Source organism: Sphingobium sp. MP9-4 (assembly GCF_005281675.1).
Lineage (GTDB): Bacteria > Pseudomonadota > Alphaproteobacteria > Sphingomonadales > Sphingomonadaceae > Sphingobium > Sphingobium yanoikuyae.
This window is the reverse complement of record NZ_LUFI01000048.1, coordinates 1-42,242: the sequence shown is the minus strand read 5'-3', so window position 1 is coordinate 42,242 and position 42,242 is coordinate 1. Positions and strand designations below refer to the sequence as shown.

Annotated in this window: 38 protein-coding genes and 1 tRNA gene; 20 read left to right on the top strand and 19 right to left on the bottom strand. The window is 61.8% G+C overall.

The window, feature by feature from the left end:
- From A0U87_RS26235 to A0U87_RS15860, 4 genes are all read left to right on the top strand, one after another.
- Positions 1-429: hypothetical protein (locus A0U87_RS26235; protein ID WP_206366604.1), on the top strand; the 429-nt coding region annotated here is incomplete at its 5' end.
- Between the two features lie 210 nt (positions 430-639).
- On the top strand, positions 640-1,122 hold the full coding sequence (locus A0U87_RS15870; protein ID WP_026109123.1) for a response regulator: 483 nt from the start codon (positions 640-642) through the stop codon (positions 1,120-1,122).
- A gap of 139 nt (positions 1,123-1,261) precedes the next feature.
- A complete protein-coding gene (locus tag A0U87_RS15865; protein WP_137405685.1) occupies positions 1,262-2,554 on the top strand; it encodes an MFS transporter in 1,293 nt (430 codons plus the stop codon).
- A gap of 39 nt (positions 2,555-2,593) precedes the next feature.
- Positions 2,594-3,349: a tetratricopeptide repeat protein gene (locus tag A0U87_RS15860; protein ID WP_137405684.1), complete on the top strand. Its 756-nt coding sequence runs from the start codon at positions 2,594-2,596 to the stop codon at positions 3,347-3,349.
- Here A0U87_RS15860 and A0U87_RS15855 read toward each other — a convergent pair.
- The 7 genes from A0U87_RS15855 to A0U87_RS15825 form a co-directional block, all read right to left on the bottom strand.
- On the bottom strand, positions 3,346-3,786 hold the full coding sequence (locus A0U87_RS15855; protein ID WP_004207660.1) for a DUF6628 family protein: 441 nt from the start codon (positions 3,784-3,786) through the stop codon (positions 3,346-3,348). The genes A0U87_RS15860 and A0U87_RS15855 overlap by 4 nt on opposite strands.
- Before the next feature lie 68 nt (positions 3,787-3,854).
- Positions 3,855-5,189, bottom strand: coding sequence for a folylpolyglutamate synthase/dihydrofolate synthase family protein (locus tag A0U87_RS15850; RefSeq protein ID WP_048938437.1), 1,335 nt, complete (start codon positions 5,187-5,189; stop codon positions 3,855-3,857).
- 33 nt (positions 5,190-5,222) lie between these two features.
- Positions 5,223-6,071 (bottom strand): acetyl-CoA carboxylase, carboxyltransferase subunit beta, encoded by an 849-nt coding sequence (gene accD / locus A0U87_RS15845; protein ID WP_004207658.1) that lies wholly within the window; start codon positions 6,069-6,071, stop codon positions 5,223-5,225.
- Positions 6,068-6,886 carry a tryptophan synthase subunit alpha gene (gene trpA / locus A0U87_RS15840; protein WP_048938438.1) on the bottom strand — a complete coding sequence of 273 codons (819 nt, stop codon included), beginning with the start codon at positions 6,884-6,886 and terminating at the stop codon, positions 6,068-6,070. The genes accD and trpA overlap by 4 nt, the downstream gene beginning before the upstream one ends.
- Before the next feature lie 2 nt (positions 6,887-6,888).
- A complete protein-coding gene (gene trpB / locus A0U87_RS15835; RefSeq protein WP_048938439.1) occupies positions 6,889-8,130 on the bottom strand; it encodes a tryptophan synthase subunit beta in 1,242 nt (413 codons plus the stop codon).
- Positions 8,131-8,226: 96 nt separating this feature from the next.
- On the bottom strand, positions 8,227-8,871 hold the full coding sequence (locus tag A0U87_RS15830; protein ID WP_137405683.1) for a phosphoribosylanthranilate isomerase: 645 nt from the start codon (positions 8,869-8,871) through the stop codon (positions 8,227-8,229).
- Positions 8,872-8,909: 38 nt separating this feature from the next.
- Positions 8,910-9,761: a lauroyl acyltransferase gene (locus tag A0U87_RS15825; RefSeq protein ID WP_048938451.1), complete on the bottom strand. Its 852-nt coding sequence runs from the start codon at positions 9,759-9,761 to the stop codon at positions 8,910-8,912.
- 65 nt (positions 9,762-9,826) lie between these two features.
- Here A0U87_RS15825 and A0U87_RS15820 point away from each other — a divergent pair, with 65 nt between their 5' ends.
- Positions 9,827-10,942 carry a glycosyltransferase gene (locus A0U87_RS15820; RefSeq protein WP_080993636.1) on the top strand — a complete coding sequence of 372 codons (1,116 nt, stop codon included), beginning with the start codon at positions 9,827-9,829 and terminating at the stop codon, positions 10,940-10,942.
- 43 nt (positions 10,943-10,985) lie between these two features.
- On the opposite strand, the gene A0U87_RS15815 is transcribed toward A0U87_RS15820, so the two are convergent.
- Positions 10,986-11,333, bottom strand: coding sequence for a DUF952 domain-containing protein (locus A0U87_RS15815; protein ID WP_010336100.1), 348 nt, complete (start codon positions 11,331-11,333; stop codon positions 10,986-10,988).
- On the bottom strand, positions 11,330-14,065 hold the full coding sequence (gene gyrA / locus A0U87_RS15810; RefSeq protein WP_048938441.1) for a DNA gyrase subunit A: 2,736 nt from the start codon (positions 14,063-14,065) through the stop codon (positions 11,330-11,332). The genes A0U87_RS15815 and gyrA overlap by 4 nt, the downstream gene beginning before the upstream one ends.
- Positions 14,066-14,341: 276 nt before the next feature.
- Between gyrA and A0U87_RS15805 the strand changes: the two genes are divergently transcribed.
- A complete protein-coding gene (locus A0U87_RS15805) occupies positions 14,342-15,613 on the top strand; it encodes a hypothetical protein (protein ID WP_004207650.1) in 1,272 nt (423 codons plus the stop codon).
- A gap of 106 nt (positions 15,614-15,719) precedes the next feature.
- The gene (locus A0U87_RS15800) at positions 15,720-16,997 is read left to right on the top strand and encodes a hypothetical protein (protein ID WP_048938442.1); all 1,278 of its coding nucleotides are present in this window, start codon (positions 15,720-15,722) and stop codon (positions 16,995-16,997) included.
- A 94-nt stretch (positions 16,998-17,091) separates the two neighbouring features.
- On the opposite strand, the gene A0U87_RS15795 is transcribed toward A0U87_RS15800, so the two are convergent.
- On the bottom strand, positions 17,092-17,565 hold the full coding sequence (locus A0U87_RS15795; protein WP_004207648.1) for an Lrp/AsnC family transcriptional regulator: 474 nt from the start codon (positions 17,563-17,565) through the stop codon (positions 17,092-17,094).
- A 200-nt stretch (positions 17,566-17,765) separates the two neighbouring features.
- On the opposite strand from A0U87_RS15795, the gene A0U87_RS15790 reads away from it, so the two are divergent.
- The 5 genes from A0U87_RS15790 (at position 17,766) to A0U87_RS15765 (ending at position 23,126) form a co-directional block, all read left to right on the top strand.
- On the top strand, positions 17,766-19,499 hold the full coding sequence (locus A0U87_RS15790) for a HAMP domain-containing sensor histidine kinase (RefSeq protein WP_137405682.1): 1,734 nt from the start codon (positions 17,766-17,768) through the stop codon (positions 19,497-19,499).
- A 73-nt stretch (positions 19,500-19,572) separates the two neighbouring features.
- Positions 19,573-20,613 (top strand): polysaccharide deacetylase family protein, encoded by a 1,041-nt coding sequence (locus tag A0U87_RS15785; RefSeq protein WP_048938444.1) that lies wholly within the window; start codon positions 19,573-19,575, stop codon positions 20,611-20,613.
- 26 nt (positions 20,614-20,639) lie between these two features.
- A tRNA-Ile gene (locus A0U87_RS15780) sits at positions 20,640-20,715 on the top strand.
- A 155-nt stretch (positions 20,716-20,870) separates the two neighbouring features.
- Positions 20,871-22,232, top strand: a complete 1,362-nt coding sequence (locus A0U87_RS15775; RefSeq protein WP_137405681.1) for an integrase arm-type DNA-binding domain-containing protein — start codon at positions 20,871-20,873, stop codon at positions 22,230-22,232.
- Positions 22,233-22,829: 597 nt separating this feature from the next.
- Positions 22,830-23,126, top strand: coding sequence for a GNAT family N-acetyltransferase (locus A0U87_RS15765; protein ID WP_072895640.1), 297 nt, complete (start codon positions 22,830-22,832; stop codon positions 23,124-23,126).
- A 203-nt stretch (positions 23,127-23,329) separates the two neighbouring features.
- On the opposite strand, the gene A0U87_RS15760 is transcribed toward A0U87_RS15765, so the two are convergent.
- The 4 genes from A0U87_RS15760 to A0U87_RS15745 form a co-directional block, all read right to left on the bottom strand.
- The gene (locus tag A0U87_RS15760; RefSeq protein WP_048939655.1) at positions 23,330-24,742 is read right to left on the bottom strand and encodes a dihydrolipoyl dehydrogenase; all 1,413 of its coding nucleotides are present in this window, start codon (positions 24,740-24,742) and stop codon (positions 23,330-23,332) included.
- On the bottom strand, positions 24,739-26,127 hold the full coding sequence (locus A0U87_RS15755) for an NAD-dependent succinate-semialdehyde dehydrogenase (RefSeq protein ID WP_048939656.1): 1,389 nt from the start codon (positions 26,125-26,127) through the stop codon (positions 24,739-24,741). Before A0U87_RS15755 ends, A0U87_RS15760 begins: the two co-directional genes overlap by 4 nt.
- Before the next feature lie 38 nt (positions 26,128-26,165).
- Positions 26,166-26,924, bottom strand: a complete 759-nt coding sequence (locus A0U87_RS15750; RefSeq protein WP_072895615.1) for a hypothetical protein — start codon at positions 26,922-26,924, stop codon at positions 26,166-26,168.
- Positions 26,925-27,770: 846 nt separating this feature from the next.
- Positions 27,771-28,286 (bottom strand): DUF882 domain-containing protein, encoded by a 516-nt coding sequence (locus A0U87_RS15745; RefSeq protein ID WP_240700569.1) that lies wholly within the window; start codon positions 28,284-28,286, stop codon positions 27,771-27,773.
- A gap of 145 nt (positions 28,287-28,431) precedes the next feature.
- On the opposite strand from A0U87_RS15745, the gene A0U87_RS15740 reads away from it, so the two are divergent.
- Both A0U87_RS15740 and A0U87_RS15735 read left to right on the top strand, forming a co-directional pair.
- On the top strand, positions 28,432-29,436 hold the full coding sequence (locus A0U87_RS15740; RefSeq protein WP_072896096.1) for a L,D-transpeptidase family protein: 1,005 nt from the start codon (positions 28,432-28,434) through the stop codon (positions 29,434-29,436).
- A gap of 108 nt (positions 29,437-29,544) precedes the next feature.
- Positions 29,545-30,990 carry a L,D-transpeptidase family protein gene (locus A0U87_RS15735; RefSeq protein WP_164488863.1) on the top strand — a complete coding sequence of 482 codons (1,446 nt, stop codon included), beginning with the start codon at positions 29,545-29,547 and terminating at the stop codon, positions 30,988-30,990.
- Positions 30,991-31,176: 186 nt separating this feature from the next.
- Here the strand turns inward: A0U87_RS15735 and A0U87_RS15730 are convergent, their stop codons facing one another.
- The 4 genes from A0U87_RS15730 to A0U87_RS15715 form a co-directional block, all read right to left on the bottom strand.
- On the bottom strand, positions 31,177-31,455 hold the full coding sequence (locus A0U87_RS15730; protein WP_048939478.1) for a hypothetical protein: 279 nt from the start codon (positions 31,453-31,455) through the stop codon (positions 31,177-31,179).
- A gap of 184 nt (positions 31,456-31,639) precedes the next feature.
- Complete coding sequence (locus tag A0U87_RS15725) at positions 31,640-32,440, bottom strand: ThuA domain-containing protein (protein ID WP_048939477.1); 801 nt, start codon at positions 32,438-32,440, stop codon at positions 31,640-31,642.
- Between the two features lie 43 nt (positions 32,441-32,483).
- Positions 32,484-34,160, bottom strand: coding sequence for a GMC family oxidoreductase (locus A0U87_RS15720; protein ID WP_048939476.1), 1,677 nt, complete (start codon positions 34,158-34,160; stop codon positions 32,484-32,486).
- 65 nt (positions 34,161-34,225) lie between these two features.
- Positions 34,226-34,780 (bottom strand): gluconate 2-dehydrogenase subunit 3 family protein, encoded by a 555-nt coding sequence (locus A0U87_RS15715; protein WP_048939475.1) that lies wholly within the window; start codon positions 34,778-34,780, stop codon positions 34,226-34,228.
- A gap of 398 nt (positions 34,781-35,178) precedes the next feature.
- Here A0U87_RS15715 and A0U87_RS15710 point away from each other — a divergent pair, with 398 nt between their 5' ends.
- Both A0U87_RS15710 and A0U87_RS15705 read left to right on the top strand, forming a co-directional pair.
- Positions 35,179-35,991: a DUF1206 domain-containing protein gene (locus tag A0U87_RS15710; RefSeq protein ID WP_072895696.1), complete on the top strand. Its 813-nt coding sequence runs from the start codon at positions 35,179-35,181 to the stop codon at positions 35,989-35,991.
- 38 nt (positions 35,992-36,029) lie between these two features.
- Positions 36,030-36,692: an acyltransferase family protein gene (locus A0U87_RS15705; RefSeq protein WP_234415601.1), complete on the top strand. Its 663-nt coding sequence runs from the start codon at positions 36,030-36,032 to the stop codon at positions 36,690-36,692.
- A 371-nt stretch (positions 36,693-37,063) separates the two neighbouring features.
- Here A0U87_RS15705 and A0U87_RS15700 read toward each other — a convergent pair whose 3' ends face one another.
- Entirely contained in the window at positions 37,064-37,798 is a 735-nt protein-coding gene (locus A0U87_RS15700; RefSeq protein ID WP_137405679.1) for an SDR family oxidoreductase, read from the bottom strand.
- A gap of 83 nt (positions 37,799-37,881) precedes the next feature.
- On the opposite strand from A0U87_RS15700, the gene A0U87_RS15695 reads away from it, so the two are divergent.
- The 4 genes from A0U87_RS15695 (at position 37,882) to A0U87_RS26460 (ending at position 42,001) form a co-directional block, all read left to right on the top strand.
- The gene (locus tag A0U87_RS15695) at positions 37,882-38,301 is read left to right on the top strand and encodes a helix-turn-helix domain-containing protein (protein WP_346427721.1); all 420 of its coding nucleotides are present in this window, start codon (positions 37,882-37,884) and stop codon (positions 38,299-38,301) included.
- A gap of 55 nt (positions 38,302-38,356) precedes the next feature.
- Entirely contained in the window at positions 38,357-39,133 is a 777-nt protein-coding gene (locus tag A0U87_RS15690) for an SDR family NAD(P)-dependent oxidoreductase (protein ID WP_048939471.1), read from the top strand.
- A 263-nt stretch (positions 39,134-39,396) separates the two neighbouring features.
- Positions 39,397-41,283: a molecular chaperone HtpG gene (htpG, locus tag A0U87_RS15685; RefSeq protein ID WP_048939470.1), complete on the top strand. Its 1,887-nt coding sequence runs from the start codon at positions 39,397-39,399 to the stop codon at positions 41,281-41,283.
- Between the two features lie 241 nt (positions 41,284-41,524).
- A complete protein-coding gene (locus tag A0U87_RS26460; RefSeq protein ID WP_337442134.1) occupies positions 41,525-42,001 on the top strand; it encodes an excalibur calcium-binding domain-containing protein in 477 nt (158 codons plus the stop codon).
- The last annotated feature ends 241 nt before the right edge of the window (positions 42,002-42,242 follow it).

Genomic DNA, 42,242 nt, shown 5'->3' with positions numbered 1-42,242 from the left:
ACGGGCCGGGCGTTCGCTGCGTTCACCGCGCGCTTCACCGAAGCGGCCACGGCCTTCGCCGGCACCGTTGCGATCGGGACGCGCGCCGCGGGCCGGGCGGTCGCCACGGCCTTCTTCGCGGTTTCCGGCAAAGCGACCGCTACGGCCTTCGCCCGAAGCGCTGCGATCGGGGCGGGCGCCGCGACCTTCGCCGCGTTCGCTGCGGCCTTCGCCAAAGCGATTGCCTCGGGCCTCGCCGGGGCCATTGCGATCGGGGCGCTCGCCACGCGGGGCGGGGCGGCCCGGACGGCCTTCGCTCCGGCTGTCAAAGCGACCTTCGTTGCGACTATCCGATCGGGCGTCCGATCGGGCGGGGCCACGGCCAGTGCCGCGATCGGCGCCGTCACGCGATCCGGGGCCGGAGGTACGCTTGGGACCGCCCGGACCTGACCGGCGCGGCGGACCAGATTTTTTTGGCGGTTCCACTTGATGCATTCCTTTTCGTGACGGGTGGCCATCCCCATATCAGGGCGGCATGTGCAATATGATGAACGGTGCCATAGCGCCGTCCATGTGAACGGCAAAGCCCCGGCCGGGCGCAACCCGGCGCCGGGGCGCGGCGTTGGTCGGTTGCATGGCGGAAACGGGGCAGGACAGCAAATGTTTTTCGGGCGAATCAGAGGGGACGACACCGCCAGGGACGGGGCGAGAGACGGGGCAGGTGCGCCGCGCAACGCCATTCGCAGCGTGCTGGTGGTGGAGGATGAACCGCTCGTCGCCTTCGACCATGAGCATATCCTGTCCCAGGCAGGCTATCGTATCGCCGCCACCGTCGACAGTCACACTCATGCTGCCCGCGTGATCGATGCCGGATCGGTCGATCTGGTCGTGACCGACATCAATCTGCGCGGTGGGCGTTGCGGCATAGAGGTCGCGCGTCATGCCCATGCGCGCCAATTGCCGGTGCTGTTCGTCACCGGTGCCTGTCCCGCCGATGCGCGATCGCTGGCGGTCGGCTGCCTCGCCAAGCCCTTCGCCCCGCGCGACCTGCTGGCGGCGATCGCGGTGGTCGATGCTGTGCTGGCCGGACGTGCGCCACCACGCAAGCCGCGCGGCATGAAGCTGTTCGCCGAGATCGCCTGACACCGGGCTGATCCGGGGCAGGCAGGCCCGTGCCGCTTGCCTCTGCTGCATTTGCTCATATGGTGGCGCCCGTAATGAACGGGCGCGGGGAATATGTGTGACAGATATCGCCGAGGGTAAACGGAACTGGCGGGATGTCATGCGTCCCTATTTCGGGAAAATGCCGTTCGTGGCCTTGTTGATCGGCATATCGAGCGGGTTTCCGCTTATGCTGCTGCTTGGCACGATGGGCTATTGGCTATCCAAAGTGGGTATCCAGAAGTCTACGATCGGTTTCGCTATCGGCCTGACGACACCTTATACGCTCAAATGGCTCTGGGCGCCGTTGGTCGATAAGCTCCCGCTTCCGATCCTCACGCGGCTTTTCGGTCAGCGGCGCGCCTGGCTGTTTTTCATTCAGTTGCTGCTGTTCGGCGCGATCTGGATGCTGGGGAGCAGCGATCCTTCCAATCATCTTGGCTATTTCGCCTTTTGCGCGATCCTGGTCTCCTTCCTGGGCGCGACACAGGATATCGTGATCGATGCCTATCGTATCGAGATATTGAGCGATGAAGAGATGCCTTATGGCACGGCGACGAACCAGTTCGGCTATCGGCTTGGCGCCTTCTTCTCCGGGGTCGGGACGATCTTCCTCTATTCACCGCAGACAGGACTCGGCCTTGGCTGGCCGCTTGCATATGGCCTGACCGCCTTGCTGGTGCTGCCCGGTGCGCTGGGGGCGCTCTGGGCTGGGCCGGGCACTTATGTTGATCGCCATGGGGAAATGGCCGGGAAGCGGTTCGGCGCATGGCTAAAGGAAACGGTGCTCAATCCCTTCATCGAGTTTCTGGGGCGCAAGGGATCGGTTCTGATCCTGCTGTTCGTGCTGCTCTACAAAATAGGCGATGCGATGGGGCAGGGCATGCTCAACCCGATGATCGTCGATCTTGGGTTCACCGATGCTGAGTTTATCGCCATCAACAAGGTCGTCGGCTTCTGGGGCCTGATCGTCGGCACGGCCTTGGCTGCGCCTTTCATCGCATGGCTCGGCATGGGGCGCGCCCTGTTTATATCGGGGCTGATGATGATGCTCAGCAATTTGACGTTCGTCATCGTTGCGATGCACGGCCATTCGAATTTGTGGCTGACCATAGCGGTGGCGACGGAGCAGGTGACGAGTGGTATCGGTTTGACGGTGTTCGTCACCTATCTGTCCGGCCTTTCCAGCCTTGCCTACACCGCAACCCAATTCGCATTATTGTCATCGTTCGCTGCTGTAGGTCGCACTTGGCTGGCTGCGCCGGCAGGGATCATCGCTGAGAATGTAGGATGGGTCGGATTCTGGCTGACGACGGTCGTCGCGGCATTGCCCGGCATGCTGTTGCTCTGGCTGATCTGGCATAAGGGCTTTGTCGTGGACAGCGTTCGTCAGCCCAGCACGACGGACGACTGAGGTGACGAATAGGTCGAACAATCAGGACTTTTGCATCGCATGATCTTCCTCGTCGCGTCCATCTGTATCCAGATCATCTGTGCGGTCGATGTCGTGCGCAGCGGCCGCAACCAGATCTGGATGCTGTTCATCTTCCTCTTCTCGCTGGCGGGCTGCTTTGCCTATCTGATGCTGGAGGTGCTGCCGGCCTATTGGGGCAATCGCCATCTGCGTACCGCGCGCAGCCAGGTGGTCGGCAAGGTCGATCCCGAACGCGGCCTGCGCAAGGCGCGGGCCGATCTGGACCTGGCGGAAACCGCCGCCAACCGGATCGCGCTGGGCGATGCGCTGCTGGACCTGGGCCGCTTTGCCGAGGCGGAGGCGGCCTATCGCAAGGGGCTGGCGCTGGGGCCGGGACAGGATGCGACGACGCAGGTCAAGCTGGCGCAGACCCTGTTCGAACTGGGGCGCAGCCGCGAGGGACTGGCGGAGCTGGACGATGGGCCCGAAGTTGGCCGGGGCAGTGAATGGGATCGGCGTGCGCTGTTGCGGGCGCGGATGCTGGCCGATATCGGTGAGGATGCGCAGGCGCGCCTGCTGTTCGAGGATGTGATGAGCCGCTATGCCGGCGAGGAGGCGCGCTGCCATTATGCCGCCTTCCTGCTGGAGCAGGGTGACCGGCTGCGCGCGCGGCAGATATTGGAGGAGGTCGAGCAGCGGGCCAGGCGGCTCGACCGCACCCAGCGCGCCGCCCAGGCCGACATGTATCGCTGGGCCGGCGAGCGGCTGGCGGAGTTGCGGAAGGCGGCGGCTTAATTTGCCGCGTAGAGGTCCAGCGGCCGGCCAAGGTCGCTATGCGCCTGCGCCACCGCCTGCAGGCAGGTGAGCGCGCCCAGCGCATCGTCATTGCCCAGCAGTCCCGAGACATTGTCGAAGGCGGTATGCGGATCACGCAGCGCATCGCCCACCGCTTGCATGATCGCCGCCTCGTCCGCGGTCATCCGCGCGCAGCAACAGGGCGCGACCAATATCTTGCGGCTGGCGGCGCGCGCCAGTTCCAGCATCATCGCGCGCATCAGCACCAGGGGCCGGCGATAGCTTTTGCCGAAGGCGCCCAGCATCGCATTGGCGGCATGGGCATCATTGACCCCGGCCGTCGCCATGCGGCGCATGACGAACAGGAACAGCCGATTGCCATAGCCGCCCGGAATGGGCCGGGGCAGTTCGACGGGGTAGCTTTCTCCATATGCCATGCGGGTGCGCCTTTGTGTGACTCGGGGATACACAAGCTACGCTATTGCGAGGCATTCGCAAGTCTAAATCAGTCGGGTAATTGTCCGTTCAACCGCAAAATCTCTCCGGCCATATAGAGCGAGCCGGCGATCAGGATGATCGGTGCTGCATCCTGGGCCTGGGCGGCATCCTGCGCGATGGCGGCGATCGCTGCTTGCGGCCCGTCATGGGCGGTGCAGCCTATGCCCCAGCGGGCGGCGATGGCGGCGAAGCGTTCGGGCGGATGATGATCATGCCCCGGCACCGGCAGCGCATGGATATGGGCGATCCGGCCGCCGAACGGCGCGAGATAGGCATCCATATCCTTGTTGGCGAGCATGCCGATGACGAGCTGGATCTGGCGGCTGTGCAACCGGTCGGCGGTGAAGAAGGCGCTGATCGCCTGGCCGGCGGCTTCATTATGGCCGCCGTCGAGCCAGGCTTCCGCCGCATCGGGCAGGGCCGCGAGCAGCGGACCGCGCTCCAGCCGTTGCAGCCGGGCGGGCCAGTGCGCCCAGAGCGGCGCGGCCTTCAGCGCCGCCTCGCTGACCGGCACGGCCTGCTGATGGCGGAGCATGGCGATGGCGAGGGCGACATTCTGGACCTGATGCGCGCCGGGCAGGCGCGGCATCGGCACGTCGACATGGCCCTGTTCGTCGCGATAATGGACCCGGTCGCGATAGACGGCGGCGTCCCAGGCGGAGCCCATGGCGAGCCATCGGGTGCCGGCGCGATCGGCGGCGTCCTGCATCACCGGGGCGAGGGCGGCATCATAACGCTGCGTCACCAGCGCCGCGCCGGGCTTGGCGATGCCGGCCTTTTCCGCGGCGATGACGGGCAGCGTGTCACCCAGGAAGGCCTGATGATCGATACCGAGCTGGGCGATGCCGCAGACGACCGGATCGACGATGACGTTGGTGGCGTCGAGCCGCCCGCCAAGGCCGACCTCGATGATGCAGGCGTCGGCATCATGTTCGGCAAAGGCGAGGAAGGCGGCGGCGGTCGTCACCTCGAAGAAGCTGGCACCGATCCCTTCGGCTACATCGAGCACGCGGGCGAGATAGGCGGCGAGCATGGCATCGTCGATCAGCTTGCCGGCGATGCGGATGCGTTCGTTGAAGCGGACCAGATGGGGCGAGGTGAAGACATGGACGGTCTTGCCGTCCGCCTCCAGCGCGGCGCGCAGGAAGGCGCAGGTCGACCCCTTGCCATTGGTGCCGGCGACATGGAAGACCGGCGGCAGGCGATGGAGCGGATCATCCAGCCGCTCCAGCAGCCGGGTGATCCGCTCCAGTCCCAATATGTCGGCGCCGGGGGACAGCGACCAGAGCCGGTCAAGTTGGGCCTGGACCTGCGGGTCGTCCGAAACGGCATGGTCGGCCATGGCGCGCTGATCCCCCTATCGCGCTTTTGAGGCTCAGGCGGCGGCGCGCGGCGTCAGATAGCCGATCACGCGGGCCAGCGTGTCGCGCAGTTCGCTGCGATGGACCACCATGTCGAGCATGCCATGGTCGAGCAGATATTCGGCGCGCTGGAAGCCTTCGGGCAGCTTTTCGCGGATCGTGCTTTCGATGACGCGCTGGCCGGCAAAGCCGATCAGGGCATTGGGCTCCGAAATCTGGATATCGCCCAGCATCGCATAGCTCGCGGTCACGCCGCCGGTGGTCGGATCGGTCAGCACGACGATATAGGGCAGGCCGGCCGCGTGCAGCTTCTGGATCGCCACGGTGGAGCGCGGCATCTGCATCAGCGAGAGGATGCCTTCCTGCATGCGTGCGCCGCCGGCAGCGGTGAAGATGACATAGGGGCATTTATGCGCGATCGCGTCATTGATGCCCTGGATGAAGGCCGCGCCCACGCCCATGCCCATGGAGCCGCCCATGAAGGCGAAATTCTGCACGCCCATGACCAAAGGCACGTCGTCGATTGCGCCGCGCGCATTGATGAGCGCATCCTGGTCGCCAGTGGAGGCGCGGGCGGCCTTGATCCGGTCCGGGTAGCGCTTGCTATCGCGGAACTTGAGCGGATCTTCCGGCACGCCGGGCGTCGGCAGCAGGATGAATCCGGCGTCGAGGATCTGCTCGAACCGTTCTGACGGGCCGATGCGGCCATGATGGTCGCAGCGCGGGCAGACCGAGAGATTTTCCTCCCATTCCTTGATGAAGACCATTTCCTTGCACGACGGGCACTGATGCCAGAGCGTTTCGGCGGTGGTTTCCTTCTTGGTGAAGGGCAGGGCGTTACGAACGCGGTTGATCCAGCTCATGCTGCGGTCTCCCGGATAGAAGTGGTGAGGGCGCCGCTGAGCGACGCGACGAATTCCTGGACGAAGGGGCCGGCGGCATCGCCGTGCGAGCCGACGATGTCGACGATCGCCGAGCCGACCACCACGCCATCGGCGACGCGGCCGATGGCGGCAGCCTGTTCGGGCGTGCGCACGCCGAAGCCGACCGCGATCGGCAGGTCGGTGGCGGCCTTCAGCCGATCGACGGCCATTTCGATATTGGCCTGTGCCGCCTGCTGCTTGCCGGTGATGCCGGCGACGGCGACATGGTAGAGGAAGCCGCTGGCGCCGTTCAGCACGGCGGGCAGGCGGGCGGCGTCCGTGGTCGGGGTCGCAAGGCGGACGAGGTGGACGCCGACGGCGCGCAGGGCGGGGCCGAGTTCGGCATCTTCCTCCGGCGGGATATCGACGCAGATCACGCCATCGACGCCGGCGGTCTGGCACTGGTCGGCGAACCAGTCGGACCCGCGCGCCAGCATCGGATTGGCATAGCCCATCAGGATCAACGGCGTTTCCGGGTGGCGCGTGCGGAAATCGGCGGCCAGCGCGAACACGTCCCTGGTCTTGGTTCCCGAGCCGAGGCTGCGCAGGTTCGCCAGTTCGATCGCCGGGCCATCAGCCATCGGATCGGTGAAGGGCATGCCCAGTTCGATGATGTCGGCGCCGCCCGCGACCAGCGCATCGAGGATGGCAGGGGTCGCGGCAACGTCCGGGTCACCGGCGGTCACGAAGGTGATGAGGGCCGCGCGGCCCTGTGCCTTGCAGGCGGCGAAGCGGGTGGCGAGACGGTCGGTCATGCTCACATCTCCACTCCCAGCGCGTCGGCGACGGTGAAAATATCCTTGTCCCCCCGGCCCGACAGATTGACGACGATGATCTTGTCCGCGTCCAGCGTCGGCGCGACCTGTTCGGCTGCCGCCACGGCATGAGCGGATTCGAGCGCGGGGATGATGCCTTCGAGGCGCGAGAGGGTCTGGAAGCTTTCCAGCGCCTCATCATCCTTGATCGGCAGATATTTCACCCGGCCGATCTCGTGCAGCCAGCTATGTTCCGGGCCGATGCCGGGATAGTCGAGGCCAGCCGAAATGCTGTGCGCTTCGGTGATCTGGCCGTCCTCGTCCTGGAGCAGATAGGTGCGGTTGCCGTGCAGGATGCCCGATGCGCCGCCCGCCAGCGAGGCGGCATGCTTCTTGTCGAGGCCTTCGCCGGCCGCTTCCACGCCGATCATCGCGACTTCGGGATCGTCGAGGAAGGGGTGGAACATGCCGATGGCGTTGGAGCCACCACCCACCGGGGCGATCAGCATGTCGGGCAGGCGGCCTTCGGCTTCCATGATTTGCGCGCGGATTTCCTTGCCGATGATCGACTGGAAATCGCGCACCAGCTCGGGATAGGGGTGCGGACCGGCGGCGGTGCCGATGATGTAGAAAGTGTCATGAACGTTCGACACCCAGTAGCGCAGGGCGTCGTTCATCGAATCCTTGAGCGTCGAGGAGCCGGAATGGACCGGGATCACCTCTGCGCCGAGCAGCTTCATGCGGAAGACGTTGGGCTTCTGTCGTTCGACATCCTTGGCGCCCATGAAGATCTTGCATTCCATGCCGAACAGGGCGGCGACGGTCGCGGTGGCGACGCCATGCTGGCCCGCGCCGGTTTCGGCGATGACCTTCTTCTTGCCCATGCGGCGGGCAAGCAGCGCTTGGCCGATGCAATTGTTGATCTTGTGCGCGCCGGTGTGATTGAGTTCCTCGCGCTTCAGGTAGATCTTGGCACCCTTGCCCGGTTCGGCCTTGGCGCGCAGCGCTTCGGTCAGCCGCTCGGCATAATAAAGCGGGTTGGGGCGGCCGACATAGGAGCGCAGCAGCTCGGCATATTCGGCGTGAAATTCGGGATCTGCCTTGGCCGCCTTGTAGACCTTTTCCAGCTCCAGGATCAGCGGCATCAGCGTCTCGGCGACATAGCGGCCGCCAAAGGCGCCGAAATGGCCATTGTCATCCGGCTGGCTGCGGAGGCTGTTGGGCAGGGTGATGGTGTCGGTCATGAATATCTTTCCGGGGACAAATGATGGGCGTTCGCTTGTGGTCAGGAAGCGATCAGCGCCATCGTCCTTCGATGCGCATGGCAGGGGCGTTCAGCGTCAACATGCCGACACCGCTTTGCAGAAGGCCATGATCTTGTCCACACTCTTGATGCCCGGTGCATCCTCTACGCCCGAAGAAACGTCGATCAGCGGCGTGTCGGTCAGGCGGATCGCATCGCACACATTGTCGATGCCAAGGCCACCGGACAGGCCCCAGGGCGCGGGCATGGCGACGCCGCGCAGCAAGGTCCAGTCGAAGCGCAGGCCCATGCCGCCGGGCAGCGCCGCGCCATCGGGCGTCTTCGCGTCGAACAGCAGCCGGTCGACCGTGCCAGCATAGGCCTGGGCCGCGTCGATATGGGCGCGGGTCTTGACCGAAATCGCCTTCCACACCGGCAGGCCGAAACGCTGGCGGATGGCGGCGACCCGCTCCGGGCTTTCCTTGCCATGGAGTTGCAGGGCGCTGAGTGCGCCGGTGCCGGTCAGGCGGGCAAGCTGTTCGTCATCGGCATCGACGACCACGGCGACGCGATCGACATGGGCCGGGACGGCCGCAGCGAGCGCGCGCATCTGGTCGGGTTCGACATGACGCGGGCTTTTGGGGAAATGGACGAAGCCGACATGGCTCGCCCCGGCGCGCACGGCGGCGTCCACCGTCTCCGGCGTCGACAGGCCGCAGATCTTGATCGCGATTCGGGACATGGGCGGGCCTTTAGACCGTAAGGGAAGGGAAGTCACATTCAGACAGGCTGGGTCAGGTCCATGTCGTGCAGCGCCAGCCACTGATCGGCATGGTCGATGCAGGCCTGGCCCAGGAAGCGATCGAGGACAGCGACGATCTCCGCATCGCTCATCGTCCGGGGATCGAGCGGCGGATGCCAGTGCAGCGCGAAATGCGGGCCGCTGGTGCGGACCAGATAGAAGGGCAGGAATTGCGCCCCGACCTTGCGCGCGAGGCGCAGGGCGATCGAGAGATTGCCCGACGGTTCGAGCGCGCGGCCGAAGGTCGGGAACCAGACCTGCCGGTCGCGTCGTTCGTCAGCCAGGATATAGAGGGTGGCCCGATCCTTCTGGGTCAGATGCTTGAGCACGCCGCGTGCCGCGCCATCGCCGCCGATCGCCTCGCCCATATAGCTGGATCGCGCCTTCTTGAGCTGGGCGGCGATCCGGGGGTCTTCGGGATCTTCATAGACGCCAAGGCCCGGTCGGTCGGTCGACCATTTGATATGGGCGGCGAGCAGATCCCAATTGCCGATATGGCAGGTGAAGGCGATCATCGGGCCGGGACCGTCCAGCACCGCCTGATAGGCTGGCTGGTCGATGACGGTCACATGGTCGGCATTCACCAGTCGGTCGATATTGGCGAGTTCCGCCAGCGTGCGGCCGACATTCACCCAGCGCCGGGTCAGGATTGCTTCGCGTTCCGCCTGCGGCAGGTCGGGCCGCAGCCGTGCCAGATTGGCGCGGGCGCGGGCGTCGCGCAGCTTCATCCGGGGACGGGCGACGTGCGCCGACAGCCAGCCGCCCAGCCAGGAGGCGAGGCTGGCCGGAAGCAGACGGAGCAGGGTGAAGAGAAAGGGGTTGGAGAGCATGGTCCTGCCCGTCATACAGGAGCCGTTGAGGCGGTAAAGAGCCGCGAAGGGGGCTGGTGGTGACGATGATGCTGGCGCTGTGGCTGCTGCTCCAGGCGCTGAGCCTGCTGGGCGTGGTCAATTATTGGCGCCATCTGCCGACGCACCGGCAGGAGGAGGCGCCCGGCGGCGCGGTCATGATCCTGTCGGTGCGTGATGACTGGGAAGGTGACAGCGAACTTGTCACCCGGCTGAAGGCGCAGAGTGCGCCGTTCCGGTTGCTGCTCGCGACCTCCGGCGCCTGTGCAGCGGCGGAGACGCTGGCTGCGGCCGAGCCGGATTGGGTGCAGATCGTGCGCGCCGGCGTGGCGCGCGACGAGGGGCAGAAGGTCCACAAGCTGCGGGCGGCTCTCAAGGCCCTGCGCGACGCGGATCGTTACCTGATTTTCATCGACGCGGACATCGAACCGCCAGCGCGGCTGGTCGGGCGGCTGCTCTTTCCGCTGGTGCGGGGCAAGGCGGATATCGTGACAGGCTATCGGCTGCTGCTGCCGGCCGGGCAGGGCATGCCGGCGCTGGTCGGCGCGGTCGAACTGCAACTGGCGACGCTGCCGCGCGCGGCCAGTTCCACCATGCCCTGGGGCGGCGCGATGGCGATGACGCGGGCAGCGGCCGAGCGGATCGATATCGACGGGGCGCTGGCCGGGCGCCTGTCCGACGACATGGCGATCGGCCTGGCTGGATGGCGCGCGAAGCTGCGGATGCGGCCGGTGCGCGACCTGCTGGTGGCGAGCCCGCTGGACGGGGGCCTTGGTGCGCTCTGGAGTTTTGGGGTGCGTCAATATCGCCATATCCTCACCAACAGCCCGCGCATGTGGGCGGTGGCGACCGGCGCGGTCGCGCTGCAATCGGGTTTCTGGCTGTGGGCGCTGGGCTGGGGCGGCTGGCCGGCGATCGCGATCGGCTATGGCGCGGCCTGGGGGCGGGCGGCGGCGCGGCGGCGGATATTGGCGGCCGTGCTGGAGCCAGAGCAGGCGGCGCGGGCGCGCCGATCGCTCTGGTGGGACATGGTGACGCCCTTTGCCGTCTGCTGGGCGCATCTGGCGGTGCAGCTACAGGCTGCCACATCCAATCGCATCAGTTGGGGCGGCTGGACCTATCGCGTCGTGCGTGGCCGGGTGGTGGAGATGGGGCGGGGGTAGTTCCCTTCCTCCCCGAGGCTGGCTCGGGAAGAAGGGGAATGGATCAGAACCCAGCCGGGAACAAATGATTGCCGGCGTCGTCGAGGCGCAGGATCACCTTGCCGGCGACCGCGCTGATCGGCAGGTCGCCATAGAGATGGGGGAAGAGCGCGCCGCCGCGCGACACTTCCCATTTGATCGCCTCGCCAAAGGGGGCGAGGTCGATCATCAGCATGACCAGCCGATCCTGTCCCGCGAAATGCTTGGCCGCCGTTTCGGCCGCCTGATCGCGCGTGGACATGTGGATATAGCCGTCCTGCAGGTCGATCGGCGCGCCCTTGAACACGCCGTCGGCCTTGAACTGGTCATATTGCTCGGCGGTCAGGATCTTGTAGGCGAAGAGCTCGCTCACGCTTCGCCGCCCTCGCTGCCGGTTTCCGGGGCGGCTTCAGGTGCGCCCTCGACGGAGCCTTCTACCGCTGCCTCGGCATTGTCATCTTCGCCGTCCTCGATCCGGGCGGTGGAAACGACATGCTCGTCCTTGGCGACGTTGAACAGGCGCACGCCGGCCGAGTTGCGGCCGATCACGCGCATCGACGACAGGCCCATGCGGATCAGCTTGGCCTGATCGGTCACGAGCATCAGATGATCCTCATGCGCGACCGGGAAGCTGCCGACGACCAGGCCGTTGCGGGCGATATTGTCGATATTGGTGATGCCCTGGCCGCCGCGACCGGTGCGGCGATAATCATAGGCCGAGCTGATCTTGCCATAGCCATTGGCACAGACAGTCAGGATGAACTGTTCCGCTTCGGCAAAAGCGGCCATGCGTTCGGCGCTGTTGATTGCCGGGGTCGCCTCATTCTCCTTCCACGGGGCGGCGCGCAGATAGTCGTCGCGTTCCTCCGTGGTCGCGTCGAAGCCCTTGAGGATCGAGAGCGAGATGACTTCGTCGCCGTCCTTGAGCGTCATGCCGCGCACGCCGGTCGAGGTGCGGCTCTGGAATTCGCGCACGTCGGTGGCGGCGAAGCGGATCGCGCGGCCCTGGCGGGTGGCGAGCAGCACGTCATCCTCTTCGGTCAGGAGGGCGACGCCGATCAGGCGATCGTCGCTGCCTTCGTCAAAGCGCATCGCGAGCTTGCCGTTGCTGGGAACATTGGCGAAGGCGTCCATGCTGTTGCGGCGCACGGTGCCGTTCGCGGTGGCGAACATGACGTGCAGTTCCTTCCAGCTTTCCTCGTCCTCTGGGAGCGGCAGCACGGTCTGGATGGTTTCGCCCGGTGCCAGCGGCAGCAGGTTGATCATCGGCCGGCCACGGGTGGCGGGGCCGCCCTCGGGCAGGCGCCAGACCTTGAGGCGATAGACCTTGCCGGCGGTCGAGAAGAACAGCACCGGCGTGTGCGTCGAGGTGACGAACAATTCGGTGACGGCGTCCTCATCCTTGGTCGCCATGCCCGAACGGCCCTTGCCGCCACGGCCCTGGGCCCGGAAGCTCTCCAGCGGGGTGCGCTTGATATAGCCCTGCACGGTGACGGTGACGACCATCTCCTCGCGCTCGATCAGATCCTCGTCATCGATGCCGTCGGCGGCAGGGGCGATGACCGACACGCGCGGCGTGGCGAATTCGCTCTCGATCGCCTCGAACTCTTCGCGCATCACGGCGTAGAGCTTCACCCGGTCACCCAGGATGGCGAGATATTCGGCGATCGCTTCGGCCAGTTCGGCCAGTTCCTTGCCGATTTCGTCGCGGCCGAGCGCGGTCAGGCGATGGAGGCGCAGGTCGAGGATGGCGCGGACCTGCACGTCGCTGAGCTTGTAGCTCTCGCCGCTGACTTCGGTTTCGATGGCCTCGACCAGGGCGAGATAGGGCGCGATCTCGCCGATCGGCCATTCGCGCGCCAGCAGCGATTCGCGGGCGGCGGCCGGGCTGGCCGAACCGCGGATGATCTTCACCACCTCGTCGAGGTTGGTGACCGCGACGACCAGGCCGAGCAAGATATGGGCGCGGTCGCGCGCCTTGTTCAGCTCGAACTTGGTGCGGCGGGTGATGACCTCTTCGCGGAACTTGACGAAGGCTTCGATGATCTCGCGCAGGCCCAGCAGTTCCGGGCGGCCGCCACGGATCGCCAGCATGTTGGCGGGGAAGCTCGACTGGGCGGGGGTGTTGCGCCACAGCTGGTTGAGGACGACGTCCGGGGTGGCGTCGCGCTTCAGGTCCATGACGATGCGCACGCCTTCGCGGCTCGATTCGTCGCGAATGTCGCTGATGCCCTCGATCCGCTTGTCCTTGGCGGCTTCGGCGATCTTTTCGACCAGGCCGCTCTTGCCGACCTGATAGGGGATGGAGGTAAGGACGATCGAGCGACGGTCGCCGCGGCCTTCCTCCACCTCGTGCCGGGCGCGCATCAGGATCGAGCCGCGACCGGTATGATAGGCGTTGCGGGCGCCCGACTGGCCCAGGATCAGCGGCGCGGTCGGGAAATCGGGACCGGGGACGATCTGGATCAACTCGTCGGTCGAGATTGCCGGGTTTTCGATATAGGCAAGGCAGGCGCGCAGCACTTCGCCCAGATTATGCGGGGGGATGTTGGTCGCCATGCCGACGGCGATGCCGCCCGCGCCGTTGACCAGCAGGTTGGGGAAGCGGGCGGGCAATACCTGCGGCTCGCTTTCCGACGCGTCATAATTGGGGGTGAAGTCGACGGTGTCCTTGTCGAGATCTTCCAGCAGCGCGGTCGCGACCTTGGCTAGGCGCGCTTCGGTGTAACGCATGGCAGCTGGCGGATCGGGATCCATCGAACCGAAGTTTCCCTGACCATCGATCAGCGGCACGCGCATTGACCAGTCCTGGGTCATGCGGGCCAATGCGTCGTAGATCGAGCTGTCGCCATGGGGGTGATATTTACCCATGACTTCACCGACCAGACGGGCCGACTTGCGATAGGGGCGGTTGTAGACGAAGCCCGATTCCTGGGCCGAGAAGAGAATGCGGCGATGCACCGGCTTCAGGCCGTCGCGCACGTCCGGCAGGGCGCGGGAGACGATCACGGACATGGCATAGTCGAGATAGCTCGACTTCATCTCATCAACGATGCTGATGGGGCTGATGTCCGAAGGGTCGGCGAGGACGGTCTCGTCGGTCAAGGCGATTCTCTTTTTGGATGGGTGTGATGCGTTCCCACTGCACTAGCCGAGCGAAACAAATCTGTCACCCCTCGCGCGCGCCCGCGCGCCCGCATGTGCAGCCAAGGCGGTGATTGGCGGGCGCGAAGAAAAGCGGAACGAAGCGGCAGCATGACAGTTGCAAAATGCGCGGATATAGGCTTGTTCAAAGCCCGTTCACGCGCCGACCCCTAATCGGCGTTCAACCCGGATGTCGCCTGTGGTCCCCCTGTCAGGCGCGAAAAGGAGATGAGGATCATGCGTTTTGTTACCCCGCTGTCGCTCGCGCTGGCTCTGGCGCTGACCGGCGGCGCCGTTTCGGCTCCCGCCTCCGCCGCGAAGAAGGAAGAAAAGCCGGCCGGCCGCAAGCTGAACGTGTCGCCCGAAGTGCTCAAGTCGCTCCAGGCGGCCCAGAAGGCGTCCGATGCCCAGGATTTCGCCGGTGCCAAGACGGCGCTGACCGAGGCTGACGGCAAGGCGGCGTCGAACGACGACAAGTACCAGATCGGCGCGATCAAGCTGAACACCGGCATCCAGAGCAAGGATGACGCGCTGAAGATGGAAGGCCTCAACCAGATGCTCGACAGCGGCCTGACGCCGCCCGAGCAGACCGGCCAGTTCAACATGGTGGCGGCCGATGCGGCTCTCGCCCAGAAGAATTACGACGTCGCGATTTCGCGTGGCCAGGCGGCGCTGGCTGCTGGCTACAAGGCCGAGCAGGTCAACCCGACCATCGCCCAGGCCTATTTCGGCAAGGCCGGCACCGGCAATGCCTCGGCCGAGCCGGCGCGTGGCTTCAACCAGCAGGGCCTCGCTGCGCTGAAGGCGGCGGCGGACGCGACCAAGGCGTCGGGCCAGCCCGTGCCGGCACAATGGTATCAGATCGGCGTCAGCCGTGCGGCTGCCGCGCGCCTGCCGGAAGTCACCGATTGGGCCAAGTGGGCCTATGCCGCCAATCCGAGCGGTGAAAATCTGCGCACGCTGATCCGCCTGTTCCAGCAGGCGAACCCGAACATCACCAACCGCGAAAATCTGGACGTGCTGCGCCTGATGTCGGCGGCCAAGGGTCTGGTGGTCGCTGCCGACTTCACCGAACTGGCCGAAATGGCGTCGAAGACGGGCATTTATGGCGAGGTCAAGTCGACGATCGACGCCGGCCGCGCCAAGGGCGTGCTGAACGCCAGCCAGGCGGGCGACATCTATCAGGCCGCCGTGGGTCGCATTCCGGGCGACAAGTCGTCGCTGGGTGCCGCCGAAGCGGATGCCGGCAAGGCTGCCAACGGCAAGGTCGCGGCTGCGACCGGCGACGCCTATCTGGGCTATGGCGACTATGCCAAGGCGGCGGCGATGTTCGAACTGGCCAAGCAGAAGGGTGGCGTCGACGCCGACGAGATCAACACCCGCCTGGGCATTGCCAAGACCATGGGTGGCGACAATGCCGGCGCCAAGTCGGCGTTCGAGGCAGTCCAGGGCGGTGCGCGCAAGCAGATCGCCGATCTGTGGCTGACCTATCTGGGCACCAAGGCCTGAATCTAGTATAAGGCGCGCAGATCGTCGCTGGTTCGGCGGTCTGTGCGCCTATATTTTTTTGAATGACCGGCCGGGGGCCGGGATATTGCAGTGGGGGAGGCCTTTCATGGCCAAGCGGAATCCTGTTTTTCTGACTATCGGACTGCCGGTCGTGCTGGCCGGCGCCATGCTGGCGACGCCGGCTGCGGCCAAGAAGAAGATCGTGGTGGCAGGTCCGCCGATCGAGATGTCCGACGCCTTCCGCGCCGATGTGCAGGCCGCCGAAACCGCGATCAAGGCGCGTGACGCGTCGACCGCCAATCTGCGCATCGCCGCGCTCAATCCGACCACCGACATGGAAGCCTATGCCGCGGCCGGCCTGCGCTTCGAGGTGGCGGTGCTGCGCCGGGACATCCAGGCCCAGCGGATCGCGCTGACCGACATGTTCAAGACCAGTTCGGTGCCGAAGGCGGACGCGCCGCGCCTGCGCTTCATCGCCGGCTATCTGTCCTACATGGTCGCGAACTATACCGATGCGGTGGCGCAGCTCGATTATGCCAAGACGCTGGGCTATTCGGGCATCGACGCCACCATGCTGCGCGCCGATATCGCGATGCGCAAGAACAAGTCCAAGGAAGCCCGCGCCTATGTGCAGGAGGCGCTGGCGCAGCAGAAGGCATCGGGTCAGCCGATTCCGGCCGCCTGGTATGACCGCGCCATCTCCATGGCCTATCAGGCCAATGACTGGGATGAGGTGAGCAGCCTCTATCGCGAGCGGCTGGAAGTCTATCCGTCGACCCCCGAATGGCGTTCGGCGCTGACCAACTATCTGGCCGGCCAGGAAAGCGACCCGCAGGTCCAGCTGGACCTCTATCGCCTGCAGGCCGCCAATGGCGCCATGGCTAGCGAGCGCGATTACCAGACCTATGCCCAGCTGGCCGAGAAGACCGGCAATTTTGCCGAAGCCAAGGCGATCATCGAGGCGGGCCGTTCGGCCGGCAAGCTGACGACCAGCCAGGCGACCACGGCGCAGCTGCTGAAGGCGGTGACGCCCAAGGCGACCAAGGATATCGCCGCCATGCCCGCGCTGGCGAAGAAGGCTGCGGCGGCAAGCGATGGCAAGGCGGCGCTGAATGCGGCCGACGGCTATTTCTCGCTTGGTCAATATCCGCAGGCGGTGGAGCAGTATCGGCTGGCGTTGAGCAAGGGCGGGGTCGATCAGGGCCATGCCAATGCGCGCCTGGGCATCGCGCTGGCCCGTTCGGGCGATCTGGCCGGTGGCAAGACCGCGCTGGCCCAGGTGACCAGCGGCAACTGGAGCAATGTCGCCGGCTTCTGGTCGGTCTGGGTCGATCTGCAGAATCGCAAGTCGGCGCAGCAGGGTGCGGCCCAGACGGCCAGCTGATCGCAGCGTGACGTGACAGGAAAAAGGGCCGGTCCCCCGTGGGGCCGGCCCTTTTTCGTTGCGTCTGCGTGCCGGCTGTCGCGGGCTGACCGGATCAGACCGGCAGCGGGACGCCGGGCAAATTCTTCGACGTACGGATCGTCAGCGACGTCTTGACGCTCACCACATTGGGCGCCGGCGTCAGCTTCGACGTCAGGAATTGCTGGAAACTCTGCAGGTCGCGCGCGACCACCTTCAGGATGAAGTCGATCTCGCCGTTCAGCATATGGCATTCGCGCACTTCGGGCAGGGCATCGACATGGTCCTGGAATGCCTTCAGATCGGCCTCGGCCTGGCTCTTGAGGCTGACCATCGCGAACACGGTGATGGTGTAGCCGAGCATCGCCGGATCGACCACGGCATGATAGGCTGTGATGGCGCCGGCTTCCTCCAGCGCGCGGACGCGGCGCAGGCACGGCGGGGCCGTCAGCCCGACCTTCCGCGCCAGATCCACATTGGTCATCCTGCCATTATCCTGCAATTCGCCCAGGATCTGCAGGTCGATGTCATCGATATTGGGCCCCGCCATCAGATTGATTATTTCCTTACCTGTTACTGCGGGCGCATCATAATAATATTTCAGCGCAATGCAATTGTCCCACTATGCGACGCTCATATTGTGCGTCGAAAACACGCTTTCGCTTTGGGTAAGGACTGCTTATCGGTTAGGATGTAACGAACAGCGATGCGGGCATGCCGCCTGTTACCGCTTGAATATGGGGACTTTGGTTGCGCTTCAACGACATCATGCAAACCGTGCTGGCTGCCGACGATCGCAGCGGCGTGGGCGCGGTGACGCTGTGGCGGCAATGTGTCGACCTGCTGGCGCAGCATGATCGTTATGATCGCCCCCCCATGGACGCACCCGATCGCGAGGCTCTGCTCGGTCGATTGGCCCAGTTGCGGCCGCAACTGTCTGAAATGCAGCGAATCGCGACCGTCGTAGAACTGGGCGGCCGGCTGCGTTCGGCCAGCCTGATCCGCTTCTTTGCCGGTGACCGTCCGGCGATCGCCGGCGCGGCGATGGCACGCGCACGCCTGTCCGATCCGCTGTGGGCTGCACTGCTGCCGCACCTCAGCCCCACGGCGCGCGGTGTGCTGCGCGGCCGTCGCGACATCGGCCCCGAAACGCGGCAGGGGCTCGAAGCGTTTGGCCCGACCGACCTGGTGCTGACCAGCGGCACGAGCGTCCGTGAGACCGACATGCTGCTGACCGCGGACATGGCGCTCGCGCCTGAGCCCGTCGTCGAGCCGGAAGTTGCGCCGCAGCCGGTGGCCGAACCCGGCCCCGACCAGATCCGCAACCTGGTCGACCGCATTGCGCGCTTCACCAGCACCCGGCGTCCGCCCGAAGAGGCGCCGCCGCAGGACATCATCGTCGCGCCGGTGACGCAGCCCGCGCTGCGCGCCGAACAGCCGCATTTCTTTGCGTTCGAGACGGATTCGACCGGCGTGCTGGTCTGGGTGGACCAGGGGCCGCGTGCCGCGCTGGTCGGCCTGTCGCTCGGCGAAATCGCGCTGGAAGGGGCGAGCGGTCCCGATGGCCATGTCGCCGGCGCGTTCCAGCGTCGCAGCGGTTTCCAGAATGGCCGTTTCACCATCATCGGCGGGATGATGGCAGGCGAATGGCGCCTGTCGGCAACCCCCTTCTTCGATCCGCGGTCCGGTCGGTTCCAGGGCTATCGCGGCCAGGCACGGCGCCCCTATTTGCACGAAGTGGCGACGACGCCGTCGGGACCGGTGACGATTGCCGGCCTGTCGGCGGATTCGCTGCGCCAGCTGGTGCATGAACTGCGCACGCCGCTGAACGCGATCCTGGGCTTTGCCGAGATTATCGAACAGGAATTGTTCGGCCCGGCCGGCGTCGAATATCGCGAGATGGCCGGCAATATCGCGGTCGATGCGCGCCATCTGCTGGCGGCGTTCGACGATCTGGATCTGGCGGCGAAGGTGTCGCGGGGCGATGGCATCGGTGCGCCGCAGACGATCGATCCGGCATTGCTGGTGATGCAGGTCGCTGCCCGTTTCCGCGATCAGGATGGTCGGGCGGTGACGCCTATCGACATCGTCGTGTCGCAGGATCTGCCACAGATCATCATCGATCCGGTGCAGGGCGAGCGCATGGTGCAGCATCTGCTGCGCACGCTGATTTCGGTCGCGCCCGAGGGCGAGGCGGTGACCGGGGCCTGCTGGTTCCAGCCCGATGGCGCGTCGGGCAAGGTGGTGCTGGCGATCGATCGCCCGTCGACGCTGAGCGGCATGGACGAGGCGCATCTGCTCGATCCGGGCTATACGCCGGAGGGCGACTGGGCCGACGGACCGTTGCTGGGGCTGGGCTTCTCGCTGCGTCTGATCCGCAGCCTGGCGGCCGGCTGCGGCGGCAGTCTGGATGTCGGCCCGGACCGTTTCCTGCTGCGCATCCCGGTCGACGGGATGGAAGAGGATGTCGTTGGCAATGGCTGATTTTCGGGCTGGTCGGGCGCGGGCTTGACCGGAACGAAACCCTATCGCAACCATTGCGGGATAGGGAAGGGCGATGCAATCAGCTCATCATCATGACGGCAATCTGCTTCGGGCGCCGCTGCCCGAGGATATGATTGCGCTTCCGGCCGCGTTCGGCACTCGTTTCATGCTGTTCGTCGATACCGAGGAGGAATTCGACTGGAACGCCCCCTTCCGCCGGGAAGGCCATGGCGTGACGGCGCTGGCCGGCATGGCGCGCGGTCAGGCCTATTTTGCGGCGGCCGGGGTCAAGCCCGTCTATGTGACCGACTATCCGGTGGTGGACAGCGATGCGGCCGCCGGAATGATGGGGGCGTGGGTGGCAGCGGGCGAGGCCGATGTCGGCGCGCATCTCCACCCCTGGGTCAATCCGCCCCATGTGGAGGATGTGAATGCCGCCAATTCCTATGTCGGTTCGCTGCCCGAGGCGGTGGAGGCAGCCAAGCTGGAGGCGCTGTGCCGGCGGATCGAGGATCGCTTCGGTCAGCGGCCGATCGCCTATCGGGCGGGGCGCTATGGCGTCGGCCCCAACAGTGCGCGGCTGCTGGAGGCGGCAGGCTTTCGCCTCGATACATCGGTGCGCAGTCGGTTCGATTACAGCCATCAGCATGGCCCCGATTTCCATGGCCTGCCGCAAAATCCCTATTGGGCGGGGCCGACCCGCAGCCTGGTCGAATTGCCGCTATCGACCGCGATCACCGGCCTGTTGCGGGGCGGCGGCGAGGGGCTTTATCGCGCGACCCAGGCGATGGGGCCGCTGGCCGGTGCGCTGGCGCGGGCGCGGATGCTCTCGCGCGTGCCGCTGACGCCTGAAGGCATCACCGCAGCCGAAGCGACTGCGGCGATCGATGCGCTGATCGAGGAAGGCGTGCGCGTTCTCAATTTCAGTTTCCATTCGCCCACACTGGAGCCGGGCCACACGCCCTATGTCCGTGACGAGTCCGATCGCACCGCCTTTTACGGCTGGTGGGATAGGGTGCTGAGCCATCTGGCGCGGCGCGGCGTGGCGGCGGTCAGCCTGGGTCAGTTACTGGATGCCATTCCGGCGCGCGGGAAGGCTTGCCAAGCCGCCTGATGCTCCTTATCGCCGCGTTCAAGGTGGGGCCTGTAGCTCAATGGTTAGAGCTGGCCGCTCATAACGGCTAGGTTGCGGGTTCGAGTCCTGCCGGGCCCACCAACTCTCGATTTCATGATGATCATATGATATCGTAAATCTCCTTTAATCAAAGGTTTACGATCCGATCTTCATCCAGAATGTAGCAAGACGTTTCAGGGCATCTCGCGAATCTGGGGGTATCGGTGGGGGTATCGAAACCACATTTGGGGGTATCGATGACTCTGACTTTTGCCATGGCCCGCAATGCGGCCGCGACCGGGAAAAACTACAAGCTAGCCGATGAAAAGGGCCTATTCCTTTACGTTACGAAGGCTGGTGCGAAATCCTGGCGATTCAAATACCGATTCGGTGAAAAGGAAAAGCTGCTCACCTTCGGCCTGTTTCCCGAAGTCGGCCTCGCCGAGGCGCGTGACCGACAATCGCAGGCGCGTGCGATGCTACGTGATGGTCTGGATCCGGCAGTCGAACTTGAGCGCCGCCGGCTGATGGCGCTTGCTGCTGCCGATGCCACATTTCAGGCTAAGACGGAGGAATGGCTCGATGACAAGCGGCCCCTATGGTCGGCGGCCAATGCCTTCAGGGTCCGGTCGAGGCTCGAGAAGGACATTTTTCCTGTTTTTGGACATTTGCCGGTCAGCCAGTTGAGCAGTGAGCTTGTGCTGCTTGCCCTCATCAGGCGGATCGAACAGCGCGGCGCGATTGAAACCGCCAAGCGCGTTCGCGGTTATGTGCTTGGCGTGCTCAAGCGCGCCCGGGCGGAAGGTCTCGTCTCTACCGAGCTTGTCGTGAGCGTCGAAATCATCCGCGATGCGCTGCGGCCTTCTCCGCCCGGTATAAAGCAGCCGGCCCTTACGCGAGTGCCTCAACTGATAGAGTTCCAGCGGCGTGTCGACCTGTCTACCGGCAGCGCGCAGACCCGGCTTGCGTCGCGTCTACTGGCGCTCAGCGCCGTTCGAGTCGGGGTCTTGCGAACCGCTCGTTGGGAAGAGATTGAGGGTATCGACTGGAGCGACCCGGATCGCCCTTGTCCCGCGGCACTGTGGCGTATTCCTGCAGCCCGGATGAAACTGGCTGTGGAGGATAAGGCTAATCCGATTTTTGGCCATGACGTCCCGCTCTCCCGGCAGGCAGTCGCAACGCTTCACGCTATTCGTGCGCTAACCGGTCAGTTCGCCCTTCTCTTCCCAAGCAGCAGGACATGGCGGGAGCCGATGAGTGATGCTGCGATCAGCACCCTGTATAAGCGACTATGGGGTGGCGTTTATAAGGGACGCATGGTCCCGCATGGTTGGCGTTCTGCATTCTCGACTGTGATGAACGAGAGAGCCGCAGAACTGGAGCGTGACGGGGATCGAATGATCATTGATCTTGTCCTTGCCCATGTCCCCAAAGGCACATCGGCATCGGAGTGGGCGTATAATAGGGCCCGCTATTTCAAACCCCGCCGGGAAATGCTGCAAAGCTGGGCGGACCTGATCATGGACGGCCTCCAGCACCCCAACGCTATTATCGGGCTCGACACCAGCGTAGCTGGCCCGGAACGATCTGCTTCGAACGTGTTGCAATTCCGGCGTTAACCGATCTGATCAGACGCTTTTGACAGAAGGCTTGTCGCGATTTGCTGGCTCTGCGCCATCGCGCCCGAATTTTCACACTCTAGCCTAGCGCCGGAGACGAAACTCGACAATTTCGAAAGCCCAGATCGTCGTCAATGACGAGTGCGGAAAGGTCACCATCGATGATGAGGACGGAGCCTGGCGCTTCATAACGCCGACCCAGTGAGGAGGGCTGTGACTGCAGGATGAGCCTGCGTGCCCCAATCGTAACCACCACATGGTCCTTGCCGAGTGCAGCCTGGAAGCTGCGGCCACGATCGCACCGGAAGGACATCCGCTCATTCTGGGAGGCATGAGCGGTCAATGGCGCTGCAGCGATGAAGATGGCCATTGCGGCCACGCAGGATTTGAAGAGTGACGCTGTCAAAGATCGATCCATGCACATGTCAACATTCGCATTTTCGCAGCGTTCCGAAAAATTACAGCGGCGCTGCAAAAGAGCCGAAGAGCATGGCTGGGAGACGGTGCGGGAACCGCGCTAGGCCCCAGCTGTTCGATAAGCTGGCCGGTGCGCAAGACCCGCGCGCAGGTCCGATTTTTCAGCGAGAGGGCGTGTTCATGGGCGAAATTGACAAGGTTGAACATAATGAAGGCGAAAGCCGTTATGAATTGAATGTCGATAGTCAGGTCGCGATTGCAGACTACAAGCGACGTGATGGGGCTTTGCTATTCACTCACACGCAGGTGCCGGCCGCGCTAGAAGGGCAGGGTATTGGCTCCAAGCTTATTGGCGGTGCTCTGCAGGATGCCCGGTCGAAAGGACTCAAGGTCGTACCCTTGTGCGCATTCGTCGCTGCTTATTTAGAGCGTCATCCTGAAGAGCAGGATTTGCTGGCGGTTGACGCCCCGGGCTGAGGGAGCGAACGCACGCCCGATCGCAACCGCGCCACCGGCTCGCACGAGCCAGATTCCCGCGCTAGCCCGTCAGTCGGTCGGGATGCCGCTGCAAAGCGCTGTTGAAGGAAACTTGGTACGCCGATGGTCACGGCCACTGGTCACCAATGTCGAGACGATTTGCGTCTCTCTGTTCTAGCGGCAGGCGATTTCCTGCTGCGCCGTCAGGCTCCTGCCGGCATTCCCGCATCCTGATCGGGCGGAAGAGCTATAGGCGTTGCGGCGCAGATTGTGCGCAGCGCCTGTTTTAAACCCTCTTCCACAGTAGGATGATAGAAAGGCATGTTCAGCAACTGCGTGGCGGTGAGGCCACCCTGAACAGCCCAGGCCAGCATATGCGCGAGATGCTCTCCTGCCGGCGCGACAAGGTCGGCGCCTATAAGCCTGCCATCTGGTGCCGCGGCGTACAGCGTAAGAACGCCACGATTTTGTCCATCAACGCGGGCACGCCCCTGGTCGGAGAAATCCGCAGTTCCCGTGACCGCGCCGTCTTCCTCAGCCTTGCCTATCCTCGCAAGCACCGGCTCGGTGAATGTGATAGCGAAGGGGGGATTGCGATCTACCGGGATTGGCGCGGGAAACGCCGCGGCGTTGCGCCCGGCGATGGCGCCGTCGTGCGAGGCTTCGTGAAGTAGCGGCAAGTCCCCCGCTGCGTCGCCTGCAAGGAAAACTGCGCTTTCCCCGCAGCGCATCGTTGCTCGATCATGCCTGGGAACCCCATTGTCATCCAGTTCGAGCTGCACGCTTTCGAGTTGGAGGCCATCAAGCTGAGGCTTTCGTCCCACAGCTACCAGCACCTTGTCGAAGAAGGCCTCACCCTCACTCGAGCCAGTCCAGCTCAGCTTTGCCCCATCCTCATCCCGGTGCGGCGTCACATCGACGCCAAGGCGCACCGTCATCTTGTCGTCAAGAATTTCATGCAATCGCGCATGGACCTTTGCGCAACGTATTTTTGCCATGCGCTCGCCCTTGTCGAACAGCGTGACCTCAACACCAAGCTGTGCAAATGCCTGAGCCAGCTCAAGCCCGATGGCGCCCGAACCGATCACCGCGAGGCGCTTTGGCAGGTCATCTAGTTCGAATATGGTGTCGCTCGTAAGCGCGGCATCACCTAACACCGAAAACTGCTTCGGCAATATGGGTGTAGAGCCTGTGGCAATGACGATGGTGCGTGCTTCCACCACGCGTCCGTCATCGAGATGGAGGCGGCCAGCTCCAGTAAAACTGGCGCGAGCGCGGACGGCAACTCCCTCAGGTAGGTCCTGGATAGACTCGCGCGTAAGGCGAGCAAACCTGTCTCGTTCCGCACGTACGCGCCGCAGTACAGCAGGCCCATCGATCTTGATGCCTTCTACCACAATGCCAAAAAGCTTCGCACGCCTGATGCGCTCGGCTTCCCGGCTTGCGGCGATCAACAATTTGGAGGGCATGCAACCAACCAGTGCGCAGGTCGTCCCGCCAAATTCAGGGTCGATGAGCACCGTCGAGGCTCCATTCTTGCGGGCGGCACGCTCCGCTGCAAGACCCGCTGTGCCACCGCCGATCACTGCCACGTCGCAGCAAAGCGTGGTCGTCATGCGCCGCGTCCAGCAATCTTGATCGACTTGACGTTGACAAACTCCTTGAGCCCCTCGGGCCCATGCTCGCGACCATAGCCCGACATCTTGACGCCGCCGAACGGCAGATCCGGCGAGGCAACATCGAAACTGTTGATGAATATCATTCCGGTATCGAAATGTTTTGCGGCCAGTTCGCGCGCGCGATCTACGTCGCGGCTGAAGATACCGCCACCAAGCCCGTAGCGGCTGTCATTTGCAATTCGCATCGCATCCTCGTCATCCTTGGCGCGGATAATCGAGGCCACTGGCCCGAATAGTTCATCATCATAGGCGGGCTGGCCCGGCGCAACATCGACGAGAACTGTAGCAGGATAGAACCAGCCAGTACGCTCAGGCACTTCTCCGCCGACCAGAAGGCGGGCGCCCTTTTCCACGCTGTCTTCCACCTGTTGATGCAGCTTGTCGCGCTGTGCCTTGCTAACCAGTGGCCCGAGCTTTGTCGCCTCTTCCCTGGGATCCCCCATTTGGATGGCTCGGAACTTCTCGACATATGCGTCGACAAAAGCATCGTGATTTTGTTCGGTGACGATGAACCGCTTGGCGTTAACGCAGGTCTGACCATTATTGTAGATGCGGCCCGCCACGCAGGTTTCTACAGCGAGATCAATGTCGGCATCGTCGAGAACAAGGTAAGCGTCGTTGGATCCAAGTTCCAGCACGGTCTTTTTGACGAGCGCGCCAGCTTTGGCTGCAACTGACTTGCCGGCGCGATCGCTTCCGGTCAGGGTGACGGCGCGAACCAGATCATTCTCGATCACCTTGTCGGACTGTTCGTGGGAAATGATCAGAACCGTAAAAAGGCCTTTGGGAAGCCCAGCGCGCTCATACAGATCACGCAGGAACAATCCGCTGCCGGTGCAACTCTCCGCATGTTTGAGGAGCACGCCATTGCCCGCCATCAGGCTCGCAATCGAGTAACGCACCGCCTGATAGGCCGGGAAATTCCAAGGCTGAATACCATAGACGACGCCGATCGGCGCATGGGTGACATAGGCAGTGGCTCCGTCTGCCGAACGCTCCTCGTCGGCCAGAACGTTCGGACCATTTGCCGCCGTATAGTCGCAAATGGCTGCGACCAGATCGACCTCGCTTCGGCTGTCGCCGATCAGCTTACCCACTTCCTGCGTCATCAGAGCCGAAAACTCTTCCTTTGCGTCGCGCAGGGCCTGTCCGATCGCAGCAATAATCGCGGCGCGATCTTCCAGGCTGCGCAAACGCCATTCAAGGAATGAATTGTGACAAGCGGAGATGGCACGAGCCATCTCATCATCGGACATATAGTCGTAGGTGGCGATCAACTCTTCTGTCAGTGGATTTATGGTACGGGCGGTATTGGCGCTCATGGGGCATGTCCTTGCAATGAAGTGAGGTCGTGCGGCGTTCAGCCGTAGCGCGTGCGATGTTGTTGGAGCGTCGACCAGATGCCTGCGAGAGCTGCAGTGACCTCAGTTCGCCAACCATCGGTCGGCAGATGGCGCACGGCCGAATGGGCAGCGCATACATAGGGAGCTCCGTACCACCTCTCTGCCAACTCTTGTGCCCACGCGATGAACGCGTCGGCAGCGCCAGGGCGGTGTTGCAATGCCTTTCCCAGCATTGGATGAAAATGCAGCCGTGACTGGGGGAATATGCGGCCGAGCGCACCCGGTGCTGCCAGGACCATCAGCGTGTCATCGACATGAACGATGCCGCTTTGGCGATGTCGTACGAGGACAGAGGCAGCATGGACGCGTTTGTCGTTTGTCACCAGATCGAGGCCGGCTGGGATGGAGAATTCGAGATCATTGAACTGAGCCTGCGTTTCAGCATCTTCAATCACAGCCTGTTCCCAAGGTAGTTCAGGCGCCTTCTCATGATGCCGGCGCGTGCCGAACAGCCGGGCATGCGGCGCGAGATCATGGGCTGCAGCGCAATGAAGCGTGTGAAATGGGTGGACGTTGATGATCGTGTCAATCGCCGCGCCGTTATCGGTCAGGCCCAGAACTTTCTCTCGATCGGATCCTGCAACGCCGTAGCTGTCGATCAGAATGAAGCTTCCGTCGCGCTTGCGCACGAGCGAGGTTTGCGTGCCGATGTCGAATATCTTGGCGATCTTGAAAGAGCCACGGATGTTCCAGAAATTCTCGTGAAGCTGCTGCATCTATAATGGGATCCACGGGAGAAAACGCGAGCGTCTGTCTCGCAATGCCGTCATAAAACGCGGCAATTATGTTGGTTCCAGTGGACGTCGATTGGAGCAGACCAAGCGACTTTAGAACGGGTTAGGCGTCTAACGGGCAACCTTGTCCAGTTGTTCGAAAGTTAAGTGCCCAGCTCACCTGTCGACGGCGCCGGGGAAAGGAAAGTGATAGCCCGTGCATCCTGCGCATGCATCCTAAAGGTAGGGAGGCAGACGCAGGCAATCGAATATAGACATGTGATTATCGCCGATGGGGCATACATGCATGCGGCTCCGCGCGCTCCAACCCACTGCTTCGCCAACAAGACTTAAGGGGGCCAAAAGAAGCTGCCCGCCTATCAGACTGGGTAGGTCACACCGTCATGTCGAGGAGATGACACAACAATCCTAGCTGCACCTTTAGTCCGAATTTATCGCATCAACCCAACGATCGCCGCAAACAGAACACCGCAAAGAATGCCAAGCGCCAATGCAGCATCAAACTCGAAGACAGATTGGGCGCGCGTAGGTGACTCGGTGTCAGGGCGATTCAACGTTCAAGGCTCCAGTCGTTGGTTGGCGGAGGAAACGAACCCTGTCCCAGATTAGTTGCGCAAAATATTCCGAGCGGGATGGGGCTACCGTTGAGTGTACGCGAATGTCGTAGCGTCTCCTGGGCAAATGCGTCGGCAAATGACGGACGCCGCTGTACTCGCCGGGCGTCACGGAGGGGGGGCTGGGATGGTCGAACGGGTGTTTGAGCCTCTGTTTTCGAGAGTAGCTTCAAGATGACGATGAATGGTTAGGATTGTCGTTGGGAGATTCTTTCTACCAATGACGGATCCGGCCGGTATCGACATGAACGAAATTGCTTTCGGGATAATAGCCTACAACACCTGCGCGCAGCGAGAGGGCTGCTTTGTGGAGATTGGCGAGGCGCACATTCTTGAGCCTTATGTCGACGGCTTTGCCAAGCATATGCTGGCTCTTGGATGCGACGCCGGACGAGCTGCGGTGCAGCCTGCCATTTGTCTTTGGCGAACGGTAACCCGATATCAGTGTAAAATGGGCGCGTTTGTCTGCGCCGGTCGCTGCCTGGAGGTGGACGAGCGTGTCGAGGAGGCTCGTATCCATCCTGATCGTCTCGCCCGTCCGCCAGTCACGCATGAAGTGATTAAGCTCGGCGATGCCATCCCTGCGGAAGCGTCCGCCGGAAAAATAGCAGACATCGATATGCTCCGAATTATGCAGGTTGCGAAAGGCGAGCCGTCGTTCCGGAATGGATGCCCATGAAGCTTCAGGAAATAGCTGCGCCATACCGCAGGCTGCGGCGCCGAACAGCACCGACCGTCGATCGAATATCATAAATGTCGTTGGTCCCGAACATGTTTCAGGGAGATAAAGGCCGCTCGCAAGCGTTGCCTATGTCCCTGTCATATAAGGTGTTTCTGGCGACGTGAAAAGATCGGTTCCATGGCAATTTCGGATTTTGGCCTCGGTTGGTCTCATTTTTGCAGCTTCAGCGCAGGCATCCACGCCTGCCAGAGACCAAACGGGCGCTCCAGCCCATTTCCCGGCAGGCATCGATCCGGCCATTTTTCAGGCCCAGGTCCAGCTTGATCGAGCGGGCTTTGCGCCGGGCATCATCGATGGAAGAAAAGGCCGCTTTTTCGTGATGGCCCTCAAAGGATTTCAGGAAGCGCGCGGGCTGGAGCAAAGCGGCGTGCTTGATGCCGCAAGCCGCAAGGCATTGGCGGGAGAGAGGGCGCCAACGCTCATTCGCATGGTCCTGAAAGCGGAAGCACTCGAGGCCTCTTTTACGCCAGACATCCCCTCAAGGATCGTCGATCAGGCGACGCTCCCATTTCTTGGCTATCGCAACCTGGTGGAGAAGCTCTCTGAGCGTTTCCATACAAGCAGCGACATCCTCATTCGGCTCAATCCGGGTCTCAAAGCCCCCAGAGCCGGGATGGAATTGCTGTTGCCCGGACTCCTACCATCTGATCGAACCTATGAGCCGGGCCTGCCGGCAAGATGGCGGGATGTTCTGGCGGATCTCAATATTAGCGCGAGCCAGCCGCGCGCAGCCAAAATCGTCGTCAGTAAATCGCAGAGCGTGCTCAGAGTCTACGACGCACAGGACCGGCTAATTGCTCAGTTCCCGGCGACGACAGGCAGCGATCACGATCCGCTGCCGCTGGGGAAATGGATGATCCGGACCATCGCCTTCATGCCCACCTATCATTACAACCCCGATCTCTTCTGGGACGCAGACAGTAGTGACCAGAAGGCGCAGCTCAGTGAGGGGCCGAATAACCCTGTGGGGGTCGTTTGGATCGATCTCAACAAACCGCATTACGGCATTCACGGAACTCCCGAACCAACCCTCATCGGCCGTTCGCAAAGTCATGGCTGCATTCGCCTGAGCAATTGGGACGCTGCCCGTCTCGCCCAGATGCTGCGTGCCGATACTCCGGCTGAATTTGTTGCGTGACCGGCGTCGTCGAGTTCTTGGCGCTCGATCAGTAGCATGACAGCGCGCCTGCGCCGGAGCCGCGACCGAGGTCACGCGTTGTAGGAAAGAGATTGTGAGGAGAAATGCGTGCCTAAATCCCTTGTCGCCCTTCCGATGGTCGCCATCGCCCTGACCCTGGCGGCCTGCAGCAGCCAGTCGGGCAGCGGAAACCGGGCCGACACGGCGTCGGCGCAGCGGCAAGCGCAGTGGAACGAGGACGCAATCCATGATCTCAAGCAGGCCATTGACAGTCGCGCCGCGCATGGCCTCGACCATCTATCCTTCGGCGTTGAAGGAGAGCCAACAACAAGCGCCGGTCAGGACGCGCTTACCCAAAGTGCTTTGCGCTATGCCAGGGCATTGGCTGGCGGCGCGAGCGATCCAAAAAAGCTCTATGAGGTCTACACCCTCGGCACCTTCAGGCCGGATCTCCAACGCGGGCTGAAAGACGCGCTGGCATCGGGCAAGCTGCGCGGCTGGCTCGATGGCCTTGCGCCGCAGGAGGAAGACTATCGCAATCTTTCCAGGGCCTATCTGGCGCTTGGGAAGGAGCGAAGCGGTGCCGCAAAACCCATCCCCGACGCAGGAAAGCCGATCGATCCTGGAACATCCGACAGTCGCATGCCCGCGATCGAACGGCAGCTGGTGGCGTCGGGCTATCTGGATCGGGCTGGCAATGCCGGCATTCGCTACGCCGAGCCGCTAGTGCGCGCCGTCAAGCATATGCAGGTCGATTATGGCATCAAGCCCGACGGCGTGATCGGCGAAAAGGCCCTTGAAATCCTCAACCTGTCGGATGCCGATCGGGCGCGGGAAATCGCCGTTGCCATGGAGAGGATGCGGTGGCTCGACCGGGCGCCGCCCGGAACGCGGATCGACGTCAACCTCGCCGCCGCGCGCCTCACTTATTGGCGCGACGGGAAGATTGCCGATACGCGCAAGGCGGTGGTGGGCGAACCTGACACCGAAACGCCCCAGCTGGGATCGCCCATCTATCGGCTGGTCGCCAATCCGACCTGGACGGTTCCTCGGTCGATCCAGAACAAGGAGATCGCAGGCAAGGGCGCTGGCTACATGAAGCGCAACAACATGGTTTGGAAGGATGGCTGGATCGTCCAGCAGCCAGGTCCGAAAAACTCGCTGGGGCTGGTCAAGTTCGACATGAAGAACGACCATGAAATTTATCTTCACGATACGCCGGCCAAGCAGTTGTTCTCAGAGGTTCAGCGCCAGCGCAGCCATGGCTGCATCCGGGTCGAGGATGCGGTGGGTTTTGCCGAGAAGATCGCCCGGGACGAAGGCATTCTGGATCAATGGAACAAGGTGCGCGCGACGGGCAAGGAAGGCTTTGTCGAACTGCCGCGGGAAATCCCGGTTCGCCTGCTTTATTCAACAATATTGTTCGACAATAAAGGGGCGCCGGTGATCCGGGCAGACCCTTATGGTTGGAATGAGCGAGTGGCAAAGGCGCTTGGCTTTGGCCAGCGTAAGGGTTCCCGCCTTCGGGCCGGCGGCGATGATGTCGGGCCCTGATGAGCGCGTGATGAGCTGGCGGGGACATCGCTACGAGTGCGGAAGAGCCTATGTAGGCCGTCAGAATTCAGGATCAAAAAAATCCCCACTATGTAAAGTGGGGACATATTTTAGAAAATATTATCTCCGTTTCATTACGAATATCGCAAAAGATATCGATCTGAAATTCGTAGCATGGATCTGGATCTATTTTTCGCCATTATCCTTGACGCCGACGGTCGGAACTTCGATTTGTTCCTTCTTGGTGCCGACCACGACTTCCTTGGAATCTACATCAACCTTCGGGAGTTCGCCGCCCTTGACGCTGACTTCCGGCATATCCCCTCCCTTTACGTCCGCAGACCAGAAGCCGGTCGCGAACAGGATGCCCGCGATCACTAGGGCGGCTATCACAAGAATTGCGATGGTGCGTCCCGGCCCCTTCTTTTCGATCACCACATGATCATTATACCTGTTGTCAACCATCCCGTCCTCCTAAATGTTGGTAGCATTGGGAACGAGGTCGGACAGAATCTGTTCCGATTGAGAAATATTCTTAATTGGAAACATGAAAACTTGCGACCCGTATTGGCAGACACACTCACTCGGTATGGAGTGGACTTGAGCCCACATGACGCTAGTGGTCTCAGCGCTAATCAAATTTCTCGTTTTACCGACCGAATTTTCCAGCCCAGTGGATTGCGTTCGTAAGGATGCGGCGATAATTTGGATCGTCGTAGCTTTCCGGCAAATGTCCGAGCGCCGAGTAGACGACACGCCCCTTGGTGGCTGGATTGGTCCAAATCACCGGATGCGATCCCATCGTCAGCTTGGCGCCGGGGTGGTAGCTCGCCTCGTCGATCCGGGCGAGTATCGCCATGCCCTGCATTTTCGGGTTCGCATCGAAGGAATACCATTCATCGACGGGCGCCCAAGGCATGGTCACGCCAGCCATGACGGGATGCCGTGGTTGGTCGACGATGACTTGCGCGGATTGAAACTGATCCTCGCCTCCGGGATGCCCGATGAATTTGGTGCCGATGATCGTTCCGGTATACCAGGGCGCCTTGTGGCTATTGTCTCCTGCGGCGTGCAGCGCCACCACGCCACCGCCGCGCGCGACGAAGCGCGCAAAGGCTGATCGCTGCGCCTCGGTCAGGAAATCACCGCTCGCACTGTTGAGAATGATGACGGAAAAATGCCGCAGTTGTTCGTCGTTGAAGATTGCCGCATTTTCGGTGGTGTAGCTGGCATGTCCGAGATTGGCGGCAATATCAGCCAGGACCATGTTGGAATGAGGTATATGCTCAATATGCCGCCAGCCATTGGTCTTGGACAGGATGAGCACCGCATGCTTCAGGTTTTTCGGAAGAGTCGGGGCGGCAGTGTCATAGGTGGGCCCAGGCAGATGAGGGTTGGGCGCCGCCTGTGCCATGGTCAATAGCGCGATGGTCGCGAACATTCTGTACATCGTCTCTCCTTTGGCGCGCTGGCCCAGGACGCTGCTTGTCGGGTCAGATGACCCCAGCCTGCATCTGCTTGACCGCGTGATCGGCGGCTCGGGCGGTCATCGCCATGAAAGTCAGCGATGGATTGACGCAGGACACAGAGGCCATTTGTGCCCCATCGGTGATGAACAAATTGGCGGCATCATGCGCCTGATTCCATTTGTTCAGGACCGACGTGGCGGGATCATGCCCCATTCGGGCGCCGCCCATTTCATGGATCGCCTCACCTGGCACATGCTTGCCGCGACCGCCGGTCACGTTCGTAAGCCCTGCCTTGCGCAGCATCAGCATGCCCTGTTCCAGCGCATCGTCCATCATCCTGATTTCATTGTCGCGGAAGCGGACGTCGAAGCGCAACAGCGGCGTGCCGAAGCGATCGGTCTTGCTGTGGTTCAGCATGACGCGATTGTCTTCATAGGGCAGGCATTCCCCAAAGGCGCCCATGGTAAAGCGCCACGGCCCATATTCGCGCATCCCGTGCTTCATGGACAGGCCAAAGCCTTCAGGCGCGGACGCCTGACGGCCAGCGCCACCCTGGAAGCCGTAGCCGCGTTTGAAGGGCAGATCCTCCGCTTCCAGATTGCGGAAGCGCGGCACATAGACGCCGCCGGGCCGTCGACCATATTCGACAAATTCGCTCATGCCCGGAATGTCGCCCGACACGCCGACGCGGAAGATATGATCCATCACCGCGCTGCCGAGCGCACCGTTGGAATGGAAATAGCTGCGTTCGCTGCCTGCCGGGCGGGAGTTGAGCAGGATGTGGAGCGAACTCATCGCTGATGCGCACAGAAAGACCATGCGGGCCTGAACGACCTCCACCTGGCCAGTGTTGGCGTCGACCATTCGGACACCGGTTACGCGCTTTTGGATCGGGTCATATTCCAGGTTCGTGACCCAATTGTCCGCACGCAGCGTCAGCCTACCCGTAGCGCGGGCGGCCGGCAGTGTGACGGCCTGCGTCGAGAAATAGGCGCCGAAACTGCAACCCCGGTCGCATTGTGCCCGCTTCTGACAGCGGGTGCGATTCTGCTCGGGCTTGTCTTGCGTGATGTTGCTGAGGCGCGCGTTGATCAGCTTGCGTCCGGGAAATTCGCTTTCCAGCCGTTCTTTCAGCCATTTTTCGGCGACGTTCATCGGAAAGGGCGGCATGAATTCACTGTCGGGCAGATAAGGCAGATTTTCCCGAGCGCCCGAAACGCCGATATAATTTTCGACATAGCTGTACCAGGGCGCGACATCGTCATAGCGGATGGGCCAGTCAGTCCCCACACCCTCCTTCTTGTTGGCCTCGAAATCGGCCTGGCTCCAGCGGAAGCTCCAGCGGCCCCAGGTCAGCGACTTGCCACCGACCACTGACGGGCGAACCCAGTTGAACTTGTTGGGCGCGTCATAGTCGTAGGGGTTGAGCCGGTCGTTGATGAAGAAGGGCTGGGTGGCGGGCGAGACCCAGCCGTTGAGCGCGAAATAATCGCTCTTGGCAAGGGCAGCCGGCATCCTGCCACGCGCGGGAATGTCATAGGCCGACTTGCCGTCGAAGGGATAATCTTCCCCATGTTCGACCATGCGACCGCGATCAACCATAAGGACGCGCAGCCCCTTTTCCGTAAGCTCCTTTGCGGCCCAGCCGCCGCTGACGCCCGAACCAATGACGATAGCGTCGAAACGATCTGTTGCTGCCATGATTTTGTCCTTCCGATGAGCGTGTCGGAAATGAATGGATCCAGGATCGAAGGCGATTGCCCGCCCTATGAGGAGAAGATCCGCTTGACCTTCGCATAGGGATAGGCCCCGTCATATTCGCCGGGGATGGGCAGATATTCGCGTTCCTGCGTGATGCCGATTTCGGACGTGTAATAGCCGGTGATGACAAGCTGGCGGAACGCCTCGAAAAAGGGAGTTCCTCCTGACAGTTCGCCGTTCATCGCAAGGGTCAGCAATGCGTCCTGCTGCGCGGCCGAGGCTTTTACGGCCGGTTTTTTATAATCGGCCATGCTGCGGGCATCGATGGCGGCCAGGCCGTCGAAGATCGTTGCCCGTTCATCGGTGATCGCCCAGTCGCCCAGCATATGTTCGATATATTCGGGCACGCCTGCAGCAATGGCGCCGGGCGTATCGGATGTCGGCAGGATGCGTTCGCTCAGCGCCGTGACCAGCGCTCTTTGTGCGGGCGTGAATATGATCTCAGGCGCGCCGGTATTGATGACCGGGTTCGGCTGGTAGGCGATGGCCCGTGCAAGCGGGGCGAAGATGTTCGCGCCCAGCACGCCGACGATGGACGCGAGCGCCGCTCTGCGGTCCATTAAATCCTACCATCACGAAGATCGTCGGCCGGGCATGATATCTCAAGATGAGATATCGATACTGAAACCGCAGAGGTGAAAAGCGGTAGCGCTATCATTTTAGCGCAATTCATAGACGCACAAGAGTGTCTCTTGGTCATTTTCCTCGCCCATTTATATTTTTAGTCGCGCAAAATATGCACGAAAGGACATAGTAGTCAATGGGGTCAGCCGCGATGACATATGGTGTGGTTAGCGCTATCAATGTTGTCGCGGCTCGCCGGAAGATTTTCAGGGTAAGCGGTATGTGATCGATGCGGGCCTGTACTCAGCCGCCGAAGCTCTAGGTTGATGCTAGATGACTGTTTCGAGGGAACAGGTGCAGGCGTCGGAAGGTTGGCGGTTCTTTGGAGGGCTGCATGAGATATAGTGACCGTATGACGTTGTTCGCGCGCCTCGGTTTCGCTGCACGCGGTCTCGTGTACATCATCATTGGATGGCTTGCGCTCGACGTCGCATTGCACGGTGGCGAAACAACCGACAATCAGGGTGCTTTAGGCACTTTGGCTGACGCGCCGCTTGGTCATGTCCTATTGTCGTTTTGTGCGGTTGGATTTGCTGGATATGCGGTCTGGCGGCTTACAGAGGCAGTCATCGACCCTGAGCGCCGCGGTCGAACCGTGAAAGGACAGTTTGAAAGACTTGGCTATGGCTTAAGTGGTGTGTCTCATATCATGCTGGCGACCGCCGCAGGCAAAATGGCTCTTGCGCAAGCGAGCAGAGAGCATGGAAGTCCTGGAGATGAAAGCGCGCAAGGTTGGTCGGCATGGCTTCTGGAGCAACCGGGAGGTGTGTTCATGCTTATTCTGCTCGGCGTCCTCCTGCTCATCGTCGCGATTGCCCAAGCGCTCAAGGCGTATAAGGCGCGGTTTGACGATCTCAGCGGCGACGTGCCGGCTCCCGACTATGTTCGGTGGATAGGACGTATTGGATATGCAGCCCGTGCGCTGGTTTTCTCCCTCATCGGCTGGTTCATTATATCTGCGGCGTTGAACCATGACCCCGATCGCGCCGGGGGGCTTGGGGAGGCGCTGCGGCAGCTACGGGCGCAGGATGAAGGGACGCTTATTTTAAGCGTGGTCGCTTGCGGGCTGGGGCTGTTTGGGTTGTTCAGTCTGATCGAGGCGCGATATCGAAGAATGAAGGTAGTAACGCCCCAATTTCTGCGGTGACGCCGCTCTGGTTTGCTATTGCCCTACTGATATTCGCTATGTGCTATGCGATTTGGCAGACTTGCCGTCGCCGCGCGGGATGGTCTGCCGTGTCAGTGGATGCTCTGCCTGCGATGCCCGCTTTGGCGTTGATCGCCTTGGGCCTTGGCCTGCTCTCGTTCATCGTACGACTGGTCATGCGGGTCGGTACGGAATTCCTATGGCTTCAGCTTGGCTATTTCAGCTGCTACGCTTTCTTTTACATTGCAGGTTGTGCAGCGGCACGGAGCGGGCTTCTTGAGCGTATCACATTGCGGGATGCTGCGGGCTGGCTGATTGTTTCGATTCTCGCAATCTCCACGTTGCCGCTCATGCTATCGATACGTGGGCGGTTGGGGGGATTTGAGGGAGGATGGAACATCAATGCATTCTATTACGCAATTTGGGATCCAGCGGTCGCGTTCGGGGTGATCCTGGGTTTGCTGGCTGCTGCGCAGCGATGGGGGAGGAATTCCACGCAAATTGTGTCGAGGCTCGGATCGACGGCTTTTGGCGCACTCATCCTGCATCCGCCCGTCCTGGTTGCGCTAAGCGTTCTGGCCATGCCGTGGGCAGCGGCGCCAGTGCTGAAATTCATTGTCATCAGCTGCGCAGCGTGCGTTGCCTCGTTCGCGTTATCAGCAGCTATAAAAAGTTTGCCAGGTGTCAGAAAAATTATCTGACCGATAATTAATATTGATATGCAAATATATCTCTTATTTATGCCAAGCCAGGTGATCAAATTAAAGTAATCACGCTCCGTAATATCGTAAATTTGTTGAAAACGTGCGATTATAATTGCTATTTACATTTGTGCAACGTGAATAGCTTTAATTGCCATTATTTATTTTGTTCCATATCAGTGGAAGGTTTTTTTGAATAACTGATATGAGATTTCGTGCCGGTAAGATTTTGGAGAAGGTGCTACATGCCGCACAGCGCATGCCATCGTTCATAATGCAGGTAGACGAGCAGTCTGAGCATCATCCAATTATCAGCGACATGGCGCCAGCTTGCCCTGAAGCAAGCCGGCGCGAGACGAACGGTATGCAGCCTAGATTTGCGCCAGCCCGCCATCAGTGAATAGCTCGCTTCCGGTCATGAAGCTGCTGTCAGATGAGGCCAGGAAGGCGGCGGCCGCCGCCACTTCGGATGGATCACCAACATGACCGATCGGGGTGGTTGCCCCCATTTCGATCATTGCCTCCCTGCCGACGACCTCGGCCGCCAGCTCGGTCAGCGTTGGCCCGGGCGATAGCACATTGACGCGGATTCCCGTGCCCCGCAGATCCTGCGCCCAACTGCGCGCAAGATTGCGCACGGCAGCCTTGGAGGCGCTGTAAATACTGAAGGCCGGTGTCCCCATCACACCCGTGGTTGACCCGGTCAGAATGATCGAGCCGCCTGTGTCCATGAGCTTCAGTCCCTTTTGCACTGTGAAGATCGTGCCCTTCACGTTGACGTCGAAGGTTTCGGCATAATGGTCGGCAGTAATGTCCGTCAGCGGCACCAGCGCGCCGGTTCCTGCATTGGCAAAGAGAATGTCTAACGATCCGCGTTCTGCCTTCACCGTCTCGAACAAGCGATCGAGATCGGCAGGATCGGCAACCGAACCCGCCACTGCGCGGGCATTTGCCCCTAGTTCGCTTAAGGCAGCATCGAGTTTTTCCTGTCGACGCCCGAAAATGTAGACGAACGCGCCCTCCGCAATGAAACGCCTGGCCGAAGCCAGACCAATGCCCGTACCGCCACCTGTTATGATGGCGATCTTGCCTTGCAGTCTATTCATGGATGCCTCCAAATCTAAGGTTGCACGTAGCTGGAGGCGCATATACCTATCGGCAAGTATGCACCTTTTGGTAAGTATCGAAAATGTCTGAAGAGCCCAAATCCCTGGCTGTCTCTCCAATGCTCGGAGGGGGCTGTTCGGCCGGAACCGTCGCTCCCAATTTCACTTGCGGCCTCGACGCAACGCTCAAAGTCATTGCCGGCAAATGGAAGCCATTGATCCTCTATTTCCTGCTCCAGGGCCCCAATCGCTACGGCGCGCTCAAACGCGCGATCCGCGACGTGAGCGACAAGGTGCTGATCCAGCAGTTGAAGGAACTGGAGGCAGATGGGATCCTGCTGCGCACCGATTACAAGGAAGTGCCGCCGCGCGTGGACTATACGCTGACGCCCCTCGGCCAAAGCCTCGCTCAGGCGCTCGAGCCTTTATGCAGCTGGGGCACCGAGAATATGGTGGAAATGCAGAGGATCTTCGCCGAACGCGAAGGTTGGCAGCGTAGATAGACCCGATGCGTTTTGGCCCTCTGGGCGCTGGCCATGCGCCGAGCAAAGAGTCGATATGGCGAGAATTTTCATCACTGGCAGTTCGACCGGCCTTGGGCTGGCCGCTGCGCAGTCGTTGCTTGCCGGCGGACATGATGTCGTTCTCCACGCCCGCAATGCCGAACGGGCTGCGGCTCTGGCAGCGCAAATGCCGCAAGCTTTGGCAATAGTGACCGGCGATCTCAGCCTGCTGTCGGAAACACGAGATTTGGCCGATGCGGTGAATGCAATCGGTCGCATGGACGCAGTGATCCACAATGCCGCACTATATGGCGCGAGTGGCAGCGGTCGGACGGCGGAAGGCCACAGTGTTATGACCGCGGTCAATCTGCTGGCGCCTTATGTCCTGACCGCCTGCATCGAACGGCCCGAGCGCCTTGTCTACATGAGCAGCGGGCTTCACCGGGGCGGCAATGCCGGTCTGGATGATCTCGACTGGACCCGGCGTCGCTGGCACCCGGAACAGGCCTACGCCGATAGCAAGCTTCAAATCGTCGCGTTTGCTATGGCGATGACACGGCGATGGCCTGACGTGCTGAGTAACGCCGTCGATCCAGGCTGGGTGCGCACACGCATGGGCGGCGCGTCCGCGCCGGTCGACATCGCGACCGGACAGGCGACGCAGAGCTGGCTCGCCGCAAGCAACGATAAGGCAGCGCAGACCAGCGGCGGCTATTGGCATGCCATGCGACGCGAAGAGCCGGCAGTTCCCGCAGCCAGCGCCGATCATGGAGATTGCCTGCTCACGGCGCTGCAAGCGCTCACTGGCGTGTCGATCGGGCAAAATGGGTGATGCTCGGGCGAAGGATTTTTCAGTCCAATGCTCTGGCACTTCTACGCAAGCCGTTGGTCGGCTTGCACGAATAACCGCATTGCGCTGCGTCAAGCGACATGCGCCTTAGGCGAATGGCTGGGCTGGAGCTTCAGCTGCCCATCCAAACGAGAATCTACCATTTTCAAATGCGCGACCCATGCTTTCCTTGCCCCGCCTCTTGAACGACAAAACCGTTCGATCCATCTGTCGCCCGCAATTCTAGGATGCGAGCCAGAGAGACGATGACAATGGACACCGTTACCGCCCCTGAAACACGGGCCTTCGAGGCAGATGTTTCCAAGCTCCTGCACATGATGGTCCACTCGGTCTATTCCGACCGTGAGGTTTTCCTGCGCGAACTGATATCCAATGCCGCGGACGCTTGCGAAAAGCTGCGCTATGAGGCGATTTCCAGCCCGATACTGCTTGGGGATGATCCTCAATTGCGCATCACGCTTAGGCTGGACAAGGAAGCCGGCACTCTCGTGATCGAGGATAATGGCATCGGCATGACTGCTGCGGATATGGGTGAAACACTAGGCACTATTGCTCGGTCGGGCACCAAGGCCTTCATGGACAAGCTTGCTGCGGACAAGAATGGCGAAGGGCAGCAACTGATCGGCCAGTTTGGCGTCGGCTTTTATTCTGCATTCATGGTGGCGGGTAAGGTCGAGGTTATTTCTCGCCGGGCGGGAGAGCCTGATGCAGCCATCTGGTCCTCCGATGGGTTGGGCACTTACACGATTGCGCCGGCCGAACCTGGCGCCGCGCCTGCACGCGGAACGCGCGTCACGTTGCACCTGCTCGACGATGCCAAAGTTTACACCGAGCGCTTCACCGTGGAGCGGGTTGTCAAGGCGCAATCAGGCCATGTCCCCATTCCGATCTTTCTTAAGGAAGCCGGCAGCGAAGATGAGCCAAAGCAGGTCGCCGATGGCCTGGCGCTGTGGACCAAGGCGAAGTCCGACATCAGCGAGGAAGATTATGCTGACTTCTATCGAAGTGTCGCAGGTCAGTTCGACAAGCCGGCGCTGACGCTGCATTATCGTGCTGAAGGGCGTCATGAATATTCGGTTCTGACCTTCATCCCCGAAACCAAGCCGTTCGATCTATTCGACGCGGACCGCAAGGGCCGCATCAAGCTCTATGTGCGCCGCGTATTCATCACGGACGAAGCGGAAATATTACCGCGATACCTACGTTTCGTTCGCGGTTTGGTCGATTCCGCCGATCTGCCTCTCAACATGTCGCGCGAGATGATCCAAGACAGCCCGGTTCTGTCTGCCATCCAAAAGGGTGTGGGCAACCGCATACTTTCCGACCTGGAGAAACTTTCAGTAAGTGAACCTGAGCGATATGCCGCGATCTGGGAAAATTTCGGACCGGTCTTAAAGGAAGGCCTTTACGAAGATTTTGATCGCCGCGAAACATTGTTGGGTCTGGCTCGGTTCAAGAGTACGACTTCCGACGGCGCATGGCGTTCGCTTGAGGACTATGTCAGTGCCCTGAAAGAAAATCAGACAGCGATTTACTATGCGACCGGCCATGATCTGGATCGGATCGCGCAGTCCCCGCAGCTCGAGGGTTTCAGGGCGCGCGGCATCGAGGTTCTGCTCCTCCCCGATCAGGTCGATAGTTTCTGGACGACGATGGGCGTCGATTATGAGGGCAAGCCCTTCAAGTCCGTCACGCAGGGGGCTGCTGACCTGAGTCTTATCCCCTTGGCCGACGGGAACGCCACCGCTGCCGCGCCCAGCGATGAAGCCAATAGTTTTATCGCTTTTGCAAAGGAGGCTCTGGCAGATCAGGTGTCAGATGTGCGCATTTCGGACCGATTGACGAGCAGCGCCGTCTGCATTGTCGCCGCAGACAATGCCATGGACCTTCAACTGGAAAAGATGTTGGCTTCGGCCGGCCGTGCGCCGGAGCGAGCTAAGCCCATTCTGGAGGTCAACGCCGGTCATGCGCTCATCACGAAGCTGGGACAGGCCAATAGCGATGAAGAAGGACGAAGGGATCTGGCTTTCCTTCTGCTTGATGAGGCCCGAATTGCTGAAGGCGAAGCACCGACTGATCCGCGCGCGTTTGCCGAGCGGCTGGAGCGTTTGATGGCGAAGGCCTTGGGGTGATGTTGATGGGGAGCCTGAGGGCTCCCCTTCTTCAAGTTAAGGAGGCCGCGCAGATTCCGCTCAAGCCTGACGCTCAAAACCAGAGTCCGGATCGTTGGAGTGCGGGCCTTGCGTTTTTCAGGCCGTTTGCGGCCTATTCAATCCGTTCGCTGGCCGACCATCGGATGGCCGCTCCATGGGGTGGGGGGGCATTCTGCCTCTGTTGAGCGGCCGACGAGGCAAATTTTGAATCATCGCGCTAATGAGCCAGCAACCGCTCCTTTACCTCCCTCGCCATCCTGTCGGAATGAAGCGGTACCATCATTGGCACGCCAAACATCGTAGGCAAAAGGGAAGTCCCCTTTCGATCGCTATCATTGGTGTGGCGATCGTGATTGGTTCTTTCGGTGGAGTGGGCAGCTCTCCGCTGCCTTCCTCCTCATCGAGCCCCCCTATTGCTGAAGAGGATTCTCGGCGACCGCAGGGCTCGGTAGCTTCTCAGTCGTACATAAGTGCTGCCGATGTGGGTGATCAGCAGTCATCGTCGCCTGCCGGCAGGACCGACCCGGAAAGGCGGTTTACCGCTTCAACTGATAGCCGATCTTCCTGGTCCTGTCGCAGATGCACCCAAGCAAGAGCGGATGGGGCTGCACCTGTTTATGCTGGTCAGCCAGGGTATGGCCCTCATCTGGATAGGGACGGTGATGGCATAGGCTGCGAGCCTTATCGGGGGCGTTAGCCAGCTTGCCAGAAGTTACAAAAAGAGAACCACAACAATCCATCTCATATTGATGATATCTTTCAAAAATTCATCGGTACTAGGGTGACATTCAGAATAGATGATCATAGATAGAGCATTCCGATAAATCTAAACGGGACTGATCTGCCCCCACCGAGTGGACCGATTGGTTTGTTAGTGCATTAAGCTCATCGCCGCCATATCCGGACGGAGGTGGAGCGAAGCGGAACCGGAGGCCGGA

Bases quoted from the DNA above. Each gene is read 5' to 3' on its own strand.
- A0U87_RS15760 (WP_048939655.1), bottom strand. From the start codon at position 24,742: ATGACGACCACGCTTTGCTGCGACGTGGCAGTGATCGGCGGTGGCACA.
- A0U87_RS15855 (WP_004207660.1), bottom strand. From the start codon at position 3,786: ATGGCATATGGAGAAAGCTACCCCGTCGAACTGCCCCGGCCCATTCCG.
- A0U87_RS15705 (WP_234415601.1), top strand. From the start codon at position 36,030: ATGTGCTATGCGATTTGGCAGACTTGCCGTCGCCGCGCGGGATGGTCT.
- A0U87_RS26460 (WP_337442134.1), top strand. From the start codon at position 41,525: ATGAGCCAGCAACCGCTCCTTTACCTCCCTCGCCATCCTGTCGGAATG.
- htpG (WP_048939470.1), top strand. From the start codon at position 39,397: ATGACAATGGACACCGTTACCGCCCCTGAAACACGGGCCTTCGAGGCA.
- A0U87_RS15860 (WP_137405684.1), top strand. From the start codon at position 2,594: ATGATCTTCCTCGTCGCGTCCATCTGTATCCAGATCATCTGTGCGGTC.
- A0U87_RS15710 (WP_072895696.1), top strand. From the start codon at position 35,179: ATGAGATATAGTGACCGTATGACGTTGTTCGCGCGCCTCGGTTTCGCT.
- A0U87_RS15785 (WP_048938444.1), top strand. From the start codon at position 19,573: ATGCAATCAGCTCATCATCATGACGGCAATCTGCTTCGGGCGCCGCTG.
- accD (WP_004207658.1), bottom strand. From the start codon at position 6,071: ATGAGCTGGATCAACCGCGTTCGTAACGCCCTGCCCTTCACCAAGAAG.
- A0U87_RS15715 (WP_048939475.1), bottom strand. From the start codon at position 34,780: ATGGACCGCAGAGCGGCGCTCGCGTCCATCGTCGGCGTGCTGGGCGCG.
- A0U87_RS15765 (WP_072895640.1), top strand. From the start codon at position 22,830: ATGGGCGAAATTGACAAGGTTGAACATAATGAAGGCGAAAGCCGTTAT.
- A0U87_RS15865 (WP_137405685.1), top strand. From the start codon at position 1,262: ATGCGTCCCTATTTCGGGAAAATGCCGTTCGTGGCCTTGTTGATCGGC.
- A0U87_RS15775 (WP_137405681.1), top strand. From the start codon at position 20,871: ATGACTCTGACTTTTGCCATGGCCCGCAATGCGGCCGCGACCGGGAAA.
- A0U87_RS15700 (WP_137405679.1), bottom strand. From the start codon at position 37,798: ATGAATAGACTGCAAGGCAAGATCGCCATCATAACAGGTGGCGGTACG.
- A0U87_RS15755 (WP_048939656.1), bottom strand. From the start codon at position 26,127: ATGAGCGCCAATACCGCCCGTACCATAAATCCACTGACAGAAGAGTTG.
- A0U87_RS15750 (WP_072895615.1), bottom strand. From the start codon at position 26,924: ATGCAGCAGCTTCACGAGAATTTCTGGAACATCCGTGGCTCTTTCAAG.
- A0U87_RS15795 (WP_004207648.1), bottom strand. From the start codon at position 17,565: ATGGCGGGGCCCAATATCGATGACATCGACCTGCAGATCCTGGGCGAA.
- A0U87_RS15800 (WP_048938442.1), top strand. From the start codon at position 15,720: ATGGCCAAGCGGAATCCTGTTTTTCTGACTATCGGACTGCCGGTCGTG.
- A0U87_RS15725 (WP_048939477.1), bottom strand. From the start codon at position 32,440: ATGTACAGAATGTTCGCGACCATCGCGCTATTGACCATGGCACAGGCG.
- A0U87_RS15825 (WP_048938451.1), bottom strand. From the start codon at position 9,761: ATGCTCTCCAACCCCTTTCTCTTCACCCTGCTCCGTCTGCTTCCGGCC.
- A0U87_RS15695 (WP_346427721.1), top strand. From the start codon at position 37,882: ATGTCTGAAGAGCCCAAATCCCTGGCTGTCTCTCCAATGCTCGGAGGG.
- A0U87_RS15730 (WP_048939478.1), bottom strand. From the start codon at position 31,455: ATGGTTGACAACAGGTATAATGATCATGTGGTGATCGAAAAGAAGGGG.
- A0U87_RS15830 (WP_137405683.1), bottom strand. From the start codon at position 8,871: ATGTCCCGAATCGCGATCAAGATCTGCGGCCTGTCGACGCCGGAGACG.
- A0U87_RS15870 (WP_026109123.1), top strand. From the start codon at position 640: ATGTTTTTCGGGCGAATCAGAGGGGACGACACCGCCAGGGACGGGGCG.
- A0U87_RS15820 (WP_080993636.1), top strand. From the start codon at position 9,827: ATGATGCTGGCGCTGTGGCTGCTGCTCCAGGCGCTGAGCCTGCTGGGC.
- trpA (WP_048938438.1), bottom strand. From the start codon at position 6,886: ATGACCGACCGTCTCGCCACCCGCTTCGCCGCCTGCAAGGCACAGGGC.
- A0U87_RS15805 (WP_004207650.1), top strand. From the start codon at position 14,342: ATGCGTTTTGTTACCCCGCTGTCGCTCGCGCTGGCTCTGGCGCTGACC.
- A0U87_RS15690 (WP_048939471.1), top strand. From the start codon at position 38,357: ATGGCGAGAATTTTCATCACTGGCAGTTCGACCGGCCTTGGGCTGGCC.
- trpB (WP_048938439.1), bottom strand. From the start codon at position 8,130: ATGACCGACACCATCACCCTGCCCAACAGCCTCCGCAGCCAGCCGGAT.
- A0U87_RS15850 (WP_048938437.1), bottom strand. From the start codon at position 5,189: ATGGCCGACCATGCCGTTTCGGACGACCCGCAGGTCCAGGCCCAACTT.
- A0U87_RS15720 (WP_048939476.1), bottom strand. From the start codon at position 34,160: ATGGCAGCAACAGATCGTTTCGACGCTATCGTCATTGGTTCGGGCGTC.